Annotated in this window: 58 protein-coding genes (1 of these 58 running past the window's edge); 11 read left to right on the forward strand and 47 right to left on the reverse strand. The window is 29.7% G+C overall.

Annotation, left to right across the window (positions count from 1 at the left end):
- Window positions 1–348 precede the first annotated feature (348 nt).
- From BN3265_RS00025 to BN3265_RS00070, 10 genes are all read right to left on the reverse strand, one after another.
- The gene (locus tag BN3265_RS00025) at window positions 349–1,668 is read right to left on the reverse strand and encodes a glutathionylspermidine synthase family protein (RefSeq protein ID WP_058989553.1); all 1,320 of its coding nucleotides are present in this window, start codon (window positions 1,666–1,668) and stop codon (window positions 349–351) included.
- A gap of 18 nt (window positions 1,669–1,686) precedes the next feature.
- Window positions 1,687–1,911, reverse strand: a complete 225-nt coding sequence (locus BN3265_RS00030) for a DUF951 domain-containing protein (RefSeq protein WP_049689943.1) — start codon at window positions 1,909–1,911, stop codon at window positions 1,687–1,689.
- Window positions 1,898–2,773 (reverse strand): mechanosensitive ion channel family protein, encoded by an 876-nt coding sequence (locus BN3265_RS00035; RefSeq protein ID WP_058989554.1) that lies wholly within the window; start codon window positions 2,771–2,773, stop codon window positions 1,898–1,900. Before BN3265_RS00035 ends, BN3265_RS00030 begins: the two co-directional genes overlap by 14 nt.
- Entirely contained in the window at window positions 2,774–3,283 is a 510-nt protein-coding gene (locus BN3265_RS00040) for an SGNH/GDSL hydrolase family protein (RefSeq protein ID WP_058989555.1), read from the reverse strand. It abuts the gene before it with no gap.
- Window positions 3,283–5,274: an alpha-amylase family glycosyl hydrolase gene (locus BN3265_RS00045; RefSeq protein WP_058989556.1), complete on the reverse strand. Its 1,992-nt coding sequence runs from the start codon at window positions 5,272–5,274 to the stop codon at window positions 3,283–3,285. The genes BN3265_RS00040 and BN3265_RS00045 overlap by 1 nt, the downstream gene beginning before the upstream one ends.
- Before the next feature lie 37 nt (window positions 5,275–5,311).
- Window positions 5,312–7,372, reverse strand: a complete 2,061-nt coding sequence (fusA, locus tag BN3265_RS00050; RefSeq protein WP_058989557.1) for an elongation factor G — start codon at window positions 7,370–7,372, stop codon at window positions 5,312–5,314.
- 201 nt (window positions 7,373–7,573) lie between these two features.
- The gene (locus BN3265_RS00055; protein WP_058989558.1) at window positions 7,574–7,942 is read right to left on the reverse strand and encodes a DUF956 family protein; all 369 of its coding nucleotides are present in this window, start codon (window positions 7,940–7,942) and stop codon (window positions 7,574–7,576) included.
- Window positions 7,942–8,871, reverse strand: coding sequence for a PTS system mannose/fructose/sorbose family transporter subunit IID (locus BN3265_RS00060; RefSeq protein WP_058989559.1), 930 nt, complete (start codon window positions 8,869–8,871; stop codon window positions 7,942–7,944). Before BN3265_RS00060 ends, BN3265_RS00055 begins: the two co-directional genes overlap by 1 nt.
- 8 nt (window positions 8,872–8,879) lie before the next feature.
- Window positions 8,880–9,689, reverse strand: a complete 810-nt coding sequence (locus BN3265_RS00065) for a PTS mannose/fructose/sorbose transporter subunit IIC (RefSeq protein ID WP_058989560.1) — start codon at window positions 9,687–9,689, stop codon at window positions 8,880–8,882.
- Window positions 9,690–9,698: 9 nt separating this feature from the next.
- A complete protein-coding gene (locus tag BN3265_RS00070; RefSeq protein WP_058989561.1) occupies window positions 9,699–10,700 on the reverse strand; it encodes a PTS sugar transporter subunit IIB in 1,002 nt (333 codons plus the stop codon).
- Between the two features lie 164 nt (window positions 10,701–10,864).
- Between BN3265_RS00070 and BN3265_RS00075 the strand changes: the two genes are divergently transcribed.
- The 5 genes from BN3265_RS00075 to BN3265_RS00095 all read left to right on the forward strand — a co-directional run bounded on the left by BN3265_RS00075 (window position 10,865) and on the right by BN3265_RS00095 (window position 16,771).
- Complete coding sequence (locus BN3265_RS00075; RefSeq protein WP_058989562.1) at window positions 10,865–13,723, forward strand: insulinase family protein; 2,859 nt, start codon at window positions 10,865–10,867, stop codon at window positions 13,721–13,723.
- Window positions 13,724–13,836: 113 nt separating this feature from the next.
- Window positions 13,837–14,961, forward strand: coding sequence for a 5-bromo-4-chloroindolyl phosphate hydrolysis family protein (locus tag BN3265_RS00080; RefSeq protein ID WP_058989563.1), 1,125 nt, complete (start codon window positions 13,837–13,839; stop codon window positions 14,959–14,961).
- Window positions 14,954–16,060 carry a toxic anion resistance protein gene (locus BN3265_RS00085; protein WP_058989564.1) on the forward strand — a complete coding sequence of 369 codons (1,107 nt, stop codon included), beginning with the start codon at window positions 14,954–14,956 and terminating at the stop codon, window positions 16,058–16,060. Before BN3265_RS00080 ends, BN3265_RS00085 begins: the two co-directional genes overlap by 8 nt.
- Window positions 16,061–16,069: 9 nt before the next feature.
- Window positions 16,070–16,330, forward strand: coding sequence for a hypothetical protein (locus BN3265_RS00090; RefSeq protein ID WP_004812605.1), 261 nt, complete (start codon window positions 16,070–16,072; stop codon window positions 16,328–16,330).
- A 231-nt stretch (window positions 16,331–16,561) separates the two neighbouring features.
- A complete protein-coding gene (locus BN3265_RS00095; RefSeq protein ID WP_058989565.1) occupies window positions 16,562–16,771 on the forward strand; it encodes a TOBE domain-containing protein in 210 nt (69 codons plus the stop codon).
- Window positions 16,772–17,685: 914 nt separating this feature from the next.
- Here the strand turns inward: BN3265_RS00095 and BN3265_RS00100 are convergent.
- The 19 genes from BN3265_RS00100 to BN3265_RS00190 all read right to left on the reverse strand — a co-directional run bounded on the left by BN3265_RS00100 (window position 17,686) and on the right by BN3265_RS00190 (window position 34,352).
- On the reverse strand, window positions 17,686–18,636 hold the full coding sequence (locus tag BN3265_RS00100) for a magnesium transporter CorA family protein (protein ID WP_058989566.1): 951 nt from the start codon (window positions 18,634–18,636) through the stop codon (window positions 17,686–17,688).
- 188 nt (window positions 18,637–18,824) lie between these two features.
- Complete coding sequence (locus BN3265_RS00105) at window positions 18,825–19,457, reverse strand: ABC-2 transporter permease (RefSeq protein WP_058989567.1); 633 nt, start codon at window positions 19,455–19,457, stop codon at window positions 18,825–18,827.
- A complete protein-coding gene (locus BN3265_RS00110; RefSeq protein ID WP_058989568.1) occupies window positions 19,438–20,304 on the reverse strand; it encodes an ABC transporter ATP-binding protein in 867 nt (288 codons plus the stop codon). Before BN3265_RS00110 ends, BN3265_RS00105 begins: the two co-directional genes overlap by 20 nt.
- Complete coding sequence (locus BN3265_RS00115) at window positions 20,297–20,674, reverse strand: GntR family transcriptional regulator (protein ID WP_058989569.1); 378 nt, start codon at window positions 20,672–20,674, stop codon at window positions 20,297–20,299. Before BN3265_RS00115 ends, BN3265_RS00110 begins: the two co-directional genes overlap by 8 nt.
- Before the next feature lie 133 nt (window positions 20,675–20,807).
- Complete coding sequence (locus tag BN3265_RS00120) at window positions 20,808–21,278, reverse strand: ferritin-like domain-containing protein (RefSeq protein WP_058989570.1); 471 nt, start codon at window positions 21,276–21,278, stop codon at window positions 20,808–20,810.
- 9 nt (window positions 21,279–21,287) lie between these two features.
- Window positions 21,288–22,313 carry a sulfite reductase subunit C gene (asrC, locus tag BN3265_RS00125; RefSeq protein ID WP_058989571.1) on the reverse strand — a complete coding sequence of 342 codons (1,026 nt, stop codon included), beginning with the start codon at window positions 22,311–22,313 and terminating at the stop codon, window positions 21,288–21,290.
- Between the two features lie 9 nt (window positions 22,314–22,322).
- Window positions 22,323–23,156, reverse strand: coding sequence for an anaerobic sulfite reductase subunit AsrB (asrB, locus tag BN3265_RS00130; protein ID WP_058989572.1), 834 nt, complete (start codon window positions 23,154–23,156; stop codon window positions 22,323–22,325).
- Complete coding sequence (asrA, locus tag BN3265_RS00135) at window positions 23,156–24,196, reverse strand: anaerobic sulfite reductase subunit AsrA (RefSeq protein ID WP_058989573.1); 1,041 nt, start codon at window positions 24,194–24,196, stop codon at window positions 23,156–23,158. Before asrA ends, asrB begins: the two co-directional genes overlap by 1 nt.
- A 230-nt stretch (window positions 24,197–24,426) precedes the next feature.
- Window positions 24,427–24,897: an SH3 domain-containing protein gene (locus BN3265_RS00140; RefSeq protein WP_058989574.1), complete on the reverse strand. Its 471-nt coding sequence runs from the start codon at window positions 24,895–24,897 to the stop codon at window positions 24,427–24,429.
- Window positions 24,898–24,906: 9 nt separating this feature from the next.
- On the reverse strand, window positions 24,907–25,512 hold the full coding sequence (locus tag BN3265_RS00145) for an AAA family ATPase (RefSeq protein ID WP_058989575.1): 606 nt from the start codon (window positions 25,510–25,512) through the stop codon (window positions 24,907–24,909).
- Complete coding sequence (locus BN3265_RS00150; RefSeq protein ID WP_058989576.1) at window positions 25,505–26,395, reverse strand: YveK family protein; 891 nt, start codon at window positions 26,393–26,395, stop codon at window positions 25,505–25,507. Before BN3265_RS00150 ends, BN3265_RS00145 begins: the two co-directional genes overlap by 8 nt.
- 138 nt (window positions 26,396–26,533) lie before the next feature.
- Window positions 26,534–27,418, reverse strand: coding sequence for an undecaprenyl-diphosphate phosphatase (locus BN3265_RS00155; protein WP_058989577.1), 885 nt, complete (start codon window positions 27,416–27,418; stop codon window positions 26,534–26,536).
- The gene (locus tag BN3265_RS00160) at window positions 27,415–28,224 is read right to left on the reverse strand and encodes a tRNA 2-thiocytidine biosynthesis TtcA family protein (protein WP_058989578.1); all 810 of its coding nucleotides are present in this window, start codon (window positions 28,222–28,224) and stop codon (window positions 27,415–27,417) included. Before BN3265_RS00160 ends, BN3265_RS00155 begins: the two co-directional genes overlap by 4 nt.
- Window positions 28,224–29,015 (reverse strand): MBL fold metallo-hydrolase, encoded by a 792-nt coding sequence (locus tag BN3265_RS00165; RefSeq protein ID WP_058989579.1) that lies wholly within the window; start codon window positions 29,013–29,015, stop codon window positions 28,224–28,226. The genes BN3265_RS00160 and BN3265_RS00165 overlap by 1 nt, the downstream gene beginning before the upstream one ends.
- 111 nt (window positions 29,016–29,126) lie before the next feature.
- On the reverse strand, window positions 29,127–29,942 hold the full coding sequence (locus tag BN3265_RS00170) for a Cof-type HAD-IIB family hydrolase (RefSeq protein WP_058989580.1): 816 nt from the start codon (window positions 29,940–29,942) through the stop codon (window positions 29,127–29,129).
- A gap of 76 nt (window positions 29,943–30,018) precedes the next feature.
- A complete protein-coding gene (locus tag BN3265_RS00175) occupies window positions 30,019–31,323 on the reverse strand; it encodes a radical SAM protein (RefSeq protein WP_058989581.1) in 1,305 nt (434 codons plus the stop codon).
- On the reverse strand, window positions 31,320–32,597 hold the full coding sequence (locus BN3265_RS00180; protein ID WP_058989582.1) for an HAD-IA family hydrolase: 1,278 nt from the start codon (window positions 32,595–32,597) through the stop codon (window positions 31,320–31,322). The genes BN3265_RS00175 and BN3265_RS00180 overlap by 4 nt, the downstream gene beginning before the upstream one ends.
- A gap of 1 nt (window position 32,598) precedes the next feature.
- Window positions 32,599–33,045, reverse strand: coding sequence for a PPC domain-containing DNA-binding protein (locus tag BN3265_RS00185; RefSeq protein WP_058989701.1), 447 nt, complete (start codon window positions 33,043–33,045; stop codon window positions 32,599–32,601).
- A gap of 764 nt (window positions 33,046–33,809) precedes the next feature.
- On the reverse strand, window positions 33,810–34,352 hold the full coding sequence (locus BN3265_RS00190; protein ID WP_058989583.1) for an ECF transporter S component: 543 nt from the start codon (window positions 34,350–34,352) through the stop codon (window positions 33,810–33,812).
- Window positions 34,353–34,566: 214 nt separating this feature from the next.
- On the opposite strand from BN3265_RS00190, the gene BN3265_RS00195 reads away from it, so the two are divergent.
- The 3 genes from BN3265_RS00195 to BN3265_RS00205 are packed head-to-tail and all read left to right on the forward strand — an operon-like array spanning window position 34,567 to window position 36,185.
- A complete protein-coding gene (locus tag BN3265_RS00195; protein ID WP_058989584.1) occupies window positions 34,567–35,223 on the forward strand; it encodes a hypothetical protein in 657 nt (218 codons plus the stop codon).
- A 53-nt stretch (window positions 35,224–35,276) separates the two neighbouring features.
- The gene (locus BN3265_RS00200) at window positions 35,277–35,849 is read left to right on the forward strand and encodes a uracil-DNA glycosylase family protein (RefSeq protein ID WP_058989585.1); all 573 of its coding nucleotides are present in this window, start codon (window positions 35,277–35,279) and stop codon (window positions 35,847–35,849) included.
- A 48-nt stretch (window positions 35,850–35,897) separates the two neighbouring features.
- Entirely contained in the window at window positions 35,898–36,185 is a 288-nt protein-coding gene (locus tag BN3265_RS00205) for an AraC family ligand binding domain-containing protein (RefSeq protein WP_058989586.1), read from the forward strand.
- Window positions 36,186–36,354: 169 nt separating this feature from the next.
- Here BN3265_RS00205 and BN3265_RS00210 read toward each other — a convergent pair whose 3' ends face one another.
- The 5 genes from BN3265_RS00210 to BN3265_RS00230 all read right to left on the reverse strand — a co-directional run bounded on the left by BN3265_RS00210 (window position 36,355) and on the right by BN3265_RS00230 (window position 41,956).
- The gene (locus BN3265_RS00210) at window positions 36,355–37,578 is read right to left on the reverse strand and encodes an ABC transporter permease (protein ID WP_058989587.1); all 1,224 of its coding nucleotides are present in this window, start codon (window positions 37,576–37,578) and stop codon (window positions 36,355–36,357) included.
- Window positions 37,571–38,461 carry an ABC transporter ATP-binding protein gene (locus BN3265_RS00215; RefSeq protein WP_058989588.1) on the reverse strand — a complete coding sequence of 297 codons (891 nt, stop codon included), beginning with the start codon at window positions 38,459–38,461 and terminating at the stop codon, window positions 37,571–37,573. Before BN3265_RS00215 ends, BN3265_RS00210 begins: the two co-directional genes overlap by 8 nt.
- A gap of 73 nt (window positions 38,462–38,534) precedes the next feature.
- Window positions 38,535–39,053, reverse strand: coding sequence for an FUSC family protein (locus tag BN3265_RS00220; protein WP_058989589.1), 519 nt, complete (start codon window positions 39,051–39,053; stop codon window positions 38,535–38,537).
- Window positions 39,050–39,910, reverse strand: a complete 861-nt coding sequence (locus BN3265_RS00225; RefSeq protein ID WP_058989590.1) for a nucleoside hydrolase — start codon at window positions 39,908–39,910, stop codon at window positions 39,050–39,052. Before BN3265_RS00225 ends, BN3265_RS00220 begins: the two co-directional genes overlap by 4 nt.
- 882 nt (window positions 39,911–40,792) lie before the next feature.
- Window positions 40,793–41,956 (reverse strand): M20 metallopeptidase family protein, encoded by a 1,164-nt coding sequence (locus BN3265_RS00230; protein ID WP_058989591.1) that lies wholly within the window; start codon window positions 41,954–41,956, stop codon window positions 40,793–40,795.
- 270 nt (window positions 41,957–42,226) lie between these two features.
- Between BN3265_RS00230 and BN3265_RS00235 the strand changes: the two genes are divergently transcribed.
- Window positions 42,227–43,249 carry a PTS sugar transporter subunit IIC gene (locus tag BN3265_RS00235; protein WP_058989592.1) on the forward strand — a complete coding sequence of 341 codons (1,023 nt, stop codon included), beginning with the start codon at window positions 42,227–42,229 and terminating at the stop codon, window positions 43,247–43,249.
- 129 nt (window positions 43,250–43,378) lie between these two features.
- Here BN3265_RS00235 and BN3265_RS00240 read toward each other — a convergent pair whose 3' ends face one another.
- From BN3265_RS00240 to gltX, 5 genes are all read right to left on the reverse strand, one after another.
- Window positions 43,379–44,377: a sigma-70 family RNA polymerase sigma factor gene (locus BN3265_RS00240; protein ID WP_058989593.1), complete on the reverse strand. Its 999-nt coding sequence runs from the start codon at window positions 44,375–44,377 to the stop codon at window positions 43,379–43,381.
- A 94-nt stretch (window positions 44,378–44,471) separates the two neighbouring features.
- Window positions 44,472–44,996, reverse strand: coding sequence for an NYN domain-containing protein (locus BN3265_RS00245; RefSeq protein ID WP_058989594.1), 525 nt, complete (start codon window positions 44,994–44,996; stop codon window positions 44,472–44,474).
- Complete coding sequence (gene rlmB / locus BN3265_RS00250; protein WP_058989595.1) at window positions 44,983–45,696, reverse strand: 23S rRNA (guanosine(2251)-2'-O)-methyltransferase RlmB; 714 nt, start codon at window positions 45,694–45,696, stop codon at window positions 44,983–44,985. The genes BN3265_RS00245 and rlmB overlap by 14 nt, the downstream gene beginning before the upstream one ends.
- Window positions 45,696–47,114, reverse strand: coding sequence for a cysteine--tRNA ligase (gene cysS, locus BN3265_RS00255; RefSeq protein WP_058989596.1), 1,419 nt, complete (start codon window positions 47,112–47,114; stop codon window positions 45,696–45,698). Before cysS ends, rlmB begins: the two co-directional genes overlap by 1 nt.
- 1 nt (window position 47,115) lies before the next feature.
- Complete coding sequence (gltX, locus tag BN3265_RS00260) at window positions 47,116–48,597, reverse strand: glutamate--tRNA ligase (protein WP_058989597.1); 1,482 nt, start codon at window positions 48,595–48,597, stop codon at window positions 47,116–47,118.
- Window positions 48,598–48,914: 317 nt separating this feature from the next.
- Between gltX and BN3265_RS00265 the strand changes: the two genes are divergently transcribed.
- Both BN3265_RS00265 and BN3265_RS00270 read left to right on the forward strand, forming a co-directional pair.
- Window positions 48,915–49,595, forward strand: coding sequence for a hypothetical protein (locus tag BN3265_RS00265; protein ID WP_058989598.1), 681 nt, complete (start codon window positions 48,915–48,917; stop codon window positions 49,593–49,595).
- Window positions 49,592–50,170 (forward strand): ATP-binding cassette domain-containing protein, encoded by a 579-nt coding sequence (locus tag BN3265_RS00270; RefSeq protein WP_058989599.1) that lies wholly within the window; start codon window positions 49,592–49,594, stop codon window positions 50,168–50,170. Before BN3265_RS00265 ends, BN3265_RS00270 begins: the two co-directional genes overlap by 4 nt.
- Window positions 50,171–50,368: 198 nt before the next feature.
- Here the strand turns inward: BN3265_RS00270 and BN3265_RS00275 are convergent, their stop codons facing one another.
- The 8 genes from BN3265_RS00275 to BN3265_RS00310 all read right to left on the reverse strand — a co-directional run.
- The gene (locus tag BN3265_RS00275) at window positions 50,369–51,250 is read right to left on the reverse strand and encodes a radical SAM protein (protein WP_058989600.1); all 882 of its coding nucleotides are present in this window, start codon (window positions 51,248–51,250) and stop codon (window positions 50,369–50,371) included.
- 4 nt (window positions 51,251–51,254) lie between these two features.
- Window positions 51,255–52,265, reverse strand: a complete 1,011-nt coding sequence (locus tag BN3265_RS00280) for a threonine aldolase family protein (protein WP_058989601.1) — start codon at window positions 52,263–52,265, stop codon at window positions 51,255–51,257.
- A gap of 200 nt (window positions 52,266–52,465) precedes the next feature.
- Entirely contained in the window at window positions 52,466–54,538 is a 2,073-nt protein-coding gene (locus tag BN3265_RS00285; protein WP_058989602.1) for a heavy metal translocating P-type ATPase, read from the reverse strand.
- A gap of 1 nt (window position 54,539) precedes the next feature.
- Window positions 54,540–54,881, reverse strand: coding sequence for a DUF6110 family protein (locus BN3265_RS00290; RefSeq protein WP_058989603.1), 342 nt, complete (start codon window positions 54,879–54,881; stop codon window positions 54,540–54,542).
- Window positions 54,882–55,068: 187 nt separating this feature from the next.
- A complete protein-coding gene (locus BN3265_RS00295; RefSeq protein ID WP_148362995.1) occupies window positions 55,069–55,260 on the reverse strand; it encodes a hypothetical protein in 192 nt (63 codons plus the stop codon).
- Window positions 55,261–55,284: 24 nt separating this feature from the next.
- Window positions 55,285–57,435, reverse strand: a complete 2,151-nt coding sequence (gene feoB, locus BN3265_RS00300) for a ferrous iron transport protein B (protein WP_058989604.1) — start codon at window positions 57,433–57,435, stop codon at window positions 55,285–55,287.
- Window positions 57,436–57,660 carry a FeoA family protein gene (locus BN3265_RS00305; protein WP_058989605.1) on the reverse strand — a complete coding sequence of 75 codons (225 nt, stop codon included), beginning with the start codon at window positions 57,658–57,660 and terminating at the stop codon, window positions 57,436–57,438.
- Between the two features lie 2 nt (window positions 57,661–57,662).
- Window positions 57,663–57,671 carry the 3' portion of a FeoA family protein gene (locus tag BN3265_RS00310; RefSeq protein WP_049689996.1) on the reverse strand. The gene runs 210 nt beyond the window's last position, so the window shows 9 of its 219 coding nt (coding positions 211–219); its start codon lies beyond the right edge, outside the window; its stop codon occupies window positions 57,663–57,665.

Consider the following 57,671-nt stretch of genomic DNA (forward strand, 5'->3'; position numbering starts at 1 on the left):
TTTTCGTTTGGTCTCAAAGTTATTAACTTTGTAGTAGTATTTATTTGTTTTTAAAGGTTCTTTGTCAGTTGTTGCTGACTATTTAAGTCTACCACCTTTTTTTTCGCTTGTCAAGTTTTTTTGTAAATATTTTTCTTTTTATTTACTTTTCTCGACTGCTTTTCTGGTGTCGACTTTTTTATTATATCTCGTTTATTTTTATTGTCAAGTTTTTTTGAAAAGTTTTTTGAATTTTTTTCTCAATCTTCTTTCTCTTTTGACTTAAACGAGTTAAAAAAATATAGCTGTCTCAAACAGCTATATTAGTATATTATTATTTTTTTATTTTGTCAAATATTTTTTTATTTTTTATTTTTCTTTTATTTTTAGGGAACTTACTACGTAATATTCTCTTGCTGAGCTTATTAGTGCTGCGTTTCCTATCCTCATATATGGGGCTATAAATTTTTTATTGTAGGCAAATAAGCCTGTTACGTAGGAAAAATTTTCTAATTTTGCTTCTTTTTCTTCCATTTTTATAAATTTCATAGGTTCTACTGTGTAATATTCTTGATATATATAGTCTTTATTTTTTATTTCTTCTAATATTTGTATAAATTCTTCTTTTGTGTGTTCTTTTCCTACGTATATTCCGTGTGAGGCATAGCCTTGGATTGGTTTTAGGATGTATTTGTCTTTGTTTTCTATTAATTTTTCTTTATCTTTTTGATAATTTAATTTTTCTGTGTATGGTATGTGGTTTTTTATAAATTCATTTTCTTTTTCTGATAGGATTTTTTGACTTTCTTCGAGCCTTAGGATTCTAAATATATCTTTTGTGTAAAAAAGTGTGGACCTAAATGAGCCTATGCTTATTATTTCATCGTTTAGATAGGAATCTATTAGATTTTTTCCTATGTTTTGATTTTCTATTAGATCACTTGTTACAAGTCTTCTGTATACAAGGTCTATTTTCATATCTTCTATATATAGGCCATTATTTTTTCTTTCTAAATCTTTTAGATTTGCAATTTTGCAATTGTGACCTCTTTTTTGGAATAGTTTTTTTATGGTTTCAAATTCTATATTGTCAAATTCTATTATGTCGACTATGGCTATGTTTATTTTTTCTTTTTTGCCCTTTATTGAAAAATATAAATCTTCTATTGAATCTACTAGGGTTTCTAGAAGATCGATGTGGTCTATTTGGTATTTTTCTTCTAATTTTTTTATGGCTTTTGAATTTTTCATCAAATCTGCTAGAGACTTATCTTCTAGCATGGCGGATGAACCGTCTGTGTTTAGTTCGCAAAATTTGTAGTCTTTTTTGCCATCATACATAACGTCAAATCTTGCTATTGGTGTTGAGATATCATAGCCTGGATCTTTTAGAATTAATTTTTCTGTCAAAGGATCTAGGTCAAATAATTTTCTGTAATTTTCGTTTTCTACATATTCTCTGGTAACTTTTTCTACTATAGACATAAAGATATTTATCATTTCATCGTAGAGTTTGAAATCTTTTTTGTCATAAAAATATGCATCATACAAGGTAGGAAGTTCTTCTTCCTTGTAGGTTGCACCGTATTCTTTTCTTTTTTCGAGTATTTTTTCGAAATCTTTTCTATATTCTTGATAATTTTTATTTAATATTTTTTCATAATCTTTCTTTATTTTATCGTTTATCATTAATTCCTTTTTTCTCCTCTAGTCTTCTGGGTTGTAATTTACTATCGATACAAATTTTCCGTTTTTATCTTGTATTTTTCTAACCCTCTTGTCAAAGTCTGTTCTTTTTAGCCAAACTAATTTATCACAGCCTAAACACCTAAGTTTCATGTCAGCTCCCATTCTTTCAATCTTCCATTTGTTTTCTCCGCATGGATGGGGCTTTTTTAGACTTACTATGTCGTTTAATTTATATTTTTTCATAAATTTCCTCTTCTAATAAACTGCTTTTTATATTTCTTTTTTCCATTTCAATTTTTATTAGCTCTCTTACTTTTCTTGAAATCTCCCACTGAGTTCCTATTTTTACCAAGGATGTTACCCTTACCTTGTAGGAGAAGTCTTTGAATTCTGTTATTTCAAAAAAACTTAAGTCTTCTATGAAGGCTTTTTTATATTTTGGCATACTTTTTATTTTTTGGGACACTGCCTCAATCATTTCTTTTACATCTTCTAGTTTTGTATCGTTTGATACGCAAAAATATGCCTCGCTTTTTTGGGCTCCCCTGTTATAGTTTTGAACATTTGTTATGTTTGAGTTTGGAATTATGTGAAGAGATCCGTTGTAATCTCTAATTTTTGTAATTCTGAGGTTTACTTCTTCTACAGTTCCTTCAACTCCCGAACAAGCAACCCATTCTCCAACTCTTAGTTTATCGTCAAAAATTATTAAAACCCCTTTTACAAAATCCGCTATCAAAGTTTGGGCACCAAGAGCTATGGCGATACCACCTATTCCAGCTGTTGCAATTAGGCTTGATGTGTTTATTCCAAATATATCCAAAATCATAGTTATAGCAATAAAGATTATTATTATCCTTATTACAGAATAAAAAATTCTTGATAGGGTTTCTAATTTAGCTGGATTTCTCTTTAATTTATTTTTGTTACTATTTAAAAATTTCCTTATTATCTTATGAACTAATTTAAGGCTAACAAAGCATAAAACCAAGACAATTAAAACAGAAATTATATTTATAGCAAGTTTATTTCGCATAAAATCAGGTAAAAAGGAGCTTTTTGCGACCATTTTATCAATTTTTTCTATATCTTCTAACTCGTTCATCTAATCATCCTTTATAATTTTTATAATTTCATCGGCAAGCTTTTTGTGAAAAATTTCGCCCATATGAAGACCATCTAGGTAGGATGGTTTTATTTTTCTTCCGTCAACTATCAAAGAATCTAATTTCAAAAGTTTTTGGGCAAAATCATTTATTTTTTCATTAACGTATCCATAGATTGGATAGGCCTCTTCCTCCTCAATTAGGGGTGGAATAATTATGATATTTTTTCTTGCAGCCGATAAATCTAGTATACTTTTGACATTTGAATATGCAAGATTGACGCTTACTCCATTTAAAAAGTCATTTGACCCACCAAAAATTATTAAATAATCAATACCTACATATTTATTTTTATTTTTTTCATACCTTCTAACCATATCATCTGTTGTAGATCCATTTATGCCAAAATTTATAACTTCAAAACCCGCCTTAGTTAAAAAGCGGGTGTAATTATTGCATTCTACAAAATAACCTTGGGTAAAGGAATCTCCAAGAGCAAGTATTCTCATTAATCTACCTTCTTTAATGCAAGGGCTGTTCTTGATGGGATATAAATTTCAATTCCATCGTAGTCAGTATTTTCTAAATTTTTGGATTCATAAATAAAATCTTTCGAAATCCTACCAAGTCCACCAAATTCTTCATCATCTGTATCAAGAATCACCTTAAATTTTCCCTTATCGTGGATTGGTACTTGGAAAGAATCGTAGGAATTTTGTGGGTGGAAGTTGAAAATATAAACTATATCCTTATTTCTGTAGGCTATAACTTTTCTGTCATTATCAAGCCAGAGCCTAAAAATATCATTTCCTAATTGCTTGTTTTCCATAATTTGATCAAGCATTTTTCCATCCCATTTTAAGAGCCAATCATATTTTAATAGGTCATTATCTGCCAAAGACCACAAACGTCTTGCATAATGGAAAGAATAATTGTTTCCTTCACGAGGAAAATCTATCCATTCAGGATGACCAAATTCATTGCCCATAAAATTCAAATATCCTTCAGCTCCCATAGAAATTGTAATCCACCTAATCATTTTGTGAAGGGCAATAGCCCTATCAATTACAATATTATGGGTTTTCTTTTCCATATCCCAATACATGGCAGAATCTGCTAATCTAAAAATTGTAGTTTTTGACCCAACTAGGGCTTGGTCGTGACTTTCTACATAAGAAATTCTTTTTTCTTCTGGCCTGTAGGTTGAAAGTTCATACCACATTCTTCCCATGTCCCAATCTTCGTCACGTTTTTCTAGAGCTTTTTCCCAAAAATCTGGCATACCCATAGCAAGTCTATAATCAAAACCAATTCCACCATATTTTATTGGAAGACACATTCCAGGCATAGCCGACATATCTTCAGCTATGGTTATGGCATTTTTCTTAACTTCCCTAATAAGTTCATTGGCAAGTTGAAGGTAGTTTATAGCTTCAATATCTGTATTCATAGAAAAGTATTTTGAATAATTGTCAAAATTCTCGCCTCTTCCATGATTTTTATAAATCATAGAAGTTACCCCATCAAATCTAAAACCATCAAAGTGGTATTCTTCTAGCCAATATTTTATATTTGAAAGAAGAAAATGGCATACTCCAGGTTTGTGATAATCAAAGAGTTTTGAATCCCAATCAGGATGGTTTCCCTCATCTCCTTCATGGAAAAATTGGTACTCTGTCCCATCAAAAAGATTTATTCCCTCAATTGTATTTTTAACTGAGTGAGAATGAACCAAATCCATTATTACATTTAGACCCATTTCGTGAGCCTTGTTTATCAAGGATTTTAAATCATCATTTTCTCCATACCAAGAAGATGGAGCAAAGAAATTTGAAACTTGGTAGCCAAAAGATCCATAATATGGATGTTCAGCTATAGCCATAAGTTGGATTGTGTTGTATCCTTCCTTTTTAATTCTTGGAAGTATATTTTTTTCAAAATCTTTATAAGATCCAACCTCTTCTTTTTCTCCAGCCATACCAATATGGGCCTCATAGATTAGAAGATCTTGGTTTTTAATTTTAAATTTTTCGTCAGTCCACTTAAATTTTTTCCTAGGATTTTCTAAGATTGCAGAAAAATCGAGATTCTCATCTCTTTTTACGCTTCTTGCAAAAAGAGGAATCCTATCTTGGAAACTATCGCCATAATCAACCATAACTTTTAGTCTTGATTTGTGAGGAATGGTCCTAATACCCTTTATAAAAATTTCCCAATCCTCATCGTTGATTTTTTTGAGGGGATGAGCATGTCTATCCCAATTATTAAAATCTCCAATTAGGTAAAGTCCCTTAGCATTTGGGGCCCATTCCCTATAAATCCAGCCAGTTTTCACCTTGTGAAAGCCATAATACTCGTGGGCATTGGCAAAATCTTTTAACTTTTCGCCTTTTTTCAAAAGTCTAGCCTTTTGTTTTTTATATTCATCCATCCTAAGATTTATATCATTTTTATAATCCTTAATCCAAGGATCAATTTCCAAAATCTTCCAATCTTTCATTATTTGCCCCTTTTCTATATAATTTTTACTACAAATTTTATTCTTTCTTATTAGCCTCAACTATCTTTTCAGTTAAATCCTTTGGAACTTCTTCATATTTTTCAAATTCCATTGAGAAAGATCCACGAGCCTGTGTCATTGATCTCAAATCTATTGAATATGTTAAAACTTCACTTTCTGGAGCGAGTGCTGAAATTATTTGTGAGCCATCTTCTTGTGGTTCCATGCCCAAAATTTTTCCACGTCTTTTGTTCATATCTCCCATAACATCGCCCATGTATTTTTCATCAACCCTAATTTCAAGTTTCATTATAGGTTCAAGAAGGATTGGTTTTGCTTCAACAATTCCTTTTTTGAAAGCAAGTCTTGCAGCAGATTTGAAGGCTTGTTCGTTTGAATCTACTGGGTGATAAGATCCATCGTATAAAGTAGCCTTTATTCCAACAACCTTGTATCCTGCAAGAGGACCTTCATCCATTGAATCTCTTAAGCCCTTTTCTACAGCTGGGAAGTAGTTTTTAGGAACTGCTCCACCAAATACCTCTTCATCAAAAACAAATTCTTCATCACAAGGTTCAAATCTAATAAATACGTCACCATATTGACCCGCACCACCAGATTGTTTTTTGTGTTTACCTTGAACATCAGATTTACCCTTAATGGTTTCTCTGTAAGGAATTTTTAGGTCAACAACTTTTGTATTAACAGAATAATTTTCTTTTAATTTATCCATCAAAACTTCAAGTTGAACATTGCCAAGTCCTGCCAAAACTTCTTGGTGAGTTTCAGCATCTCTTCTATCCTCAAAAGTAGGATCTTCTTCAGATAATTTCTTCAAAGCAGCTGAGATTTTATCCTCATCATTTTTACTTTCAGCTTCAATTGCATAATATAAAACAGGTTTTGGATATTTAATTTTCTTGTATTCAATAGGATTGTCTTTTGTGCACAAAGAATCTCCAGTTTGAAGACTTTCTTGTTTAGAAAATGCTCCAATATCTCCAGCAACGATTCTTTCTGTTTTAAATTGGTCTTTTCCTCTTAAGTAGAAAATATTTGAAGCCTTAAATTCCTTGTCCTTACTTATATCATAGAAAGTTTGATCTTTCTTAATAGATCCAGATAAAACCTTAAAAATTGAAATTTTACCCAAAAATGGATCAGCGATTGTTTTAAAAACTACAGCAGAAAAAGGTGCATCTTCGCTTACTTCGAAAGATTCATACTCATCTTTAACCCTAAAACCAATATTAGCTTCTGCATGGTCTGGAGATGGCATATATTTTGTGATAATATCCATCAATAAGTCAAGTCCAATTTTTTTATCCAAACTACCAGCAACAAGAGGAACAGCGCTACCATTAATAATAGCCTTTCTAAATCCTTCTTTAAATTCCTCTTCAGTGAAACTTTCACCAGAGAAATATTTATCCATAAGTTCATCATCACTTTCAGCAACAACTTCTTGGATTTCCTCATAAACCGCATTTACTTCTTCAAGTCTAATTTCAGGTATTTCGACCTCTTCGGCTTTACCGTCAACATATTTAAAAGCTTTTTTATCTATAACATCGATCAAACCTTCAAAGTTTTCCCCTTCACCAAGGGTTAAGGTTAGTGGGATTATTTTTTTGGAGAAATCTATGTGTAGGTCACTAACTACTTGGTTGAATTTAGCATTTTCTTTGTCTAATTTATTAACAAAAATAATTCTAGGCAAAGAAATATTTTCAGTATATTTCCAATATTTTTCAGTTCCTACTTCGATTCCATTTTCTCCATCAATTACAAACAAAGCTGACTCACTTGCTCTAAGGGCATTTAATACCTCTCCTTCAAAGTCAAAAAATCCAGGAGCATCGATAAAGTTTACCTTGTAGTCATTATATTCAACAGGAACTATTGAAGTTTGGATAGAAATTTTTCTTTTAATTTCTTGTTTTTCATAGTCAGATACGGTATTTCCATCTGCTACTTTTCCAACCCTATCAATAGCCTTGGTAAAATATAGTAAAGATTCAGTCAAGGAAGTTTTTCCTGCTCCTGAATGCCCTACTAAAGCTAAGTTCCTCAATTTGTTTGTTTTATAATCTTTCATAATAAAATAACCTCCGTTTTGTCGATGAAAACATTTTTTCATTCTATGTATATTTATATACCCATTTTATTAAATTAACTAAAAATTTTTTATCAAAATTAAATAATTTATTTTTGCAAATATTTTCATTGTTAAATACAAAGGTAAACTTATTATTAAAATATCAAATTATAATAAAAAAGACTTGGAAAAAATCCAAGCCTATTTTTTAATTAAATTTTTAATACCTCTTTTTATTACCTCAAAAAATGATAAAGACCTTCTCAATTTATTTGAATCAATATAATTATTTAAAGCTCTCAAAGTTTTTTTATTATCCTTTGTTGTAAAAATAAAATTGCCACTTTCTTTTGTATGAATTGCAAATCTATTTATTTTTTTGCCAAATAAAACTGACGCACTCACAAAAGAAATTTCCTTGTAGGGAATTTGTACGTAGTCATCAATATTTTTTTCATTATAAAATTCAAAGGCCTCATCGCCTATCATTATATTTCCATCTGAGGTAAATCCATTAAGGCATCTAGCTTTAATGGATAAGTCTACTTTTTTGTTTTGGCTTTGAACCATTACATAATTCCAAGTACAGATGCAATTATTCCTATTACAAATAGGGCTACGATTATAGCGATTGGTGATACATTTTTCTTTAGTAATTTACAAATTCCAAGTGTAAGTAGCATTGGAACAAGTCCTGGTATTAATTGGTTTAAGTTATCTTGAAGTGTTGTAACTTTTACTTGATCAAGTCCTGCTGATCCTAATTGATCATAAAGTTTGAAGGCTTCTTGAAGTCCCTTGCTTCCGCTTGATAAAGAATTCCAATCAATAAAAGATCCTGCTTGTTGAGTTACTTCTGATACGTTTACAGTAAATGTTACATTTACCCATCTTTGTACCAAAGCTCCAACTATAAACATACCAACAATTGATGCAACCAAGTTTACTTTTCCTAAAAGTCCACCAGATAAATCTTTTGTAATTTCATTTCCTACTTTGTAACCAAATTCTTGAGTTTTCCACTCAAATAACATTCTTATAATATTCCAAAATACAAAAAATAAAATTGGTCCAATAATATTTCCTGTTAAAGCCATTGATGCACCAAGAGCTCCAAGTATTGGTCTTGCTGTAAACCAGAAAACTGGATCACCAACACCTGCCAAAGGTCCCATCATTCCTACCTTAACAGAGTTTATTGTTTTATCTTCAATAGGAGCTCCATTTGCTTTTTCTTCTTCCATAGCAAGAGTAACTCCCATTACTGGGCTTGAAAGATATGGGTGAGTATTATAAAACTCCAAGTGTCTTCTTAAAGCAGCTTTTCTGTCTTCTTCTGATTTGTATAATTTTTTGATAGCAGGAATTATTGAATAACACCAACCACCATTTTGCATACGTTCATAATTCCAAGAACCTTGTAGGAGTTGATGACGATTAAATACTTTTATCCTATCAGATCTTGATAATTCTATTCTTTTTTCATTTACTTCAGTCATATTTCCTCCTAATAATCATTTATAATATCGCCAAGTGGATCTCCAGTATTATTTGATCCATTTGATGAAGATGATTCTTTAAGTTTTAAATAGATAAGTGCAAGTGAAAATCCTACTACACCAAGTCCGATTAGAGTTAGTTGTGGGATTGCTGCAACTGCAAAACCAATTGCAAAAAATGGCCATGTTTCTTTTGTACTCATCATATTAATTACCATTGCATAACCTACTGCTGCAACCATTCCTCCACCTACTTCCATACCATGAGTTAACCAATCTGGCATAGAATTTAAAACGCCTGTTACAACTTTTGGTGAAACAAAACAAAGTGCTGCTGCAGGAACTGCTATCCTAAGTCCTTGCATCAAAACTGCAAGTATATGAAGAACTTCAATTTTTCTGAAATTTCCTTCTTCAGCTGCTGCATCCATTCCATGAACTATAGGAATTGATAAAGTTCTTGCTATCATTGTTAAAAATAGACCAGCTACTGAAAGTGGAATTGCAACTGCAATTGATGTGTTGATTGCGTTATTTACATTTCCTGTTCCATCTTGTAGAGCTAAAACCATAATTATAGCACTTGCTACTGATGCCAAAGCCGCATCTGGAGCTACTGCTGCTCCAACATTTGCCCAACCAAGAGCAATCATTTGAAGAGCACCACCAAGCATAATTCCTTCTTTTAAATGTCCACTTACAAGTCCAATCAAAGTACAAGCAACGATTGGTTGGTGAAATTGGAATTGGTCTAGGATTCCTTCCATACCTGCAAGTAGAGCAACTATAACAATTAAAATAATACTAATTGCTGACATAATTCCTCCTTAAGCCAAACCAAGTTCTGATTTTGCTTTTTTCATAATATTTGTAAAATTTTCAGGCTGATTTGCTGGAACTTTTCTTACGTCGATTTTTATTCCCTTATCGAGTAATTTTTCAAAAGTTTCAACATCTTCCTTGCCCATTGAAACCGTAGAAGTTACATAGGCCTTTCCTTGTGAGTGAGCCATAGATCCAAGATTTATTTCTTTTAAATCTGCACCTTTTTCGATAAGCTCAAGAGCATCTTCTGGTGTTTCAAATAATAACATTGCCCTTGTGTCTCCAAAACGTGGATCTTTGAAAATCTCTGCCATTTTCCATATTGGCACAACGTGAGCCCTTACTCCAGGAGGTGCAGCCTCCATTATCATTGACTTACGCAAAGCATCCTCACTTACATTGTCACTTACAACAATAATTCTTGATGGATTTGTTGCTTTTGTCCAACTTGTTGCAACTTGTCCATGAAGTAATCTTGTATCAATCCTTGCAAGAACAACATCAATTTTTCCATCTCCAATTACAGTTCCTTCTGGAATTGATCCAGTGTGTTTTGGAAGATTTTCTTTTGCTTCATCTTTTGCATTAGACTTATTGTAGTCGTCCATCAAGGATTCTGGTTTAGTTTTTACTCCTTCTTTGGCAGGCTCTAATAATAATTTTGCAAGATCATGTGATTTTTCTTCCATTAATCTTGAGCCAAGTGCCTCAATTAGCATGGGTAAATTTAGTCCGGTAAGAACTGCCCACTTTTCTTCGTTTCCATCCATAAGAGCTGAAACTTGATTAAAAGGTGTTCCGCCCCAAAGGTCAACCAAGAAAAGTATTTCTTCACAATCAAGTTTTTTGATTTTTTCTTCAAGTTCTGCCCTTAAATCATCAGGACCCATTGAAGGTAAGAGAACTGCTGTTTCAAGTTTTTCTTGTTCTCCAAAAATCATTTCACCAGATTGTCTTATACCTTGAGCAAATTCGCCGTGACTTGCCAGTATAATACCTATCATTTACTTCCCTCCTTAATTAAATTGATTTATTTTATAAACCTATTCTAATTCTACACTATTTTTTGAAAATTTTTAAATAATTTTTTAATTGATTTTTCTATTAATGAGATAAAATTTGTTTAAGAGTATAGTTGTATTAATAAATATAATGAAAGGATTTATTGATGGAAAAATATATTTTAATAAAAAATAAAAAATATGAAAATCTTGGTCTTGATGTTTTTTTGTATGAGCACAAAAAATCTGGAGCAAGAATTAATTATATAAAAACTGATGACAAAAATAAAACTTTTGCAATTGCTTTTAAAACTCCCCCAGAATCTTCCAAGGGAATTTCCCATATTTTGGAACATTCTGTTTTAAATGGTTCAAAAAAATATAGGACCAAAGAACCTTTTATGGATATGATTTCCTCAAGTCTTCAAACTTTTTTAAATGCAATGACCTATCCTGATAAAACTGTTTATCCAGTAGCAAGCGAAAATGACAAGGACTTTTTTAACCTTCAAGATGTTTATTTGGATGCTGTTTTTAATCCAAGAGTTTTAAATAAGGAAGAAATTTTCTTACAAGAAGGAAAGTCTATAAAAATTGATGAAAATGGAAAATTTTCTGTATCTGGAGTTGTTTACAATGAAATGAAGGGAGCAACTACAAATCCTGATACTATTATTATAAATGAAATAAATAAATATCTTTACAAAAACTCCTGCTACCAATATGTCTCAGGTGGAAATCCCTACGATATTTCAAAATTATCATACGAAGAATTTTTGGATTTTTATAAAAGATTTTACCACCCATCAAATGCAGAAATTTTTTATTATGGGGATATGGAGATTGGGAAATATTTAGAAAATCTTGATGAAGAATACTTATCCCATTATGAGAAAAAAGAAATTGTAGCTGATTGTAAGGTTAGTGAAAATTATTATGATAAACCAATTTTTACATCTTTCCAATCAAACAATGAGGATAAAAATAAATCTTATCTCACCTATTCATTTTTGACAAATAAAAGAGCAGATATAAAAGAACAACTGGCAAATGCAATCTTATCAATTGCCCTTTTTAATTCGGATTCATCTGAAATTTCCCAAAGAATTTACAAGGAAATTTCTCCTGAAAGTTTTTATGCAAGGACTGGCTACGGCGAAAGATCTTCAATTCAAATTACAGCCCAAGGAACATCTTTTGAAAACTTAGATAAATTTATTGAAATAATTGAAGAAGAGCTTGAAAAATACGCAAACCATATTCCAAAAGATTCCCTAAGAGCTGCCCACGCCCTTTTTGATTTTTCCCAAAGAGATCAAATAAATTCAGCCTCAAAAGGAATTGAATATATACTCATGCACAATTTGGACAATGAAATTTTTGATAGCCTAAATTTGATTGACTATATAAACGAATTGGGAGATTTGATTGAAAGTGATTATTTTGAAAAACAAGTTAGGAAATATTTTATTAATAACAAGACTAAACTAGTTCTTGTGGCAAAGCCAGATAAGGATTATTTTAAAAATATTGAAGAAAAAATCGATGAGGATTTAGAAAATTTGAAAAAATCATTGTCAAATGATCAAATCGAAGAATTAAAGAAAAAGGAAGAAAATTTAAAAGCCTTCCAAGAAAAAGAAGATTCAAAAGAAGATAAGGCCACAATTCCAACTCTTGAAATTAGCGATGTAGACCTTGATATCGAGAAAGTTCCAAGAAAAATCGAGGATGATGATTTCAAATTTATCTACCACAAGCTTGATAGCGCAGGGATGATTTACAATGAATTTTTCTTTGACGTAAATCACATGGGCCTTGAAAATCTCAAATACCTTTGCCTAATTTCAGATTTTTTGGGATCAATTGATACAAAAATCCATTCCTACCAAAAATTGGATGATTTAATTCCTATAAATATGGCAGGACTTAATTTCACCATTCAAAATATAAAAAATAAGGACGGGGAAATTAATAATTTTATTAAAATTTCCTTTAAAACCACCCTTGATAGGTACGAAAAATCCCTACTTCTTATAAAAGAGATTATGAATGAATCTGTTTTTAATGATGAAAAAAGAATTAAGGATATTTTAAAACAAATTAAGGCCTTGTTTGAAATGAATATGTATGATTCTGGTCATAGCCTTGCCCTTACTCGTTCTTTTTCACATTTTGATAAACTTTCATACATCAAAGACGAGCTAAATGGCTTTGGATATCATGAATTTATAAAGAAAATCGCAAGGGATGTAGAAGAAGATTTCAATAGTTTTATGGAGAAATTAGAAAGTCTTTATAAAGAAATTTTTTCAAAAAATCTTTATATAAATATTACAGGATCAAATGAAGATTATAAAAAAGTTAAGGCTTATATAAAGAAAGAATTTTCAGACCTTGAAAAAATAGAAAAAGAAAAAGCTCAAATTGATTTTCAAAAGTCTTATTATAAGGAAGGAATTTTATCTGATGCAAATGTAAATTATGTGTCTGTGGGTGGAGATTTAAAAGAATTTTCCGATAAAAAATTAAATCTATTTGTCCTTTCTTCATCTATTATTTCAAATCCCTACCTTCACGATTTAATTCGTGCAAAAGGTGGAGCTTATGGGGCAGGTCTTATGGTTGATAAGTATGGAAATATTGGAACATATTCTTACAGGGACCCTCACATAAAAAAAACTGTGGAAAGTTATAAAAAAATCCCTAAGATTTTGGAAAATTTGAAACTTGATTCAAATGATTTGAAAAACCAAAAAATTTCAAAAATGGGTTCATATTTAAAACCTCAATCTCTTCAAGCCAAGGCTTCTTTGGATTTTTTAAGATATTTGCAAGGATTTTCTTATAAAGAGCTTGAAGAAAAACTTCTTGATATAAAAAATGCCAGCTTAGATGATATAATTGATTTGAAAGATGATTACAAAAATATTTTGGACAAAAACAATCTTACAGTTTTTGGAAATAGAGAAAAAATAAGGGAAAATGAAAATTATTTTGATAAAATTATAGATTTGGATTCTTAAATATTATAATTTTAGTATTAATTTATTTAATTTTTATTATTGTATATTAAATAAATATTAAGATAGTTTTTATAATTTAAATCTTTCGGGTATAATTTTACTAAGGAGTGAATATGACAAATTTTGATAAAGAAAATGAAAAATCTTTGGAAAATAGTCTAAATAAGGCTATTTCTGACATGGATTTTTCTGATATAAGTAATAAGGTAAAAGCCAGTCTTGATGTATTTATTGATAAAACCATGGATTTTATAAATGGAAATCCAGTAAAAAAACCTGCAATCCAAACAAAAAACCCTCAGGTTTGTGCCCAAAAACTTCCTGAAAAAACTAAGGCAGGTTTATTTAAAACAGCTATGGTAATTTCTTTTATTATTGCATTTTCTATGCTAATAGTTTTATTTGCTGATGGATTTGCCTATGATTTTTTTGAAAATTTATTGTTTACAACTTTATTTTCGGTGACCGGATTTTTTACTTTAAAAAAATCTCAACAATTGGATATGATTTCTAAAGATTACACAAGATTTTTAAGAGAGCTTGGTCATAATACTGTAATTCCAATAAGAGATTTGGCATCATCTGTTCAAAAATCTGAAGAAGATACAATAAAAGAGCTAATGTATATGATGGATAAGGGATATTTTAAGCAAGCAAGAATTGTAGAAAATGATTCATTGTTCTTGTTAGATATTCCAACTTTCAAATTATACAAGGACCAAAAAAATCAAATGCCAAATTTGTCTTATGAAGAAAAAAAACAAATAGAAAAAGATGCCCACAAGGATGTAAATATTGAAAAGGCTGAAAATATAATAAAAATTTCAAGCAAGGAAATAAATTCCATAAATCTTGATATTTCAAGGATTAAATCTAGGTCTTTTCTTGAAAAAGTAATAGAGATTAAAAAAACCATAGAAAATATTGTAAATATTATAAAAAGATATCCACAAAAAGCCTATGCTTTGGATAAGTTTATGGATTATTATTTGCCTACAACCGTAAAATTAATCGATGCCTACACAGAATATGAAATTATGAATTCAAACGATCCAAAAATTAAAAATTCTCTTTTTGAAATTGAATCTTCCATAGAAACAATCAACGAGGCTTTTGGAAAAATTCAATTGGAACTAATGGAAGATAGGACAATGGATATAAAAACTGATATAGAAACAATGAAAATTTTATTAAACCAAGAAGGCTATCTAGAAAAAGATTGGAGCAAAAATGAGTGATATTAAATTAAGATTAGATGGAGAAAACGAAGAGGTAGAATTAAAACCTGTCCAATACAAGGAAAAAATTCAAATCGACCAATCAATAAAATTTTCTCCAGAAGAGGAAAAGCAAATCGACGATTTCTCACAAAAAATTGACCTAGAAGATTCAAATATAATTCTCCAATATGGAGTCGGAGCTCAAAAAAAGATTTCAAATTTCTCAGAAAAAACTTTGAATACTGTAAAAAACAAGGATCTTGGAGAAGTCGGAGGGCTTTTGGATAAGGTTGTTTCAGAAATAAAAACAATGGACCAAGACGATAGCGGCATGTTTGGATTTTTTAAAAAGCAAAAATCAAAGCTTGAAAATATGAAATTAAAATACCAATCAACCGAAAAAAACATAGACGAAATCGCCAAAGCCTTGGACAACCATCAAATAACCCTATTAAAAGATATTTCTTTGCTTGATCAAATGTACGAATTAAACGAGGATTATTACAAGGAACTTTCTATGTATATAGAGGCAGGAAATAGAAAGCTCAAAAGAACTTTTGAGGAAGATATACCGGCTCTTGAAAATAAAGCAAAAATATCAAACCTTCCAATGGATGCCCAAAAAGCAAATGATATGAAAGCCCAAGCCAACAGATTTGAGAAAAAATTGCACGATTTAGATTTAACCAGAATGGTTTCAATGCAAATGGCACCACAAATTAGGATGGTTCAATCATCAAACTCAATTATGGCAGAAAAAATCCAAACAACAATTGTAAATACAATTCCTCTTTGGAAAAATCAAATGGTCCTAGCCCTTGGCATGAGCCACACTGAACAAGCCATAAGAGCCCAAGAAGCTGTAACAAATCTTACCAATGATTTGTTAAAATCAAACGCCGACAAATTAAAACAAAATACAATCGACACAGCAAGAGCAACCGAACGCGGTATAATAGATCTTGATACAATAAAATATACAAACGACAGACTAATCGAGGCGATCGATGAAGTAAGAACAATTCAAATCGAAGGAAAGAAAAACAGAGAAGATGCCAAAAACGAACTTGGTCGTCTTGAAGAAGAATTAAAAAGAAATTTATTGAAAAATAGTTAGGAGAAAAAAATGGCAGAAAAAATAGAATTCAAATTTGATACCCAGCTATTAATAGCAGGAGAAGATTTAGACGAAGACGAAATTTTCGATCATATTACAGAAAATTTCGAAGGAGATAGCCTACTTGCAGTAGGAGATGAAGATTTAATAAAAATCCACTTCCACACAAATAAACCTTGGGAAATATTAGAATATGCCCAATCAATCGGAGATATTTTTGATGTGGTTGTAGAAAATATGCAAAGACAAGCAGATGGGTTAAAGGGATAAATATAAAAACAGAAACTTTAAGCTGAAAATATAAAATTTAATCTAATACCAGAGTTATAACTAAATAGCTCTGGTATTTATTTTTTCTTTTATAAATCTAGGAGTATAACTTTTTATTTTAAATTTTTCTTTCTATAATAAATATTAGACCTTGACTAAGTTTTGAAGAAGGTTTTATATTAGAAATTCGGGGTATAATAAATTGGAAAACAAAAATTTAAGGAGGAAATCATGAAAATTTCAGCTAGAAATACAATTAAAGGAAAAGTAGTAGAAATTGTTGAAGGTGCAGTTAACGGAATTGTAAAAATCGATATCGGAAACGGAACAATCATTACCTCATCTATTACAAATAACGCCATCAAAGAACTTGGTCTTGAAAAAGGCAAAGAGGCTTATGCAGTAATTAAAGCAAGCAACGTTATGGTTGCTGTTGACTAGTAATTAAAATATATAAAGCAAGGTCACTAATTAGCTGACCACATAAATTTGTAATAATACCAGAGTTAGAACTAGATAACTCTGGTATTTATTTTTTCCTTGAGATCTCTCGACTCATTTCATTCGCTCGAGATGGGTGATTGTTTGATTTTATTTATGGCTAAAGTTTAGATTTTAATGATTGGTTGATAATTCTATTTAGTTTTTTTTATCTTTAAATTTAACCTATTCCATTAGATTTCTCCACTCGTTTCGCTGAGTCGAGATGGATTTTTGGTTTATTTGATTTTGGCTAAAGTTTAAATGTTTATTCCTGCCAGTTAAAAATTTAGTCCAAACTAAATCAATTTGAAATAATCTATTAAAATAAAAATATTAACTTATCTATAACCAAACAAATTTTATTATAAATATAATTAAAATCTATTCTTTAGAAATTAACGTAAATAAAAAGCTAACCCATCTCGAGCGCAGTCGAGAGATCTCTTTTATTTATCTTATCTTTAAACTTAACCTATTCCCTGAAATCCCCGACTCATTTCATTCGCTTGAGATGGGTTGGTGTTTGATTTTTTTATTGCTAAAGTTTAGATATTAATAATAATCGGTTAAGAATTTTGTTTTAAAAATTCTATTCTTATTTCAAATTTATAAAAGGAAAACTATGAAAAAACACAAAATTTCTATTTCAAAAAAATAAAATCATAATAAAAAAATTCATCCTTCAGACATTAAGATAAATAAAGGAAAAACCCATCTCGAGCGCAGTCGAGAGATCTCTTTTATTTACTTTGGCTTTAAATATAATTTTCCTATGAGATCTCTCGGCTCGGTCCATTCGCTCGATATGGGTTGGTGTTTGATTTTTTTATTGCTAAAGTTTAAATATTAATAATACACAGGTCTTATTTTTTTCACTTATCAAATCTCCTAAATAGGATATATACTAAAATTACACTAATCAAAGAAATTCCAATAACATACATATAACCAAAATTCCATTTCAATTCTGGCATATTTTCAAAATTCATTCCGTACCAGCCGGTTATTATTGTAATTGGTGTGAAAATTGTTGTTACTACTGTCAAAACTTTCATGGTATTATTCATTGAAAGATCCATTTTTGATGTGTAGGAATCTTTTACATTTGTAATATATCCGCTTAGGTAGGAAATATTTGAAGAATATCTTTCAACCCTAAATAAAACTGATTTTAAGTGTTTTATATCATCATCGTCGAAAATTTCATTTTCATTTTCCATTAAAACTTCCAAAGTATCAAGAAGTCTTTCGTATGATGCGTACAAATTTAGGGCCTTGTGCCTATTGTCAGAAATTATTTCTATGCTGTCTCTGGTTTTTTTATTTTTTATTATGGCATCTTCCACAGCTGCTGTTGAATTTTTTATTTGATCAAAAATTCTTGTGTGGTTATTTACTAGGGCAGTAATAAAATATTTCAAAAGCCTTCCAGGTGATCTTGCTGAAAATTTCTTTGTTAGCATTTTTCTAAAAGCTTCAGTTGTTGATTGGTCTCTGTCATACATATCGACAATTATAAGCCTATTATTTTCTATATAAAATCCTATAAGATCTGAAGTTTCAAGATTTCCCATTATATCAAGCAATTCTAAAATCGCAAAAGTATAATTATCTTCAACCGCCATATAAGATTTTTTGGCAGTATCTGACAAAAGCAAATCAATTATAGCATCGTCCAAGTCATAAGTTTTGGCAAAATCAATAAAACTTGCCTTGCCCAAATACATCAAATAAAAATCATCATCTTCTATGACATCATAAAAACTAGAAATATCGGTTTGTTCAAAACCGTTATCCGTGTCAAATTTATAAATATAATCCATTTTTTCTCCTTAAAATTAGGAAACTTTTCTTCTATATTATGACTATATGAATTATTGACAAAATTTTCAACGATTTGATCCTAACTTTATAGATAATCTCTCTAAAAATTAAAAATAAAAAATAAGAATCCTTAGACAATTTTTACAATTACCTAAAAAGATTCTTATTTTTTACTTTTATAAAATTCTTAAAGCTCTTTATTTTCAAATATTTTAATTGAAAAAATAAGTGAAATTGCGTGAACTATTATTGTTATGGTAAAAATCAACAAGGATAGGAGAGTTTTATCCATAGTTAAGCCCTTATTTACATATTCCAAAAGCCATTCTTTATTTGATGAAATGGTTGAGAAAAATGCAAATACTACAAAGTATAAAATTACAAAAACAAGTCTTGCCTTTTCTGCTCCAAATTTATACATCAAGGGAAGTTCAACAACTCCAACTATGCTTGTTATAAAAAATAGGGCTGATAAAATCAAAATCAAAGGAATTTCTTTTGTAAATGGATTTTTATTAAATCCTACAACAAATGACAAGGCTATTGCAAAAAGTGACATAAACCAAATTATGGTATATCTTGAAAATACAATTTTTTTCCTTGAAATTCCACTTGAAATCAAATATTTATTTGTTGAATATTGATTATCCATTCCAAAAACCATGCCCAAAAGTATTACTGGTACTAGGATAAAAAATAAGGGAATCAAAACTAATTGATTTTCTTTGTAAAAATAAATACCCAAAGCAATTATTATTACAAATTGTAAAAGCAAAGCATTTTTTATCGAAATCAAATCTTTATATATCAAGGCTTTCATTGTATTTCTCCTTTATCATATAAACCATAATTTCCTCTATACTAACATTTTCTACTTCAAGATTTTGAGGAATTAAGTCTTTTTTAACCAAACATTCTTTCCCAAATTTATGGTCTCTAACTGAGATTATAGAATTTTTATCAAGACTTTCAAATTCTTCTTTTGAAAGGGAAACTAGACCATAATCTTCCTTTAATTTATCCTTATTTTCAACAAAAATCAGCTTTCCCCTATGTAAAAAAGCAATTTCATCTGCAATTTTTTCTAAATCTGACAAAATATGGGATGAAATCATAATGCTTTTGTTTTCATCTTGGATAAATTCTAAAAGTATATCCAAAATATCATCCCTTGCAACAGGATCAAGCCCACTTGTCGCTTCATCCAAAATCAAAAGCTCCGGCTTATGACTTAAGGCCAAAATCAAAGACAATTTCATCTTCATTCCCCTAGAAAAAGTAGAAATTTTCTTTTTTTCTGGAAGATTAAATCTTTTAATTAGTCTATCAAAAGTTTCCTTATCCCAAAAATCCCCATAATACATAGAGTGAAATTTTTCTACTTCTTTAATATTCATCTCTTGGGGAAAGAAAAAATCCTCAAAAACAAAGGCAATTTTTTTCTTTTCATCCTCAGTCAAATCTTCAATTTTTTTACCAAAAATATAAATTTCCCCAGAATCTTTTTTCATATCTGATAAGATCAATTTGATTGTAGTAGATTTTCCAGCTCCATTTTCTCCAATATATCCAACTATAGATCCTCTTTTGATATTTAAATCCAAAGGTCCAAGATAAAAATCATTCAAAGATTTGCTAAGGCTTTTTATTTTTAATATTTCATTCATCTTCTTCCTCCAATATATCCATAAGAGAAATAATTTCTTTTTTTGAAATTCCTGCAAGTTTAGACAATTTGATAATTTCTTTTAGATGGTCTTCGATTTTTATTAAAAATTTTTCCCTGATCAATTCTGGATTTTGATCTTTTACAAAATTTCCCTTGCCAGGAACAGAATTAATAAGTCCATCTTTTTCAAGTTCATCATAAGCCCTTTTCGTTGTAGCTACACTGACTCTAAGCTCTTTTGCCAAAAGTCTAATAGAAGGAAGAGCTTTGTCTTTTTCTATCTCGTCATTTAAAATTGCATCTCTTATTTGATTTTTTATTTGTAAATATATGGGATCTTTACTCGAGTATTTGATCTTAATATCCATTTATTCCTCCTACTGTTCATAGTGTACATTAACAGTTAAAATGTGTCAAGTTTTTATTTCTATCTAAATAAAAAACACCCATTTCGGGTGAATATTTTAAAAATTTTATTCTTTCGAAATGGGTCTTATTTTATTATTTTATAAAATCATTGTACCATTGGTGAATTAATTTTATGTGGCCTCTTTCTTCTGCTTCAACTCTATCAATTAATTCTGGTTCAAAATCTGGAACTATTGTTCTTACTTCTTTTATAAATAAAATTGTATCTTTTTCAATTCCTATAGAAAATCTGTAGATATCTATTGGATCATCTCCAACATTTGATGAATCAAAATTAAATATTTGATCTATCATTGATTGGATATAAGCCTTGTACTCATCATCGTATTCCTTATCAATTTCTTGATTTTTGTCTATTTTTTCAGACAAGCTTTTGTAAAGTGCTTCGTGGTGAGTTTCTTGTTGTGCTAAAAATTCAAAAAACTCCTTATTTTTTTTATCATCTGAGAATTTTTTTGCCATTTCTTCGTAAAATTTTTGACCATTTTGTTCTAATTTTACTAAAGTTTCTAGTAAATCTTTTGGTTGAAATTGTGATCTCATATAAGCTCCTTATTTTACAGTTTTATGATCTTCTACTTTCATTACATTTATTGAAGATCTATATTCTTTTTCTGTCCAATTAATTCTGTCAGCTATTAGACATTCTGGATTTAAGTTGACATCTTTTAACATCATTTTTTTGAAAGTTGGGAAACCTACCCTATCTATTAAATGTCCACCATGCATGTAAACTGGTTTGTTATCTAAAACATAGGCTGAGAAATCTTTCCAATTTTTCATCATTTGAATTACTGTATCTTCATCCATCCATCTTGCGAACATTTGACCCATTCTTGGATATTGCTTTCCAGTTCTTCCTCCGATTATTACATTCCACATTTGTCTATCTGGTCTTCTCCATGCAGAATTTGGGCACCTTGTTACACATTCTCCACAACCAACGCAACAACATGGATCTTTATCAACTTTTCCTTGATCATTTAGGGATAAAACTCTTGTTGCAACAGCCTTACACCTATCAACGCAAGCTCCACATCCAATACAACGATCTATATCATAAATTGGTTTTGTTACACCAACAAATCCAAAGTCAGTGAAATGTGCTTTTACACAATCATTTGGGCAACCTGTTACTGCAATTTTTATTTGGTAAGGTGATTCATAAATTATTTTTTCTAATTTATCTGCAAGTCTTTGAGTATTTTGGGCAGCCTTTATACAATGTCTTCCTCCAATGCATGCCATAATATTTCTTGGTCCTATGTATGGGTAACCTTCATCATTGTATACAATTTCTACATCACGACTACCTTCGATTTCTTCTATATATGGTCTTATAATTTCATTTACTTTTGGTATATCTTCATATTTTATTCCTGTTATGTTGAAAGTTTGTCTTGTACCAAAATGAAAATTTCCGTCTCCATATTTTTGGCAAATCATTTGTACCATTTCTAACCACTTAGCATCTACCAAAGCTCCAGGAGATCTTAATTGTAGTAAAAATTCTCCAGGAATTTTGGATTGACGATAACAATTATTTCTAACTTTTGCTACATCTATATCTAATGTCATATTATCTCCTTAATCTAGTAAGTCTTTTGCAACTGTGTATGGAAAAACTGGTCCATCAAGACATACATAAGTTTCATTTATCCTACAATGCCCACATTTTCCAACTGCACAAGACATTTTTCTTTCGAAACTTGTCCAAATCTTATCTTCTGTAACACCTTCTTTTATCAAGGCAAGTGATGTAAATTTCATCATAATTGGAGGACCTACCATTACAACCGCATAATTATCTTCAAAAGATTTTATAGGTAAATCTGGTATAAAGGCTGTAACCATTCCTTTTTTAAATCCTTCTTTTTCTTCATTGTCCAATGAATAAACCGTACTTATTTTTTCTTGGTTTTTCCAATCATCCAAATTTTCTTTAAATAAAACAGAATCATGATTTTTAAAACCTAAAATCAAATGTAGATTTTCAAATTCATTTGGATTTTCTTTTATGTATTCTATCAATCCTTTTACAGGGCTTACTCCTGTTCCCCCTGCAACTACAACTACATTTTTCCCTTTTAATTTTTCAATTGGCCATCCATTTCCATAAGGTCCTCTTAGAAAAATACTATCTCCAGGAATTGATTCAAAAAGTTTTGATGTCACTTCCCCAACATTTCTTATGGTCATTTCAACATAGCCTTCTCCCATTCCAGAAACAGAAATTGGAGCTTCGCCTATTTTTGCAAGTGAAACTTGCAAGAATTGCCCAGGTTTTACTTCTTTATCAAAGGCAACTTTAAAAGTCCATTCAGTTTTTGTGTGTTTTTTGATATCCAAAATTTCATAAGATTTTGGTAAAACATAATTTAAATAATCATCATTTGATCTTTTTATTTCATTTTTTTCCATTATTTTACCTCACTTCTAATTTTCTCAAGCTCTTTACTAACCTTATTTATTGTTTCTGGATAAGAAATTAATTGTGGACAATGAGCTGAACATCTTCCACAACCTACACACATTGGACCGTCTTCAAATCTTTTGTTGTGAGCATAAATTTTGTGCATGATTTTATATCTATATCTTTCTTTGATTTGATTTCTAAAATGTCCACCGCCAGCTACTAAATCAAAATCTTTTGTCATACAAGATGCATTTGTTCTTCTTCTTTCACCGACACGTCTGTTAAGAGTGTAGGTGATATCTTTTGTTGTAAAACAAGTACAAGTTGAACAAGAAGTTGTACAAGATCCACATCCTATACATCTTGAATTGTATTCATTCCAAATGTCTGAATTTGCAATTTTATTTGCTTGTTCATTATTTTTTATTTCTGGGAAGTTTACTTTTAATTTATTTTCTTCTGGGAATTTCAAATCAAATTCTTCATTTAAAAATTTTGATAGATCCAAATCATCTTCTGTTTTTACTTTTATAGATCCGTCATCATTAAATCTAAACGCATATGTAAAATTATCAGTTTTATTTGCATCACATGATACACAAAAACAATTTCTATCAAGGTCTTCTTGGCATTCCAAAAGAGCATAGTGAACCTTATTTTTTCTTCTTAAATAAAACATATCTTCAAAAGGTCCATTTTTTATAAACATATCATCTAAATATTTTATAGCATTTATATCACAAGCCCTTGCAAAAACCAAAACATCTTTTTTGTATGGATTTTTGGTTTCTGTATAATCGTCCTCAGTAAAATAAAATAAATTTTCTGTCATTGGAAGTAGAGCTTCCTTGGCTGAATATGTGGATTTTTCTTTGTATTCAAGTTCATCAAAACTTTTTATATTTTCATACATAATTGTATCCATATCACAATATCTTCCGCCCCTTGTGATTCTTTTTGGGGCAAAAATTGTGTATTTGGATTTTAGGATTTCAAATAAATCCTTGGCCTCATCCTTTTTTACCAGATAATCTTTATAAGCCATATATCCTCCTAATTTTTTTGAATAATTGATAAGTTTTATCAAATTTATTCACAATTTAAAAAAACTTGCAGCTTGGCTACAAATTTTTTTACTATAATATAAATTTCTTCCTTTTTAATATATCATTAAATTTTAAAAATTTAAAGTGTTTTCCTGATAAGATTTATTTAATAAATATTTTTTTTACATATATTTCAACTAAAAAAGCTTGGCCTAAACCAAGCTAATTTTTATTGAACATCTTCCAAAAGTTCTGTCAAAATATATCCTTCATATTCACCGTAGCTTACTTTTGACCATTCACCTACAATTTCTGATCTTTCAATTTGGGTTCCTGGTTGGATTGTTGCTACTATTTCTGAATCTGTATTCATTTCTCTTCTTATATTTGAAATATCTACTACTGTAAATATTCCGTAGGCTTCTTGTGGATTTTCTTCTTCATCATTTTTTTTCTTTTTGTCTTTTTTAACTTCTTTATTTAATTTTTCATCATCTTTATTGTCTTCATTTTGATCAATATTTTTAAGACTTGCATTTGAAAAATTATCATTTGATTTTTTTTCTTTAAAATCTATTTTTGCTGATACTGGGCTTGATTGTTTGTTTTCTTCAGGATGCCTTTGGGAGATGTATTCTTCCTTTGAACAAGCTGAAAGTCCAAGAGATAGAGCCAATATTAATAAAATTTTCTTTTTCATTTTTTCTCCTTAATTATCTGTTGTTATAATTCCAGAAATTTGTGCATTTACATTTTCAAGTTTTCTTAATGATGTGTTTAATTTTTTCTTTCTAAAATCTTTTTTTCCTGCCAAAACTATTACACAATCACAAAGGCTTGGATAAAAATTTGCATCATCGTATTTTTCATTACAAGCTGTATCCAAAAATATAAAATCATATTTTTCTTTTAATGAATCAAAAATCGCATTTATCCTGTCATAAGATAAGACGTTTTGCCCATCTTCTTTTTTACTTGGGGCAAGAATTAAATCAAGATTTTTTTGGTAATGGTCTTTTACTATAAAATTTTCATAGGGTTTTTCTTTTTCTAAAATATCATAAAATCCCCTATCAAAATCTATATCACATAATTCTCCCATCCTTGGATTTCTAAAATCTGCTTCGACAATTATTACCTTATAATTATCTTTTGCCAATCTTCTAGCCAAATTTAGTATCAATGAAGCCTTATTTACCTTCTCATTTGATGATACAAATTGAACTAGAGAATTTTTATGGCTAATTTTTAAAAAATTATTTTTTAAGGATATAAAAGATTTTTCAATCTCTTCTTTTTTGTTTTTATTAAACATTCAAATCACCATCATCATATTTTGGCATATCTGCAATTATTGTATAGTCCTTATCATTTTCCTTATTTTGATAAGTTCTAAAATCATCATCCAAATCATCATCTTCTTCGATGCTGTCAACATATTTGTAGGATTGGTCGTAATCTATTTCTTCTTCCACTTTTTCATCAATAACATTTTCATCTTCATTTACAAATTCTTGATTTTCTATTTGGTGGTCTTCATCTTCATAAAAACTTTGATCAAAAGAATCATATTCATAATTTTCTTCTTCGTCTTCGTCTTTAAAAACTACTTTTCTTATCTCTTTTTCTTCAACTATTTCCTCTTCATTAATTTTTGAATTTCTAATAGTTAAAGCCAAAGACCCAAAAATCATATAAGTTAAAAATCCTGCAAGTCCCACTTTAAAAGAATCTTTTTCGTTATTTTTCAAAAGACTTCCATTTGGATAAGCGTGGTCGATTACAACGGCATCAGCCTTGTAAAGTTCATTTATTACTGAAACTGTAATTTCTGCATATTCATCTGCTATATCTTCAGCCCTAAGTTTTACAGAATCTTCTACATTTATATTTAATATGTGGGTGTTTGGAATTGCTTGGATTTGCATTTTTTTATCAAGCTCGCTTGCTTCCATATCAAGTTTCAAATTTTCTATAACTCTTTTTTTGATAGCATTTGAATTTACAGTTTCTGCATAGGTGTAGGCAGTTTTATCATCTTCTTTTATTTTTTCATTTGAAGTTGTAAGAATTTTCGCCTGTGCTTTATATTTTTTAAAACCTAATTTACCAGACAAAAAATAAAATCCTATTCCTAAAATTAATCCAAAAACCAAAGCTTTTGGTATTATGCTAAATATTGTTTGTCTCTTTTTCATTATCTCCTCCGAAATTTTTATATCTTTTATTTATAAATTCTTAAAATCTCTTATTCTAATTTTACACTATAAGGTAAATTTTTTAAAGTTTTGAACATTTAAAAAGACGGAATAAACCGCCTTATAATACTAAAAATATTATTTAATTATTAAAAAATATAAAAATACAATAACTGAAAGAACAATTCTATATTTTCCAAAAATTATAAAGTCGTTTTTTTGTACGTAGGAAATAAATTTCTTTATTACTATATAAGCAACGATAAAACTTAAAACCATTCCTATAAGAATTAAAATCCATTCGTATCCTGAAAATCCTGATACGTTTTTTACAACTTTTAATAAGGTTGCTCCAAGCATAGTTGGAATTGCCAAAAAGAATGAAAATTCTGCACTTGCTGATCTTGATAGGCCCAAAACCATCGCCCCAATTATTGTTGCGGCTGATCTTGAAGTTCCTGGAATCATGGCTAGAACTTGGAAACATCCTATAAAAAATGCAGTTTTATAAGAAATTAGGGAAAGATTATCGATTCTTTCTTTATTTTCATTTTTATTTTTCTTTTCAATTAAAATTATTCCAATACCCCAAACAAAAAGCATAAGGGCAACGACCATTGGATTAAATAAGTAAGCATCAATAATATCATCAAGCAAAAATCCCAAAATTCCTGCAGGAATAACTCCGATAATTACCCTTTTCCAAAGCTCGATTGTTTCTTTGTGTGGGTGGGTTAATCTGTAATAAACTTTTGATTGACCATTTAATTTTTCGTAATTTTTTGGGAAATATTTTTGAGTTTTTTCTAAATTCCAAGGATTTAACTTAGAAAAATACAAAACAACTACTGAAAGTATTGCTCCAAGTTGAATTATTACATTAAAGGCATTGGCAAATTTTTCTGGCTCAAGTTTTACAAACTCATTTACCAAAATAAGATGGCCTGTTGATGAAACAGGCAAAAATTCTGTTACCCCTTCTACAATTGAAAGGATAAATACTTTTAACAAATCTAAAATCATTTTTCAAATTCCTCCATGAACGAATGTTCTTCTCCATTTATTTTATATCCCAAAACCATATCGCAATTTACATTTTCTGCTGATCTTAGGATTGATTTTTCTACATTTGGTATATCTTCTTTTAATTCTTCAATAAGATTTTTTATTTTTTTTCTTGTATAGGATTCACTTTTTTTTGTAACAGTACAAGCACAATTTAAAGCATCTAGACCTACATAATCACGCCAAGCTATTACATCTTTTTCTTCAATAAAATACATGGGCCTAATAAGCTCCATATCATCAAAATTTTGCGCCATAAGTTTTGGCTTCATTGTTTTATAATTTCCAGCATACAAAACATTCATCAAAGTAGTTTCGATTGCATCGTTCATGTGATGACCCAAGGCTACTTTGTTGCAACCAAGCTCTTTTGCCTTGGCGTATAAAAATCCTCTTCTCATTCTTGCACACATATAACAAGGATAGGCGCCTGAAATTTTTTCGCTAATTTCAAAAACATCCGAATCAAAAATTTTGGCTGGAATATTTAAATATTTTAAATTTTTCTCCAACAAGTCTCTATTTTCTTTATCATAGCCTGGATCCATACAAATATATTCAACTTCAAAATTTACATTTGAATGTTTGTGCAATTCTTCAACAAGTTTTGCTGTCAAAAGCGAATCTTTTCCACCAGAAATCGCACAAGCGACCTTGTCGCCCTCATTTATTAATTCATATTTTTTTACAGCTTTTACAAATTTTGACCAAAGCTCTTTCCTATATTTTTTTATAATTGATCTTTCAATTTCTACTAATTCCATCACAACTCCACTATACTTGAAGGCGAGTGCCTTCTTGCAACTTCTAATTTTATATCTCTATTTGTATCTAGTCCACAGGATTTTAGGTAATTATCTACGGTTATTCTACAAAGTTCTTCTGAATTATTTGTTTCAGACAAATGGGCAAGAAAAATTTTTTCATTTTTCCCTTGAAGGGCATCTGCCAAAGATTTTGCCGATTGTTCATTTGATAAATGGCCCATCTTACCCATAATTCTAACTTTCATAGGATAAGTGTAGGGTCCTCTTTTTAAAGCATCGAGGTCGTGGTTTGCCTCAAAATAATAAACATCTGATCCCTTTATTTCATTTAAAATTCTCTCATCAATTATTCCCGTATCAGTCAAAACTGTGATTTTTTTATTATCCAAGTACAAAATAAAACCAACAGGTTCATTTGCATCGTGGTGAATTGATATTGGAAAAATATCAAAAGAATTAAAGTTTAAAAAAGAATTCGACCTGAAAATTTTTATATTTTCTTCCTTTAGTTTTCCAGCATTTTTTATAAAAGAAAGCCAGGTTCCCTTGTTGGCATAAATTGGAATATCATATCTTCTGCTCATGACAGAGGCTCCCTTTACATGGTCAACGTGCTCGTGAGTTAGAAAAATCGCATCCAAATCTTTTGGATTTTCCCCAATTTGAGATAAAAGATTTTCAATTTTTCTTCCAGAAAAACCACAATCAATCAAAATTCTTGAGCCCTTGTGCTCAACAAAAACTGAATTTCCCGAAGATCCTGAAGCTAGAGAGCAAAATTTACTCATAATACTTCCTATCTTTTTTCAAATTTTATTTTAACATAAAAATATGTAAGATTTTAGAAAAACCTTACATAAGAACTAATTATATAATACTTTTTTTAAATTAACTTTCAATTATTTGTCAAAAAATACTTTTTCCAAAATATCAAAAACTCCATCTTGGTCATTTGAATAATCTGAAACAATATCAACCATTTCTTTTACACTTTTTCTTCCGTTTGAACAAGTTGCAGAAATTCCTGCAATTTCAAGCATTGACTTATCATTATTAGAATCTCCAATAGCAAGAGTTGAATTAATATCAATATTTAAAATTTTACAAAGTCTCTCAAGAGCCTGACCCTTGTCAGCTTCCTTATTTAAAACCTCAAAAACTTCCGGCACATTTCTTACAGTTTGATAAGTTTTCAAAAGATTTTTGTTGTGGTTTTTTTCAAATTCATCAACAATTTCCCTATCTCCCATTATAGTAATTCTATCAACACTTTGATTTTTATTTTTCTCATCAAATTTTTCAATAGGCATTTTTAAAAGTTTTGATTCAAATAAAAAATGTTTATTTATATTTTTACTGTTGTTGTACAAATTATATTTATTATAAATTCCAATTTGAAGCTTGTCGTTTATTATTTTTTTAAGATTTAAATAATCGTCTATATGAAGGATTTTTTTGGAAATATCTGATTTGTCTTTGTTTTTTATAACAAGAGATCCGGTGTTAGTTATTGAATAATCATCATTAGAAAATAAATTCAAACGATCAAGAATCCAAGAAAATCCTCCCACAGGTCTTCCAGTTGCAATTACAACAAAAATCCCCTTATCTCTTAATTTTTTTATAATTTTAAAATTTTTCTCAGAAACTTTTTTATTTGAATTTAAAAGAGTTCCATCCAGGTCAATAGCTACAAGTTTTATATTTTTATCCATATTCACTCCTAACTTAAATCTATCTTTATTCTATCATATAAAATTATTTATTTTAAAATATAAAAAATAAGCCCTATTATAAAGGCTTATTAATAAAATTTTCTATTAACTTATTTTTATCAGAAATTTCTTTTTCAATATTTTTATAATAATCTCTAAGATTTCTCTCATTCCTATATTTTTTTCCATTTGTAAGTTTAGAATTTGCATTCATTCCAAGGCCTATAATATTTTCTAGCTCTTCATTTATTAAAATATTGTATCTTTGGGGAGTATTTCCTTTTTCATAGCCAATATTTTCCAAATTTCCTATTATATTTTTTTGCCTGTAAAGATAGTAAGGCTTGTAGGAATTTTCTTTGGTAAATTTTTCAATATCTTTGGAAATTTTTTCCGCTTCAATTTCATCTCCATTAATATTTTCTTCAAAATATTTTGACCCAACTTTTTGAGCGAGAGCATGAAAAGTAATGTTGTCTGGCCTTAAATCTTTTAAAATTTCAAAATTTTTAGAAAAACTTTCCCTATTTTCTCCAAAAAGTCCCACAATAAAATCCATATTTACGATAAAGCCAAGTTTTTTGGCATAGGTATAAATTTTTACAAAATTTTCAAAATCAATTGATCTATTTATATTTTCCAATACATTTTCACTAAAAGTTTGAGGATTTAGGGAAATTCTTCCTACATTTTTTTCTTTAAATAAATCAAGCTTTTTATAATCAAGAGTATCTTCCCTTCCTGCTTCAAGGGTGAATTCATCAAAAATAAATTTCTCATTAATCAAAGATAAAATCCTATCCAAATCTTTCAAGGACAAATTTGATGGAGTTCCTCCCCCAAGATAAATTGTATTCAATTTTTTCGGCAAATTTATTTGAGAAATTTCCTTTAATAAAAAATCTACATAAAGATTTTTCTCTACTGCCTTTGACACAATAGTTGGATAAGAGCAATATCTACACCTTTGTGGGCAAAAAGGAATATTTATATAAAGATTAAAAGCTTTGGAGTCAAATTCCAATTTATCCTGATTTTCTTTAATACTTTTTAATAAGTCAATTTTGTTATCACTCACCTTATAAATATTTTTTAAATCAGAAAAACTGTGATTTTTTAAAAGTTTTAAGGGTTTTGAACCTGTTAATATTCCCCAATCAGTAGACTTTCCATTTTTATCTTTTAAAATTTCAAATAAAATTTGTTTTAACTTCAAATTAGAATCAAAAAAGTAGGACTTATTTTCATATTCAATAAGTCCGTTTTTTATTGATATATCAAAATTTTCTTTTACAAAAGTAAAATCTTCTTTTGAATAAAAAATATTTAAAATATCATATACAATTTTTCTTAAATTTTCATTTTCTAAATATATTCTCATATCTCTTTTACAATTTCCCTTGCCCAATTTTCATCAACCATCTCCGCACTTTTTACATCTATAAAGGAAATATATTTATCGTACAAACTTTCATATAAATCATCAATAAAAGGCATTTTAAAAATCCCGTCCTTTGTTCTTATTATAAATTCATTGTTTTTATAGGTCATTTGCAAAATGTCTTCTTTTTTAAATTTAAAATCCGGACTTTGGATTAGGACAAATTTCATAATTTCAATTATATTATCAATTTTCCCATCTTCAAAAATAGAAATTTTTTCTTTTAAATCGGAGTCTTTCTTGCACATTCTAATCAAAAAATCTTCCGCCTTGTTTTTATTTAACCTATCCAAAATTTTAAGCGAAGATTTAAAGGCAAGTTGGTTTCTTTTTTTAATAAATTTTGGATCATTTACAAACATTAATTTTTTGTCGCTATCGGTGTAAACATGCCTATAATTTAATTTAAATAAATTCTTACAAGAAGGACATTCGATTAGGCCAATATTTTCTATAAAATCTTTATCGTTTTGAGAAAAAACTGCAGTTGGCAAGGATTTTGTAAATTTATTTTGGCAAGCTGGGCAAGATAAAGAAAAATCCTTATTTCTCGTATCTATTTGATTTTTGTTTTTTAGAAATGATAAAAAGTCGCCCAAAGATGAAAATACCAAGTCTGCTTCTTTTTTTGTGGCGTCGCTATCATCCAAATCTACAATCAAAACCGCCTTTGCCCCGGATTTTTTTGCAGCCCTAATTCCAGAAAGTGAATCTTCCAAAATATAAGTTTTTTCCTTATCTGCGCCCAAAGCCTCCATTGCTAAATTAAAAATTTCAGGATCAGGCTTGCCATTTTTTATATTATCTGCTGTAATTATTTGGTCAAAATAATCTCTCACACCTTCTCTATCGACCAAAAAATCTACTTTTTTCTTATAAGAAGACGAAGCAAGGGCGATTTTTTCTTCATTTTCTTTCAAATAATCCAAAATTTGTAAAAGATCTGGTTTTTTTAAAGAATAATCAAGTTCTTCAAATCTTTTCTCCCTTAAATCATTCAATTCTTCTCGAATTTTTTCTGCCTTTTCTCTATCCATAGAAAAATGTTCCTCCATAAATGAAATGGATTCATCCTTTTTTCTACCAGATAAAAGAATTTTATCTTCTAAAGTAAAAGTAAAATTGTTTTTTTCGGCTATTTCAAGCCAAGTTTGATAGTAAATTTTTTCCGTATCAAAAATGGTCCCGTCCATATCAAAAATAAAATAATTCATATTAAAACTCAATCAAATTTAGACCCAAATCTTGGTCAAAAATCCTGTTAATTTCACCATCAATTATAGTTACAAAAATTTCTGCAGTCAAAGAAATAACAGCCTCATTCAAGTGCCCTGCAATCGCCTCACCAGCAAGGCTATTTTCATTAGGATTTGATTTTGCCCTTCCACAAGTTATGTGAAAATGAGTATAAAGCTTTCCATCTTTATTTGAAATATTTCCACAAAGATTTGCAATTTCTAAATCCTCTTCATATTTTTTTATTTTATATTCCTTACTTTCCGGATCAAAAAGACCCACCTCAAGATTATCAGTAGCTCCAATTCCAGTTAAAAAACCAGCCTTAACATTTTCTTTTTCAAGAATTTTCCTAACAGATTCCACAAGCTTGTCGCCTTTTTTTAATCTAATAACTAATTTATCATCAAATCTTTTATAAACCATACAAAATCCTTTCATTTTTCTTCTTATCTTTTCTTTAATAATTATACCCAAACAAGGGGAAGGTGTTGATTTTAATTTTGTTTTAATTTTAAATTACAAAGTAAATTATTTAATTAAATTAATTCTTCGTAGACTTAGGGAGGAAGGAACAGGGGACTTCCGATTGTCCCCTTTTTCCACGCTAATTTATTTTTTAAAATTTAACAAAATCTTAAATTAAAATTTAATTTTAAAATAAAACTACGAATAAACTCCGCGGTATAATTATTGAAATTGTACAACTGGCACAATTTCAAGCTAATTATATCCCCTAAGAACCCCCATCTTTATAACCCCTTAACCGGCCCTTGCAGGGAGCAAAATCAGAAAGAAACTAAAGTTTCTTTCAGTTTTTAATTGATTAGCTAAATTTAATAAAAAAAATGCCCAAAATAAATAAATTCTAAGTTCATTAAAAGAGAAAAAATAACTCACTTACGTTCAAACATTTTTTTCTCTAATAATTCACTTGAATTTATAATTATTTTTAAATAGTAATTAAATTTAAAAATCTGAAAGAAGCGTTAGCTTCTTACAAATCCAGCTCCATGCAATGGTCGTTTGCAGGGGGGGGCAAAAAAGTGGGGGTCGTTAGGGGGAGGAAAAAGGGGGAGAATCGAAACTCCCCATTTCCTCCCCCTAACATTACGGAGTATTAAATTTATTTGAAAATAAAACATAAGATTAAAAAACAAAAAAAATCAGCATTTAAAAAAGGACTATTTCTAGTCCATTTTTACTCTTTTTGCAACTGCAATTGAAAATATTGCAGCAACTATTACTGAAATTATTCCGTTTATTGAAGAAACTCCAAGTTTTTGTACAACTTCTACCATATTTGCTTCAAATGATAAGCCCATAGCTACTTTATTTTTTATAAATGTGTAAAGCAAATAAAGAACAATGTAGGTTACTTGTCCTAAAAATCCTGCAAGAAGTGCTTTTGCTTTTTCGTTTTTCATTTTTATTTTGTGAAAAACTAAACCTGCAACAAAGCCCATCATAAATTTATTTATAAAAGTAAATGGAGCTGATGCAAAATAAAGTGGATTTGTTAGATCAAAAATTGCAGATCCTATTCCTGCAGCAAGTCCACCAAGTCCCGGTCCCAAAATAATTCCTGCTAACAAGCAAAATACATTTCCCAAATGAAATCTTGTATCTCCCATTGGAGTTTTTAATGGAATTTGGAAAAATGCTGAGAAAATAAATACTAGGGCAATAAAAAGTCCCGTATATGTAATTTTTTTTGTAGTTAATTTATTCATAAGTCCTCCTAATAAATTTCATTACTAAATAATTATATAATATATTGTAAATTGTGTAAATATATCATTTTCCTATTCAAATTCTCATAAATATTCAAAACTTCGATTCTTTAATTTTTAAAATTTTCTTGTAAAGTATAAAAATGTAACATGAGTTACAGAAATAAATTTATTTTTTTAATATAATAAGTTAAAAAGATTAAAGGAGTTATAAATGAGTGAATTTTTAGGACCAATACATTTTTTGATGTATGAAAAAATAAAGTTTCAAGATAAAATTACAAATTTTCTTTTGGATGGAAATACAAAAGAAATTGATGAAAAAATCGCCCCAGTTTCAACAGATAATTTGGAAAATTTGATTGACCAAGAAAATATTCACGGCTGGCTTGATTCAAAAATTGATGTTGTAGAAAATAGACTTGCCTTTGCAATAAAAAATAGCCAAAAAACAAAAGAAAAATTATTTGATTTTGGAAAAAAACAAGGAGAAGGGAAAAATTTCTCTGATTATAATGAAATTTTTCAAGATTTAAACATGATGCTCCTTGATGGAATGCCATGTGATAACGGACTTTCTGCAACAATTGATGAAAATGATGATTTATTTTTAATTACAAATGTAAATACTCACGAAAAATATTTCAAAGATTTTATAAATCCAGAAGATTCTCTTTCAAATACTTGTGAAGGAGGCCACAGCCACGACCACCATGAAGCTTTCGAAATTAATAAAAATGGTTTTGAATTAAAAGAAGAAATTTCTCCATACCATGAATATAGGTACGAATTTTTGAAAGGATATTTTGAAAATTCCCCTTATGGAGTTGATCTTGTTGGTGGAATTAATTATAGAATTTACAAAAAATAAAAAATATTATACAAAATGGATAAGTATATCTTGGAAAAATAGTAAGGATTTTTATGAAAATAGAAGATGTAGTTAAAAAATTAAAGGATGATCCTCGAAATAAATCCTATACGGAAAGAGGAATTGATCCGATTTTTCAGTTAAATAAAGATTCTAAGATTTTGATAATTGGTCAGGCTCCTGGAAAAAAAGTTGAGGAAAGCGGGATTTTATTTAATGATAAGAGCGGAGAAAATCTTGTTGATTGGCTGGGAATAAGTATGGATACCTTACACGGCAAAAACTTTTCAATAATTCCCATGGATTTTTATTATCCAGGCAGGGCAAAAAGTGGTGACAAGGCTCCTAGAAAATTTATAGCTAAAGAATATCATCCTCTCCTTCTTGAAAAGCTAGAAGATATAAAATTAACTATATTAATAGGAGCCTATGCTCAAAAATTTTACCTAAAGGATAATTTTAAGAAAAACCTAACAGAGACAGTAAGAAATTTTAAAGATTATCTTCCAGAATATTTTCCCCTAGTCCACCCAAGTCCTTTAAATAATAGGTGGATGGCAAAAAATAAGTTTTTTAAAGATAAAACTCTACCAGAGTTAAAAAAAATTATTCAAGAAATAATTTGAGAAATTTTTTAATGAAATAAATAATGCTTATTATAATAAGGAGGCTTTATGAAAAAATTAAGTGCAAATATTTTAGATGGTAAATTTGAACACTTATTAGACGAAGACAAACTACAAATCACCCACCTACAAATAAAAAAAGGTGAAGAAGTCCCAAGTCATAAGTCAGATAAAAACGTAGTAGTTGTAATTTATAAGGGCAAGGTTAATTTTACTGGAGAAAATGGAAGTAAGATTATATTACCTGGTGACATAATAACTATGGAACCTAATGAAATGCACGCCTTAGAGGCAATCGAAGATAGTGATTTGATGGTTATAAAAGCAAAAATTTAAAAATTAAAAAATAAAAAAGGATGTTGCAAAATTATTAAATCGTTCAAACATTATAATAGAAAATTCTCACGAAGTTTCGCATAAATAAACCGATAAGTTTAAAACGAAATTTCTAAAAAATCTATGATAATAGAGCGATAGTAATTTGGAATTTGCAACATCCACTTTTTTATTTATTTTTCTTTTTAATTTTCAATTTTTTTCCTCTTCCAAACAACTTGTCTGTCGAATAATTTAGGATATTTTTCTTGTAAACTCTTGCTGCGATTATATACATTAGGATAATTCCTCCTAATAAAATCAATAGTGAAATCATTCCTTGGAATAAACTTGCATTTTCGTAGATTAATCTCATTGGCATAAAAAATGTTGACAAGAATGGGATGTAAGAGAGAATTTTTATAAATAAATTTGGTTCGCTTCCTACAAATGATATGGAAATAAAATAGCAAAACATAATTATTAGCATAATTGGTGTTGCCATTTTTCCTGCGTCTTCTTGTTTTTGTACCAAAGATCCAAGCATGGCTGAAAGGATTATATACAAAATCAATCCCAAAATCATAAATAAAACTATTTCAATAACCAAGTTTGTGTTTATTCCCTTGAATAAATCAGAAATATTTATATCTAGCATTGAACTTATCTTATCGTACAAACCTGTAAATTTAATTACAGCAAATCCCACAAGTCCTAATATCACATAAATTCCAAAATGAACGAGCATAGCAAGAATTGTCCCAAAAATTTTTCCTGCCATATAGGTTCCTGCCCTTACTGATGAGAAAATAAATTCTAGCATTTTTGAGCCCTTTTCTATAGCTATATCTTGCATAATTATTTGTGAATAAAAAATTAATACAAAATACATTATAAAAATAGTTGCAAACAAAGCCACCATATTTCCAGGATTTTTTAAATTATCTTTTATCTCGTGAAGATTTACCGCAGGTTTTTGGCTAATAATTGCATTTTGCTTGGCGTCAATATTTGAATTTTTTAAATTTTCTTTTCTTTGCATGGACTCTGCCAAAGAATTTATTACAAGCATTGGAGTTTTTGCTGTTGTATCCCCATAATAATCAAAATTTAAAAGTCCGTCTTTGTTTTTAACTTCAAGATAAGCTGAAATATCCTTATCATCAAGAGCTTTTTTGGCATCTTTTTTACTCTTAAATTCAAAATCTACCATAGGATTATTTTGGAAATTTTTCTTATATTTTTCCTCTGTTACAACTGCAATTGTGTCGGGAGTTTTGGTTGAGTAGGAAATATAGGAAATTATTCCAATAACTACTGCCATAATAAAAGGCATCAAAACCATAATCCAAAAAGAAGCAGATTTAAGGTGTTTTTTTAGGGTATCGGTAGATACTGTCATAAATCTATTCATTTTCTTCCACCTTTCTTGCAAAAATCTCGTTTAATGTTGGAGGTGATTGGTCAAAATATGGAACAAAGCCAACATTATCTACAATTTTTTTGAAAATTACCTTGGCATATTCCTCGTCTTTTAAAATAAATGTCCATTTATCTTCATCTTGACTAATCATTTCTATATTTTCATCATTTAAGAAAAATAAATCTTCTTTTGATTCAACCACAAGTTTTTTTCTCTCGTAAGAATTTCTAATTTCTTGAGGAGAACCATTTAAAACTATATTTCCTTTTTTAAGCATGATTAATTTTTGGCAAAGACTTTCAACATTTTCCATATTATGAGATGAGAACATAATTGTCGTTCCCTCCTTGTTTACATCTTTGATTATTTTTTCAAGAAGTCTGATGTTGTATGGATCAAGACCTGAAAAAGGCTCATCCAAAATTACAAATTCTGGTTTATAGATTAAAGCACAAAGAAGTTGGACTTTTTGTTGGTTTCCTTTGGAAAGTTCTTTGATTTTTGATGACAATTTTCCATCAATTTCAAAATAATCAAACCATTCCTTTAATTTTTCATCAGAAATATTTTTCATTTTATTTAATTTTGCAAAATATCTTATTTGATCTTCTACTTTTCTTTTAGGATCAAGAGATCTTTCTTCTGGCAAAAAACCGATTTTTTCCAAAGGAACTTTTGAAAATTTTTTGCCATTATAAGTAATATTTCCGTCATATTTTGAATAAAAGTTCATTATACACCTAAAAAGTGTGGATTTGCCCGCACCATTTTGGCCTATAACTCCAAAAAGTTCGCCGTCTTTTACTTCAAAATTAGAACGATTTAAAGCAAGAAGATCGCCAAAACTTTTACTTAAATTTTCTACTTTTAGCATGGATACTCCTTTATCATAAATATCTATTCACTATTATTTTACCATAGAAAATCAAATTAAAAAAAGATGGGAATTATTTCTCATCTTTTTCCTTTTCATATTTAATAAATTTTAAAATTTCAAAATCAAGGGAATTTACCAAAATTGCAATTACAACTCCAACCAAGGTATCCAAAACCCTGTTTACTGCAAAATCTATTGCCCCAAAATTTTCTCCAGCATGATTTATAGAAACCGAGGCTAGAACTATGCACATTATTGAAATGGCGTTTGGTTTTTCCATTGAAGAAACTATCCAAATCAAAAAAGCCATAATTACCGATAATAAAAAATAATTTTCTATTTCATTGGTCAAATTTTTCTTTACAAATAAAAGGTATAAAAATCCAACAAAGCCACCAATAAAAGTTCCCAAAATCCTATTTAGACCAATATTAATTGAATCATTCACATCATTTTTTGTACAAATTATCGCAGCAATTGCTGAATAAAAGGGAAGGGCATTGGGAGACCTAAAATGGGAAAAAGTAAAAGACAAAAACACAGCCAAGGCCGTTTTAAAAATTCTTTGTCCCGGTTTTTTTAGTTTCATAGACCAAGCCTGTCGATTAAAAAGTCAAAAAATGTTTGGTCGTTGACCCTATTTGCCAAATATTTTTTGTTTTTAGAATTTGTTTCAACAATACTTCCCCTATCAAAATCTTCATTGACCTTGATAGCTTTTTCTTCAAAAATAAAGGCTTGAGGTTTGATTAGCATATATAAAAGCATAGCTGCCTTAATTTCTCTCTCATTTTTTGGATAAGCTTTGTACAAGTCTTTTATTTTCTCAAAAACAGGATCAGAAGTTGATTTTTCCAAAATTTCATCAGGCAATGTCAATGAATTTGAAATATCAATTGGCAAAATAAAAGTTTCAACATCTTCCTTCAAAACAATATTTGCAGCCTTTGGGTCGGTGAAAAAATTAAATTCAGAATTTTTAGTAACATCACCAAGAGAAAAGTTTGAAGCCAAAACAAAAATATGGTCAATATAAGAAAGAAAATCATCATATTTTACAATTGCTTTTGCAATATTTGTAAGAGGACCAGTCGCAACAATATCAAGTCTTCCACAATCTCTCGCCAAATTATACAAAAAATCCTCACACGTTTCATCAGACAAATAATCCTTTGTCTTATCAAAAATCACAGAATTTTCTCCCCTAATCAAAATCTCTTGATTTTTCAAATTAGAAAAAGCCCCAGAGCAAATTGGCAAAATTAAATCCTCCATATTTGTCATAGAAAGAATATTTTTTGCAGCAAAATCAGCATCCATAAAAGAGCTTACAGAAGAAATTCCAACAATTTCAAATTCATTAGAATTAAAGGCCAACTTAAGCATCAAAATTTCTGACAAACTAAAATTAGTATCTATATAAACAAATGGTTTTTCTTTTTCCATAATTCACTTCCTTTTATAAAAATTATACTTATATAAAGGGATTTTTCTATTGATAAAATTTAAGAATTAAAGAAATAAAAAAATTATTTGAATTACTAAAGAAATCAAAAATTAAAATATAAATAAAACAAAAGAGATCTCTCCACAAGGTCGAGATGGGTAATGTGTAAATATAATTTTAAGCTAAAGTTTGAATTATTTGATTAGATTTTCTTAAATATTTAAACTCAATAATTGAATTTGAAAATAGAATTTATAAATTTGAAAATAAATATTAAAAATGAATAAAAATATCCTTCAGCACTAAACCCAATCCCAAAATCACCCATCTCGGGCAGATAAATATGCCTTGATTTGGCATATTTATCCCTAAAACTAGTGCAGATTTATAACCGTTGATTTCGGTTGTAAATCCTGAAAACTAGTGCAAGAGCACGGAAGAATTTACGTAGTAAATGAGTTTTCATAAGCACGGAAGAATTTGCGAAGCAAATGAGTTTTAGTAGTCGAGAGATCTCACGGATTAAATATGGCGTGAAATTCAAAAAATTCATTGGGATTAATAAAGAAATCAAAATTAAAAATAAACTAAAAAAGAGATCTCTCTACTCACTTCGTTCGGTCGAGATGGGTAATATTTGAATATTATTTTAAGCTAAAGTTTGAATTTTTAGATTAGCTATCTTAAATATTTAAACTCAATAATTAAATATAGAACTATAATTTACAAATTGAAAATTAAAAATTTAAAAATAAATAAAAATATCCTTCAGCACTAAACCCAATCCCAAAATTACCCATCTCGAGCCCTGTCGAGAGATCTCATTAGTTAAATAAGGCTAATAATTTAAAAAAATCAATGGTATTACTAAAAAATAAAAATCAATTATTATTCAACCAATTAATTGCACTTGTCACAAATAAACCTACTCCTATTGGCATGGCGTCTTCTGAAAAATCTACTTTTGGATTGTGGTGAGAGTAATCATTTCCTGGAATTTTTGAATTTAGTAGAAAATAAACTGTAGGGACTTTTCTTGAAACAAAAGCCATGTCCTCACTTGCCATTAGTCTTTCTCCAGAAATCATTTTAATATCAGAAGCCTCTTCCACATAACCTACAAGCTCTTTTGTAAGTGATGGATCGGAATAAAGAGAAGGAACTGATGCAAAATATTCTAAATTAATTTCACATTCTGTAGCTTTTGAAACTCCTTCAACAATTTTCTCCATTCTTTTTTTCAATTTCTCCCTAATTTCTGGATCATAAGTTCTCATTGTCCCTTGTAAAGTAGCCGTGTTAGGAATAATATTTGAATTTGAACCTGATGAGAATTGACCAAATGTCAAAGTTGTATGTTTTGAAGGATTTGCATCGCGACTTATTAGTTGATTAAATTGTTGGTAAATCATTACACCTGCATTTATTGGATCTTTTGTGGTGTGAGGATATCCTCCGTGACCTCCTTGACCCTTAATTGTTATTTTAAAATTATCACAACTTGTCGCCATGTAACCCTCATAATAAGAAATTGATCCAGCCTCGTGACTGAGGTTTGTGTGAAGAGCAAGTGCCACGTCAACTCCTTCAAGAACTCCATTTTCAATCATCATTTTTGAGCCTTCAAAAATTTCTTCAGCAGGTTGGAACATAAATTTAACCCTGCCCTTAAAATCTTTTTTGTGATTAAAAATAATTTTTGCAGTAGAAATTCCAATTGCTGTATGAAGATCGTGACCACAAGTGTGAGCAAGTCCCTTATTTTTTGAAGAAAATTCAAGACCACTTTCCTCATCCATTGGAAGAGCATCCATATCAGACCTAATAAGAATAGTTTTTCCCTTACCTTTTTCGCCCTCAATTGTTGCAAGAATTCCACTTTCACCAACTTCTTTATAAGAAATTCCAATTTCTTCCAATTTACTTATAACATATTCCTTAGTCTCAGGAAGTTCTAAACCAAGTTCAGGATTTTCATGAATATGCCTACGATTTTTTATTAATTCATCTTTAATTTCATAAGCTTCTTTAAAATAATTTGCCATAAATCCATCCTTTCTATAATTTAAAAATTTATTATAAAAAATATTATTTACTAAATAAATATACCCAAAAATATTCACATAAATTTTCTATTTTTAAAAAAATTTACAATGAACTCTTTAATTTTTCAATAATTATATTTTCGTTTTCAACTACAGTTGTTTGACAAAATACAAATTAATCAAATAAATATAAGAAGATGAGCATTTTTTGTGAATATTTACAAAAAATAACTTATATATTAAAATAGTTTCTAATATAGGAGGAAAGAAATGAAAGAATTTTTAAAAAGAAAAGGAATAAGTTTATCGGCAAAAGTTTATTTTATTGACGCACTTGGATCAATGGCCTTTGGACTTTTTGCCACACTTTTGGTTGGAACAATTTTAAACACAATCGGCAAATCTTTTGACATTAAATTTTTGTCAGAAACAATTTGGCCCCTTGCTCAAGAAGCAACAGGCCCTGCAATTGCAGTTTCAATCGCCTATGCCCTTAATGCTGATAGGTTGATTTTATTTTCATCTACAATTGTAGGACTTGCCGCAAATAAATTGGGAGGACCAATGGGAGTTTTTATAGCGACCCTAATTTCTGTAGAAATTGCAAAATTAATTTCAAAAGAAACAAAAATCGACATAGTTTTGACCCCAGTTGTGACAGTTTTAGTCGGAGTAATGATTGCAAATTTAGTAGGACCCTTTATCCAAACACTCATGACAAAAATCGGAATAATTATAATGGATGCAACCAAACAAAAACCCTTTATTATGGGAATAATTGTTTCAGTAATTGTAGGAATAGTTTTAACCCTTCCAATTTCATCAGCAGCACTTTGCATGACCATAAGTCTTTCAGGACTTGCCGCAGGAGCTGCAACAATTGGATGTTGTTGTCAAATGATTGGCTTTGCAGTAATTTCATTTAAAGAAAATAAAACTCAGGGCTTAATCGCCCAAGGACTTGGAACAAGCATGCTCCAAATGCCAAATATAATGAGAAATCCAAAAATTTTAATACCACCAACCCTCGCCTCAGCAATACTCGGACCATTTTCAACAATAATTTTCAAACTAGAAAATTCCCCAATAGGAGCCGGCATGGGAACTTGCGGTTTAGTTGGACAAATTTCAACCTTTACAGCAATGAGCACCGTTCCATTTTTTAAATTATTATCAACAATAATAATCATGCACATAATTTTACCAGCCATAGTTTCATTGATAATTTATTATTTCGTTAAAAAAATTGGCTGGATAAAAGATGGGGATATGAAATTGGATTTTTCTAAATAAAATTAAAAATTCATAAAAAAATCAGACTGTTTTTAGTCTGATTTTTTTATTCTTATCTAATTATTTTTTTTTAAAATTTTTCTATTCCGCGGGTAAATATTAAAAACGTGCCACTGGCACGTTTTTAAGCTAGTCTTGATCACTGTATTGTTTTAGCTTTCCTAGGGCTTGGTTTTCTATTTGTCTTATTCTTTCTCTTGATAGGGAATAGATTGTTCCTATTTCTTCTAGGGTTTTTGGTTTTTCGTTATCTAGACCGTATCTGTAGATTATTATTTGTTTTTCTCTATCTGATAATTGGTCTAGGGCTTTCATTAGGAAATCTTCCATATCTTTTTTTAGGATTTGATCGTCTACTGGGATTGAATCGTCTCCTACCATATCCATTAGCTCATCGCCTGTTGAATCTTCTGAATCTAAATTTATATTTAGACTTGTTGAATTTACTTGATTTCTGTTTATCAAAAATAAATCGTCGGCTTGTTTTTTATCGATTCCTTCTTGTTTTAAAATCTTGTATAATTCTTCTTCGCTTGCTTCTGGATTTGCTTTTAATATTTGTTTTAATTTATTTAATTTTAAATATTTTCCAGCTGGTATTCTTATTGTATGGCCTTCTTTGTTGATTGCTTTTCTTATTGCCTTGTCAATCCACTTGTAGGCGTAGGTTGTAAATTTGTATCCCAAAGTAAGGTCAAATTTTTCTGCAGCTCTTATCATTCCAAGCATGCCTGATTGAACTAAATCTTCAAGTTCAAGGTCGTTTCCATGTGAACGATAAAAATATGAAGCCCTGCTTCTTACTAGTCCTTGGTTTTTGTCTACTAAAGCTCCAAGGGCATTTTGGTTTCCCTCTTGAAACTGTTCTACAATTTGCTCGTTTGTTAAATCTGAAAGCCTAATTATATCGCTTCTTTGCCTTGCAACTAGGGAATTTTTTATTTTTTTCCTGTCTTCTTCATCTTCTTCCAGCTCTTCGTCTTCTAAAAACTGGTCGAATTCTTCTTTTTCGTCTTCTGTCAGCCCCTTGTAAATTTTTTGGGCTTCTTTTTCATCAATATCATCTTCATCGAAGAAATCTTTAAATTTTTCAAAGACTTCTTCGTCATTAAAATTTATTTTATCCATATAACCACCATAAATTTGGTCTAACTAAATAGCCAAGTTCTTATAAAAATGATTTGAATTTTTATAAATTGAATTTATCTACCTTTACCATTATTTATTTTTCCAAGTCTTTTTTTATATCATCAAGTTTTTTTATTACATCTTCTGATAAGGGAAATTGCTTGAAATTATTTGAAAAATCTTTTTTTTGACTTCTCTTTATTTTTACCCTTTGATTTAAAAGATCATTCCTAAGCTCAAGGGCCGTCATCCTGCTTGCCCCTCTTTCAAAAGCAAGTGATTGAACTTGCCCATCATCAGTTACAACTTTTACATTGTGACGACGAGCATATTTGTTGGTCATTTTTTCAATGTAGGTGTCTGCCGTTTGAAATTTTTTGGTATAGACTATTTCTATGCCTAGTTTTTCAAATATATTTTCTTTTTCACCGTCTGAATTGTAGGCATCAAAAACTACGACAAGTTTTTCGTTTGAAAGAGATGCGTATTCTGCCATCTCGTCTATTAATTTTTCACGAGCAAGCTCTAGGGAATTTTCTTTTATATGATTTAATTCAGGCCAAGAATTTATTATGTTATAGCCATCAACATAGGTTATATTTTTTTTAGTTAAAGCCATTTTGTCTTAGACTTTCATAGATTGCAATTGCACTTGCTACCGATGCGTTTAATGAATTTATTTTGCCAAGCATGGGTATTTTTATTAGTCCATCGCAATTTTCTCTTACAAGTCTTGAAAGTCCCTTTCCTTCATTGCCAACAACTAGGGCGATTTTTCCTGTAAGGTCTGTTTGGGTAATATCACCTTCTGCTTCTCCAGCTAGTCCATAAACCCAAAAATTTTCTTTTTTTATTTCTTTTATGGCCCTATTTATATTTTTAACCATGGCTATATCAATGTTGTTGATTGCTCCTGCACTTGTTTTGTAAACTGTTGAGTTTACTTTTGCAGATCTTCTTTCTGAAATAATTATTCCATCAAATCCAAAGGCCTCTGCACTTCTAATTATTGCACCAAGATTGTGGGGATCTTCTATTTGATCAAGGATCATTAGTCTTTTTTTATCTTTTAAATCATCAAGGTCCTTGTATTTGTAATCTTCTACTTCGATTTCAACACCTTGGTGGTTGCCAGAAATTTTTGAAAAATAATCCTTATCTTCATAAAATATTGGCACATTTTTATCTTCTAATTTATTTATAATTTTATCAATCAGCCTGTGATTTTTACCCTTATTGTCTAAAATATGAGCTTTTTTTATATTTTCGCCTGCATCAATGGTTTCAAGTACAGATTTTCTTCCATATATACTTGCCATTATTTAAGCTCCCACTTGGTTCCTTCTCTTGTATCTTTGATTAAAATTCCCATTTCAGAAAGTTTATCACGTATCTCATCAGCTTTAGAAAAATCTTTTGCTTTTTTTGCTTCTTTTCTTTCTTCAATTAGTTTATTTATTAAATCTTCATCAATAGAATCGTCTGTTTTTTTCCTATTTTCTATACCAAGCACATCTTCAAGTTTTATAAATAAATCCCTAGTTTTTTCTACAAATTCTTTTGAAGAATTTTCATCTAGTTTGGTATTAGCAAATTTTGAAATTTCAAATAAAACTGTAAGGGCATCTGCAGTGTTTAGGTCATCATCCATGACTTTTCTAAAATTATTTTCAAAATTATCAAGCTCTTTTACTAGGTCTTTTTCTTCGTCTTTTAAATTTCCACTTGTTTTTTCTAAAAGATCATCCATCCTAAATTTGGCATTGTTTAATCTTTCTAGGGAATTTTTGGCTTGTTCTATTATTTCTCTTGTGAAGTTTATTGGAAGTCTATAACCTGCAGACAAAAGCCAAAATCTCACAACCATAAGATCGTATTCTTTTTTGATATCGTGAAGGGTAAAGAAATTTCCCAAAGACTTGCTCATTTTGGTTCCATCAACTTGGATCATGCCGTTGTGCATCCAATAATTTGCAAATTTTTTGCCTGATCTTGTTTCTGATTGGGCTATTTCATTTTCGTGGTGAGGAAATTGTAAATCTTCTCCACCAGCATGAAGGTCGATTGTCTCTCCCAATAATTTTTTGCTCATGGTTGAACATTCTATATGCCAGCCCGGTCTACCCTTGCCCCAAGGAGAATCCCAAGAGATTTCTCCTTCTTTTTTTGTAGCTTTCCAAAGGGTGAAATCCATAGGATTTCTTTTTTTGCCCTTGTCCTTATCATCTAATCTGTTTGATGCGCCTTCTCTTAAATCTTCAATATTTTTTCCTGAAAGATGGCCATAATCTTTTGCTTTTGAAATATCAAAATAAACATCTCCATCAGATTCGTAAGCTGCATCCTTATCCACCAATTCTTTTACAAATTCTATAATATCATCCATAGTTTCTGTAGCTTTTGGGTGGATGGTGTGCTTCTCATCAAGATTTAAATCTTTTGCATCTTCCATATAAGCTTCTATATACTTATCTGTAACTTCCTTAGTTGATATCTTATCTTTAATGGCCTTATTTATAATTTTATCGTCAACATCTGTAAAATTTACAACATATTTTACGTCGTTGCCAAGATATCTTAAATATCTTCTCATTGTATCAAAAATTACCAAAGGACGGGCATTTCCTATGTGCATATAATCATAAACTGTTGGGCCACATACATACATTCTTACCTTGTTTTCATCAATTGTTTTGAACTCTTCTTTTTGTCTTGTGAATGTATTATATATTTTCATATTAAAAATTTTCCTTAACGTAATTTAATCTGTCGATCATTTTTTCCTTGCCCATAATTACAAAGGCATTTACAAGTTCTGGTCCGTGAACATTTCCTGTAAGTCCTGCCCTAACTGGGAACCATAAATTCTTTCCTTTTATTCCTGTTTCTTTTTGGATAGATTTCATTATGGTTTTTGCAAAATCAAGACTAACTTCATCAACTTCTTCAAGTTTTCCAATAAAGGCATCAAACAAAGTTTTAGCATCATCAGTTTTCATAGCTTCAACTGCTTCATCGGTCCATTTCATATCTTTATCATCTACATAATAAACATAAGCTTCGTCTTTAATATCTGTGAATTTATCAATTGCTGATTGCCAAGTAGCTGCAAGAAGATTTAATTTTTCTTCTGGATAATCTTCGCCGAAAAATCCTGCTTCAATACAATATGGTTTTATGGCAGCTGCCAAATCTTCAACGCTCATTTCTCTTACATAATGACCGTTAACCCAATCAAGTTTTCTTACATCAAAAACTGCTCCGGTTTTATTTACCCTATCAAAAGTAAATTGGTCAGCAAGTTCTTTCATTGTAAAAATTTCTTCCTCACTATCAGGTGACCATCCCAAAAGAGCCAAATAATTTATAAGTCCTTCTGGCAAATATCCTCTTTCGATGAAATCTTCAACCATTCCATCTCCATTTCTCTTAGAATATTTTTTGTGATCTTTATTTAAAACTGTAGGAAGGTGGATATATTCTGGAGCTTCCCATCCAAAAGCTTGGTATAAAAATACGTGTTTTGGAGTAGAAGAAATCCATTCGTCCCCTCTTACAACGTGGGTGATTCCCATTTCGTGATCGTCAACAATAACTGCAAAATGATAAGTTGGATATCCATCTTCTTTTATCAAAACTTGGTCATCCATATCATTTGTATTAAAGGTAATTTTTCCCTTAATCCTATCTTCAAAAGAAATATCGGTATCTTTTGGAAGTTTTAATCTTACAGTATATTTTTCACCATTGGCAATTTTTTCTTTTGCCTCTTCCAAAGTAAGTGAACGACAAAGTCCATCATATTTTGGTGTAAGACCATCAGCTTTTTGTCTTGCTCTTAAATTATCAAGTCTTTCTTTTGAGCAGAAGCAATAATAAGCCTTGCCTTCTTCGATTAATTTTTCAATATATTTATCATAAATTCCAGCCTTAACCCTATCAGATTGGATATAAGGACCGCAGTCTCCTTTTTCAGTAAACTCACCATTTTCATCAAGCATAACGCCTTCGTCAATTTCAATTCCTGACCATTTTAAAGTCTTCAATAAATTTTCCAAGGCTCCTTCAACAAATCTAGTTCTGTCTGTATCTTCAATTCTTAAAAGCATTTTTCCACCAGTATGTCTTGCATAAAGGTAATTAAAAAGTGCTGTTCTAAGTCCACCGATGTGGAGGTAACCTGTTGGTGATGGTGCAAATCTAACTCTTGTTTCTGTCATAAGTCCTCCTTAAAAATATTACTTTCATTATATAATATCTTGACTAATTTATAAACTCATATTTTTTCAAATTTTTTCCGTAACTTTATCTAAAAATAACGAAAAGGAAAGGGAGTGCAAAACTCACTCCCTCCCAAATACTGCTTTTATTCTAGCATAAAAAATAAATTTTTTCAAGATTTATTATCAATTACAAAGATTTATATTTTAAAATTATATTTTTGAATTTTATTTCAAATTTTTTTCCTGTAATATATTTATGTTATAATACGAGAAAGTGTTTCTAATTATTCAAATAAAATTATAAGGAAAATATTATGTTAAAATCGCTAATAAAATTCAACTTCAAAATAATTTTTAAAGACAAAATTTCTATATTTTGGTCAATAATTCTTCCCTTAGTTTTTTTGCTTATTAATTCTCACAAAAAAATTGATATCAATGAAGCTTTAATCTATTGTGCCTATATAATAGTAACCTCCTATATTTATGGAGTAGGATTAAGGGCCCTAAGACAAAGAGAAAGTGGTATGTGTAAATTTATTTTCGGCCTAAATTATCAAAAAACAAAATATTTTGAAGCTCTGCTCATATCCCAAATAATTTATGCAAGTCTTTGCAGCCTAATATTTTGCATCGGTGCAAGCTTTGTTCTTAAAATAAGTTTTTTAAAACTTTTTTCCTACGATATGGTATTAGTTTTTCTTTTGATAAATATAGGATTTTTATCTTATAACCTAACCCTTTTAAAAGATGTCCACGTAAATTCTATATCAACCATAACTGATATTTGCGTATTTGTCGGAGTTTTTCTTTTAAATTCTCCTTCAAAAATCAATCTTATAAATCCTTTTTATCAAATATTTTTATTGATAAATGCCCTAATAGATAAAAATTTTTCCTATATTGGGACTTATATTTTAATATTTCTCCTAACTAGTGTTTTATCCATATATTCAATAAAAAATTTCAGTCCATTTTCAAAGGAGCGTAGATGATGTTTAGTGTTTTTAATATAGAAACTTTGATTTTTAAAATAAATAGAATAGATTTTTCAGATAAAATAAATTATATTTGTGACAAAAATGGTTCAGGAAAGACTCTTTTTTTGGATAGCCTTTATTTTGATAATAGGGTTAAAATAGAACCCCATATAGACAAAAAAGACATAATCTATCTAAGCCAACACTTTTCTTTTTATGAAAGAATAAAGGTGAGAGATTTTATAGAATTTTTTGACCAAATAAATAATGAAAATCTTCTAGAAAAAATAAGAAAAAATTCTTACATAAATAATTTTATTAATGAAAATTTCGATAAAACCCTCTACCACCTATCAGGTGGAGAATTTAAATTTTTATATTTGATTTTACTTTTATTTACTGATAAAAAATTATACCTATTAGATGAACCCTTTAACGAACTTGATAAAGAAAAAGCAAAATACATAGCAAATTTAATCAAAGATTTAAACAAAAAGGGCAAAAAAATAATAATAACCAATCACTATGATTTGGGATTATTTGAAGAAAAAGATATAAAAAAAATAAGGCTATTAGACCATACAGTCTAAATAGCCCCAGTCTGTTGACAAACTAAAAATTTTCCCATTTCGAGCGAACGTAGTGAGTCGAGAAATCTCATGAGATCTCTCCGTGCGTTCGTTTCACTCACTTAGTCGAGATGGTACGTAGCTTAATTTTTATTTTAAAATAAATTATTATATACATTCATACTTTGTCTACGCTCTGAGGCTATTAGACCATACAGTCTAAATAGCCCTGCCCATATTTTTTGAATCTAGGATTTTTTCATCTAGATTTTCTAGAGCATCTTCTAATTTTTTTATCATTTTTTCTTTGTTTCTCATGTGAGATGTTACTTTTACTAAGTTTACTATGTGACCTGATGAGTAGAGGACGTCTCCTGGGACTTCTAGATTTTTTAATAATTCTATTTGCTCTTCTAGGTTTTCTCTGTTACTTGTTTCTTTAAAATTTCCTTCTTCTCTCATTTTATATAATTTTGATCCTCTTTGGACGTCTGTGCTCATTATAAAAATTCCTATTGGTGGATAGAGGTTTAAAAATTTTGCTGTTTCTCTTGCGTTTTCTTTTGAATTTCCATTTCCTGCAACTCCTTGCATTACTATGGCGTTGTAGGTCATATTGGCATATTTCATTTTTTCTATCCCATCTTTATAGTCGTCAAGGTCCGCTCCCTTATCTAGCCATTCTAGAACTTTTTGATTTCCTGTTTCTACTCCAAACCAAAGTTCGTTGTAGCCTTTTTCTCTTAAGAGTTTCAAATCTTCTTTCGTTTTATTTTTTAAATTATAAAAACTTGCGTAGGATGTTATGGTTTTTACTTCTGGGATATATTTGTGGATTAAATCGGCAATTTCTACTAATTTTTCTGTTGATAGTACAAAGGGATCTCCGTTTAATAAATAAATTCTTTCAATTGGCCTCGGATAGGTCATGGAAATTTCCAAGATATCACTTTCTACATCTTTTAAAGGAGAAATCCCAAAATTTGTCATATGATACATGGTACAAAAGGCACACTTGTTGTGGGAACAGCCGTAAGTTACTTCCAAAAGTGGTGTGTAGGCTTCAAGTGGTGGTCTATAAACTTGTCCTGTGTAATGCATAATACTAAATCCTTTCTAAAAATTCTTCGATTTCTTCTTCTTTGCTCTTGTAGGTTGTTACAAATCTTGCAACAAATTTATCTTCTCTTTTTTCTCCCACTTCAAAATAAGCAAATTCTTCCCATTTTTTTATATCTTTATCTGAAATTTCTACAAAAACTTGGTTTGATTCAAATTCATAGGCAAGTTTATAGGCTTTTTCTTCAAAGCCTTTTGCCAATTTTTCTGCCATTTTGTAGGCTTTTTTTGCTCCTTTTATATACAAATCATCTTGGAAGAGTCTTTCAAACATGATTCCTGTGATAAATCCTTTGGCAAGCATGGCTCCTTTTTGTTTTTGTAAATTTCTAAAATTTTTCTTCAAATCATCATTTACAATTACAAGGGCTTCCCCAAACATAAGTCCGTTTTTTGTTCCTCCGAAATAAAATATATCGCAAAGTTTGGTCAAATCTTTAAATTTTAAATCTGATTTTTCATTTGCCATGGCGTGTGCTAGTCTTGCCCCGTCCATAAATAAATATAAGTCGTGTTTTTTACAAAAATCGTAAAGCTCTTCCAAATCTTTTTTACTATAAAGTGTTCCAACTTCTGTTGTGTTTGATATATAAATTTTTCTTGGAACTGTGTGGTGTTCGTTGGTAAAAGATTTATATTTTTCTTCCAATAATTTTTTTGTGATCTTTCCGTCCTTTGTTGGAATTGTTTCAATTTTTATTCCACAAGCCTCGATCGCTCCTGCTTCTTGGTCTTCAATATGTCCACTTGTTGCAGAAATTATTGATTCTTGTGGCAACATTCCCACACTTGCCCCAAGAATATTTGCTCCTGTTCCCCCGTGGATAAAATATATATCAACATTTTCATCTTCTAATTTTTCTTTAATCAATTTTTCAGCATTTTTGCTGTGATCATCAACCCCATATCCTGGATTTATTTGGTCAAGATTTTCTTTTATAGCATCTAAAATTTCTGGATAACAAATATCTGAATAGTCATTTCTAAAATTAATCATAAATTCTCCTTATAAAAAACGATTTTCTTATTCCTATCATACATTTTTCATAAGTTTTTTCCATTTTAAAATTTACAACCATCACTTTGTTAGTCGAATTTAATTCCTAGGATTTCTTTACTTTTAATATTTTTAAAATTTTATTTACTAATCAATTAAATTTTCCTAAAAGAAAAAACCAAAGCTTTAAACTTTGGTTTTTAAAATTTATATTTTTTCATATTATCGCTTGCTATTGCAACTGTTGAAATATTGTGTAAAAGAGCTGATTGGGTATTTGTTATAAATGATCCCAAGCCTAGGGCGATTAATAGGGTATTAAAGGCGATTATTTTTTCATAATCATTTCTAACTCTCTTGTCTACACTTCTTGAAAGTTTTACAAGGTCCACTAATTCTTTTAATGAATCAGTTTTTATGGAAACATCAGAAATTTCTTTCGCAAGATCTGCACCTTTTGACATGGAAATTCCCACATCTGCTTGAGATAGGGCGATTGAATCATTGACTCCATCTCCAATCATAATTACTTTTTTTCCCATATCTTTCATTTTTTTAATATATTCTTCCTTATCTTCTGGAAGAACTTGAGATTTATAAAAATCTAGGTCAAGTTTCTTGCTTACAGCTTTTGCAGAATTTTCATTATCTCCTGTTAGCATTGCAATATGAGTAAATCCTAATTTTCTAAGATTTGAAACAGTTTCTTTAGCATCTTTTCTAATTGGATCATCTATACATAAAACTGCCAATAATTTATTATCAAACGCCATAAATAAAAGTGAATATTCTTCTTTTAAAGAATTGATCAAATCCCCTTGTTCTGAACTTATTTTAATTTTCTCATCTTCCAAAATAAAATGTTCGCTGCCAATTAAAGCTGGCTTTCCATCAATTGTAGATTTAATTCCATGAGCCATAACATATTCTGGCTTTGAATGCATTTCTTCATGGCGAAGATTTTTTTCCTTTGCTTTTTTAACAACCGCTCTTGCAATTGAATGTGGGAAATGTTCTTCAAGGCAAGCAGCAATTCTTAGTGCCTCATCTTCATTTATATCAAAAGCAATTACTCTTTTAACTTCAGGTTCTGACTTTGTTAAAGTTCCTGTTTTGTCAAAAATAATTGTATCTGCCTTAGCTATACTTTCAAAATATTTTCCACCCTTTACAAGGATATTTTCATCCCCAGCTTGGCTAATTGCTTTCATATATGCTATTGGAATTGTAAGTTTTAATGCACAAGAATAATCAACCATCAAAAATGATTTTGCCTTTATAAAATTACGAGTTAATAAATATGTTAAGCCCGCCCCAATAAAGGAATATTTTACCAAAGAATCTGCCATAGATTCCGCCTTTATTTGAGCCAAAGATTTATTTTTCTCGCTATCTTCAATCAATTTTATAATATGGTTTAACCTAGAATCATCATATTTTTTCTTAGCTCTTACAAGAAGGTCTCCTTCTTCAAGTACAGTTCCAGCAAAAACTGATGATTTTTCATTTTTTTCTACAGCCTTAGCTTCTCCAGTAAATGAAGATTCATTTACCATTCCAAATCCTTCAACAACCTCCCCATCAACAGGGATGGTTGTTCCCATAGAAACATAAATTAAATCACCAATTTCAACTTCTTTTAGGTGTTTAAAAACTTTTTTGTCCCCATCTTTTACTAAAACTTGGTCCACGTTAAGGGCTAGGGAAGATTTTAAATTCAACCTTGATTTTTTCAAAGTATAATCTTCAAGCTCTTCTCCCAAGGATAATAAAGCCATAATGCTTGCTGCATCTGCAAATTGTCCAGTCACAATTGAAACTGAAATCGCACTTGCATCCAAAAGAGCCACATCCATTTTTCTATTTTTCAAAGATTTTAGTCCCTCTTTTACAAAAGGATAAGCCCTTAAAATTGTAAAAAATGGCCTAAGCGGCATGGGCATAATTTTTCCAAAAATTATTCTCTTGTATGCCGCATTTCTTAGGATATGGAAAATTGATTTATCAACTTGTGGAATAAAATCTGCATCATCAATTTCAAAATTATCCAAAGATTTAAGATCAAAGTCAAGGATAAATCTTGCAATATTTCCTATATAATCTTCATCATAATTTACAATTATAGATTTTGAAATAGGAGAAATTTCACAAGTTTTTACTCCTTTTAACTTTTCGATTTTGTACTTTAATTTGTTAACGTTAGACTCTTTAAGATAATCTTCAAATAAAAATCTAGACCTACCAAGGGTTCTAGCCTTTATAGACGCTCTCATCCTAATCCTCTTTAGCTTCTTCTTTTAAATCTTCCTTTATTTCTTCTTTTATTTTTTCTTCAGCTTCTTTTTTAGCTACATTTTCAATATCAAGATTTGCCTTTGCTTCAGCTTCAAGTCTTTCTTCAATTTCATTTTTAACCTTAGCTTCTGCAACAATATCATCAGTTGTAAGCTTAATATTTTCTACAGTTTTGTCAACTGCTCCCTTAGCCTTTAGTCCTTGTTGAACTGTAGCTACTGCTGCTTTTTTTGCAAATTTTGATGTAAGTACTTTCCCACCAATAGCACCTGCTATTACACCTACACCTGCACTAATAATTTTCTTGTTTACCTTAATCATATCTTCCTCCTATGATTTAAAAAATAATTTTACAAAAATAATTCTAGCAAAATTTTTTATATTTTAAAAGTTAAAATTTCTGTAATTATTAAAGGCAAAAATACAAAAAATCTTGAGAATTTTATATTCTAAAAGGAAGACTCTAGCAAATATAAATACTTTGCAAAAGTCCTCCTTCTAAAAACAATCAGTCACAATATGGGCATGATTTCTTTTTTGTTTTTTCTTTTTTGCTATGGCAAGTATTTGATGAACAAGAACTTTTTTGTGCACAATCCTTGCATCCAAAATTTGATCCTTCTTTTATAAATCTTGTATAGATTATATAGGAGCAAATACCCAATATTACTAGCAAAAATATCCATGATTGTAAGTTCATAAAATCATCCCTTTCTATTTTTTACTATTTTCTAGCTAAATTTAATTTATAAGTTCTCTTTTCTTCTTTATATTTAACAGGTCTAAATATTAAGTATAAGATTGCTGCTAAAACAATTAAAGAAAGTATTGTCATAATTGAAAATTCTTTATAAACAAAGAAGTTTGCTAAATGATAGAAAACAAAGGCAATAGCATAGGCAAATGTCATTTGATATCCTATTGCAATTAAAGTCCATCTATTGTTGTTCATTTCTGTTTTTATAGCTCCAACTGCTGCGAAACATGGCATACAAAGCATATTGAAAAGTAAGAATGAATATCCAGCAACTGGTGTTCCTATTGCTTGGTTGAAAGCTGTAATTAATTGTCTATTTGTTTCATCAAGATCTGCTCCAATTCCAAGAACAACTCCCATTGTTGAAACTACATTTTCTTTTGCAACAAATCCTGTAATTGTTGCTACTGCTGATTGCCATTGTCCAAATCCTAATGGTTTAAATAAAACAGCCAAATATCCACCTAAAACTGCAAGTATTGAGCTTTCTGATTCAGCTTCTACCAATTTAAATGAGAAGTCAAAGTTTGATAAGAACCAAATAATTATAGATGAAACTAAAATTATTGTTCCAGCTCTTTTTACAAAGCTCATTCCTTTATTAAATACATCTCTTAAAACTGAAGTAACTCTTGGTGCATGATATGGTGGAAGTTCCATAACAAATGGAGCTGGCTCTGATGCAAATTCTTTAAATTTCTTTAAAATAATTCCAGAAATTATTACAGAAAGTATTCCAATTATATAAAATGAAAATGTAACTAAAGCTTGGTTTTCTTTGAAAAATGCTCCAGCGATTAAAGCTATTACTGGAAGTTTTGCAGAACATGGCATGAAAGATGTAGTTATAATTGTAATTCTTCTATCTCTTTCATTTTCAATTGTTCTTGATGCTTGAATTCCAGGAACTGAACATCCTGTTCCAATCATTACTGGTATAAAAGATTTTCCAGAAAGTCCAAATTTTCTAAATACCCTATCCATTACAAAGGCAACTCTTGCCATGTATCCTATATCTTCAAGAATTGAAAGTAGGGCAAATAATACTAACATTTGTGGCAAGAATCCTAATACTGCCCCAACTCCGGCTATAATTCCGTCAGTTGCAAGACCAACTAAAACATCGTTAATTCCCATGTTTGTTAGAAAATCTGCTACTGCTGGTGTCATTGTATCTTCAAAAAATCCATTTACAGCATCAGTCGCCCCTGTTCCAAGAGTTGAAATTGCTATATAATAAATAACAAACATTACAAGGGCAAAAATTGGAAGTCCCAAAATTCTATTTGTAACTATCTTATCGATTTTGTCAGTTGTTGAAAGTTTTGGTGGAGCTTTCTTTAAAACTTTTTCTCCAACTTCTCCAAGAGCTTCATATCTTTCTGTTGTTACAATACCTTCAGCTACATCATCTTCTATTTTTTCAAAATCTTCTCTTATCTTATTAATATTTTCTTTCTTATCAGATGATAAAGAAATATTCTCAAACATATCCTCATCATTTTCAAAGGCCTTGATTGATAAATATCTTTCAAGTTTAGAATCAACAGATCCAGAAATTTCACTAGAAATTTTTTCCAAAACTTCTTCTAATTCTCCAGAATATTTTAAAGGATTTGGCAAAGATTTTTTATTTTCTGATTTTACAATCTCATTGATTAAGTCTTTTGTTCCTTGTTTTTTGCTAGCAACAATTTCTACAACTGGGCATCCAAGAATTTTAGAAAGATTATCTTTATCAATAACATCGCCATTTGATTTAACTATATCCATCATGTTTAATGCTATTATTGTTGGTATACCTAATTCAATTAATTGACTTGTAAGATATAAATTTCTAATAAGATTTGAACCATCAACAAGATTTACAATCAAATCAGGTCTTTGGTCAACCAAATATCCTCTTGAAACTACTTCCTCCATTGTATAAGGAGAAAGTGAATAAATTCCTGGTAAATCTTGGATAATAATATCCTTGTGTCCTTTTAATTTTCCCTCTTTTTTATCGACTGTAACCCCTGGCCAGTTTCCTACTCTTTGACTTGAACCTGTTAATTCATTAAAAAGAGTGGTTTTTCCTGAGTTAGGGTTACCAGCTAAAGCAACCGTATAAGTCATCTATTCCTCCACTATTATATTTTTTGCATCTTCTTTTCTAAGAGTCAATTCATAACCACGTAAATTAACTTGGATAGGATCACCTAGTGGGGCAATTTTTCTAACATAAACTTCTGTTTTTTTTGTAATGCCCATATCCATAATTCTTCTTATGGTTGCACCATCACCCTTGATTTTTTTTATTATAGCGCTTTCGCCTACTTTAACATCCTTTAAAGTTTTCATTATTATATCTC

Source organism: Anaerococcus rubeinfantis (assembly GCF_001487145.1).
GTDB classification, from domain to species: Bacteria; Bacillota; Clostridia; order Tissierellales; family Peptoniphilaceae; genus Anaerococcus; species Anaerococcus rubeinfantis.

Bases quoted from the DNA above. Each gene is read 5' to 3' on its own strand.
- BN3265_RS00115 (WP_058989569.1), bottom strand. From the start codon at position 20,674: ATGGATATTAAGATCAAATACTCGAGTAAAGATCCCATATATTTACAA.
- BN3265_RS00155 (WP_058989577.1), bottom strand. From the start codon at position 27,418: ATGATTTTAGATTTGTTAAAAGTATTTATCCTTTCAATTGTAGAAGGG.
- BN3265_RS00030 (WP_049689943.1), bottom strand. From the start codon at position 1,911: ATGAAAAAATATAAATTAAACGACATAGTAAGTCTAAAAAAGCCCCAT.
- BN3265_RS00245 (WP_058989594.1), bottom strand. From the start codon at position 44,996: ATGGCTTTAACTAAAAAAAATATAACCTATGTTGATGGCTATAACATA.
- BN3265_RS00140 (WP_058989574.1), bottom strand. From the start codon at position 24,897: ATGAAAAAGAAAATTTTATTAATATTGGCTCTATCTCTTGGACTTTCA.
- asrB (WP_058989572.1), bottom strand. From the start codon at position 23,156: ATGGAAAAAAATGAAATAAAAAGATCAAATGATGATTATTTAAATTAT.
- BN3265_RS00100 (WP_058989566.1), bottom strand. From the start codon at position 18,636: ATGGATTATATTTATAAATTTGACACGGATAACGGTTTTGAACAAACC.
- fusA (WP_058989557.1), bottom strand. From the start codon at position 7,372: ATGAAAGATTATAAAACAAACAAATTGAGGAACTTAGCTTTAGTAGGG.
- BN3265_RS00105 (WP_058989567.1), bottom strand. From the start codon at position 19,457: ATGAAAGCCTTGATATATAAAGATTTGATTTCGATAAAAAATGCTTTG.
- BN3265_RS00285 (WP_058989602.1), bottom strand. From the start codon at position 54,538: ATGAGAGCGTCTATAAAGGCTAGAACCCTTGGTAGGTCTAGATTTTTA.
- BN3265_RS00120 (WP_058989570.1), bottom strand. From the start codon at position 21,278: ATGAGATCACAATTTCAACCAAAAGATTTACTAGAAACTTTAGTAAAA.
- BN3265_RS00180 (WP_058989582.1), bottom strand. From the start codon at position 32,597: ATGAATTATTTTATTTTTGATATGGACGGGACCATTTTTGATACGGAA.
- BN3265_RS00210 (WP_058989587.1), bottom strand. From the start codon at position 37,578: ATGAATAGATTTATGACAGTATCTACCGATACCCTAAAAAAACACCTT.
- feoB (WP_058989604.1), bottom strand. From the start codon at position 57,435: ATGACTTATACGGTTGCTTTAGCTGGTAACCCTAACTCAGGAAAAACC.
- BN3265_RS00040 (WP_058989555.1), bottom strand. From the start codon at position 3,283: ATGAGAATACTTGCTCTTGGAGATTCCTTTACCCAAGGTTATTTTGTA.
- BN3265_RS00080 (WP_058989563.1), top strand. From the start codon at position 13,837: ATGACAAATTTTGATAAAGAAAATGAAAAATCTTTGGAAAATAGTCTA.
- BN3265_RS00045 (WP_058989556.1), bottom strand. From the start codon at position 5,274: ATGAAAGATTGGAAGATTTTGGAAATTGATCCTTGGATTAAGGATTAT.
- BN3265_RS00160 (WP_058989578.1), bottom strand. From the start codon at position 28,224: ATGGAATTAGTAGAAATTGAAAGATCAATTATAAAAAAATATAGGAAA.
- BN3265_RS00150 (WP_058989576.1), bottom strand. From the start codon at position 26,395: ATGAAAAAGAGACAAACAATATTTAGCATAATACCAAAAGCTTTGGTT.
- BN3265_RS00110 (WP_058989568.1), bottom strand. From the start codon at position 20,304: ATGAATGAAATATTAAAAATAAAAAGCCTTAGCAAATCTTTGAATGAT.
- BN3265_RS00170 (WP_058989580.1), bottom strand. From the start codon at position 29,942: ATGGATAAAAATATAAAACTTGTAGCTATTGACCTGGATGGAACTCTT.
- BN3265_RS00035 (WP_058989554.1), bottom strand. From the start codon at position 2,773: ATGAACGAGTTAGAAGATATAGAAAAAATTGATAAAATGGTCGCAAAA.
- BN3265_RS00025 (WP_058989553.1), bottom strand. From the start codon at position 1,668: ATGATAAACGATAAAATAAAGAAAGATTATGAAAAAATATTAAATAAA.
- BN3265_RS00295 (WP_148362995.1), bottom strand. From the start codon at position 55,260: ATGAACTTACAATCATGGATATTTTTGCTAGTAATATTGGGTATTTGC.
- BN3265_RS00165 (WP_058989579.1), bottom strand. From the start codon at position 29,015: ATGAGTAAATTTTGCTCTCTAGCTTCAGGATCTTCGGGAAATTCAGTT.
- BN3265_RS00240 (WP_058989593.1), bottom strand. From the start codon at position 44,377: ATGGATAAAATAAATTTTAATGACGAAGAAGTCTTTGAAAAATTTAAA.
- BN3265_RS00235 (WP_058989592.1), top strand. From the start codon at position 42,227: ATGAAAGAATTTTTAAAAAGAAAAGGAATAAGTTTATCGGCAAAAGTT.
- BN3265_RS00085 (WP_058989564.1), top strand. From the start codon at position 14,954: ATGAGTGATATTAAATTAAGATTAGATGGAGAAAACGAAGAGGTAGAA.
- BN3265_RS00205 (WP_058989586.1), top strand. From the start codon at position 35,898: ATGAAAAAATTAAGTGCAAATATTTTAGATGGTAAATTTGAACACTTA.
- BN3265_RS00095 (WP_058989565.1), top strand. From the start codon at position 16,562: ATGAAAATTTCAGCTAGAAATACAATTAAAGGAAAAGTAGTAGAAATT.
- BN3265_RS00280 (WP_058989601.1), bottom strand. From the start codon at position 52,265: ATGATTAATTTTAGAAATGACTATTCAGATATTTGTTATCCAGAAATT.
- asrA (WP_058989573.1), bottom strand. From the start codon at position 24,196: ATGGCTTATAAAGATTATCTGGTAAAAAAGGATGAGGCCAAGGATTTA.
- cysS (WP_058989596.1), bottom strand. From the start codon at position 47,114: ATGAAAATATATAATACATTCACAAGACAAAAAGAAGAGTTCAAAACA.
- BN3265_RS00060 (WP_058989559.1), bottom strand. From the start codon at position 8,871: ATGACTGAAGTAAATGAAAAAAGAATAGAATTATCAAGATCTGATAGG.
- BN3265_RS00230 (WP_058989591.1), bottom strand. From the start codon at position 41,956: ATGGCAAATTATTTTAAAGAAGCTTATGAAATTAAAGATGAATTAATA.
- BN3265_RS00275 (WP_058989600.1), bottom strand. From the start codon at position 51,250: ATGCATTACACAGGACAAGTTTATAGACCACCACTTGAAGCCTACACA.
- BN3265_RS00265 (WP_058989598.1), top strand. From the start codon at position 48,915: ATGTTAAAATCGCTAATAAAATTCAACTTCAAAATAATTTTTAAAGAC.
- BN3265_RS00195 (WP_058989584.1), top strand. From the start codon at position 34,567: ATGAGTGAATTTTTAGGACCAATACATTTTTTGATGTATGAAAAAATA.
- BN3265_RS00185 (WP_058989701.1), bottom strand. From the start codon at position 33,045: ATGGTTTATAAAAGATTTGATGATAAATTAGTTATTAGATTAAAAAAA.
- BN3265_RS00065 (WP_058989560.1), bottom strand. From the start codon at position 9,689: ATGTCAGCAATTAGTATTATTTTAATTGTTATAGTTGCTCTACTTGCA.
- BN3265_RS00175 (WP_058989581.1), bottom strand. From the start codon at position 31,323: ATGAGAATATATTTAGAAAATGAAAATTTAAGAAAAATTGTATATGAT.
- BN3265_RS00075 (WP_058989562.1), top strand. From the start codon at position 10,865: ATGGAAAAATATATTTTAATAAAAAATAAAAAATATGAAAATCTTGGT.
- BN3265_RS00270 (WP_058989599.1), top strand. From the start codon at position 49,592: ATGATGTTTAGTGTTTTTAATATAGAAACTTTGATTTTTAAAATAAAT.
- BN3265_RS00090 (WP_004812605.1), top strand. From the start codon at position 16,070: ATGGCAGAAAAAATAGAATTCAAATTTGATACCCAGCTATTAATAGCA.
- BN3265_RS00200 (WP_058989585.1), top strand. From the start codon at position 35,277: ATGAAAATAGAAGATGTAGTTAAAAAATTAAAGGATGATCCTCGAAAT.
- asrC (WP_058989571.1), bottom strand. From the start codon at position 22,313: ATGACATTAGATATAGATGTAGCAAAAGTTAGAAATAATTGTTATCGT.
- BN3265_RS00145 (WP_058989575.1), bottom strand. From the start codon at position 25,512: ATGTTTAATAAAAACAAAAAAGAAGAGATTGAAAAATCTTTTATATCC.
- gltX (WP_058989597.1), bottom strand. From the start codon at position 48,597: ATGACAGAAACAAGAGTTAGATTTGCACCATCACCAACAGGTTACCTC.
- BN3265_RS00215 (WP_058989588.1), bottom strand. From the start codon at position 38,461: ATGCTAAAAGTAGAAAATTTAAGTAAAAGTTTTGGCGATCTTCTTGCT.
- BN3265_RS00070 (WP_058989561.1), bottom strand. From the start codon at position 10,700: ATGATAGGTATTATACTGGCAAGTCACGGCGAATTTGCTCAAGGTATA.
- rlmB (WP_058989595.1), bottom strand. From the start codon at position 45,696: ATGGCAAGTATATATGGAAGAAAATCTGTACTTGAAACCATTGATGCA.
- BN3265_RS00055 (WP_058989558.1), bottom strand. From the start codon at position 7,942: ATGGTTCAAAGCCAAAACAAAAAAGTAGACTTATCCATTAAAGCTAGA.
- BN3265_RS00220 (WP_058989589.1), bottom strand. From the start codon at position 39,053: ATGAAACTAAAAAAACCGGGACAAAGAATTTTTAAAACGGCCTTGGCT.
- BN3265_RS00290 (WP_058989603.1), bottom strand. From the start codon at position 54,881: ATGATTAAGGTAAACAAGAAAATTATTAGTGCAGGTGTAGGTGTAATA.
- BN3265_RS00225 (WP_058989590.1), bottom strand. From the start codon at position 39,910: ATGGAAAAAGAAAAACCATTTGTTTATATAGATACTAATTTTAGTTTG.
- BN3265_RS00190 (WP_058989583.1), bottom strand. From the start codon at position 34,352: ATGAATAAATTAACTACAAAAAAAATTACATATACGGGACTTTTTATT.
- BN3265_RS00305 (WP_058989605.1), bottom strand. From the start codon at position 57,660: ATGAAAACTTTAAAGGATGTTAAAGTAGGCGAAAGCGCTATAATAAAA.